Consider the following 57,671-nt stretch of genomic DNA (forward strand, 5'->3'; position numbering starts at 1 on the left):
ATTCAATCTTTCCGCTGGGATTCCGAGGTAACGATAACGTATTTACGCATCGCACGTCGATGCTCGGTCTGGAAACGCAAGGAAAGATCCGTCATCAGAGCCTCCTTGCAAAACTTTTATTCTTCATAATATTGTATAATAGAAGCAATAAAAAGATTACGGAGATCTGACAATGAATTTTCGTATTTGTACTCTACTCAATGAGGATGGTTCTGATATAATTCAATGTGGAATATGATTAGGACGACGCTGTGAGAAAGGGAATACCTGTTAGGAAAGTCATTTGAGATCTTGCACAAACTAGTTAAGACGACAGGCAGGTAGGAGGACTTTATCGATGTTTATGTCACTGGCGTTGACATTCATCATAGCGTTTGGCGTTGTATACGCTCTGATCCCTTTTTTAAGAAAGGTTGCTTTAAAGATCGGTTTTGTTGACATGCCGAACAAGCGGAAGATCCACCAAGATCCGATTCCACTGATCGGTGGAACAGCTATGGTGATCGGATATTATGTGACTACATGTTTCATGGGAGATTACAGTGGAGATAACCGTAAGTATATCGGGATGGTTTTCGGTGGGCTCCTCATGTTTATCGTCGGCTTGATCGATGATTTTGCGAAAACGAGAGGAAAAGATTTTCCGGCGTTACCCAAGCTTATGGCGCAATTTATAGCAGCGGGCATTCTGGTCTACTCGGGAATCAAGATCAATGGGATCACGATTCCGTTTGGTTCTCACGGGTATCTGGTTTTTCACGAATGGGTAAAAGTATTGACTACGCTGATATGGGTCGTGGCGATCACGAATATGTTTAATTTTCTTGACGGCATTGACGGTTTGGCCGGGGGAATTGCGGCTATCTCCGCCATGAGCCTCGTTTTCATATCGATCCTCAAAGGTCAGCCGATTTCTGCCATGTTTGCCATGACGTTGATCGGTATATCCATTGCATTTTTGCGGCATAATTTTCATCCCGCAAGAATCTTTATGGGGGATTCAGGGTCTACGTTTCTCGGCTTCACGTTGGCGGCGATCGCGGTTGATGGAGCGTTCAAATCCGCCACGCTGGTTTCCGTCTTGGTACCGGTCCTGGCGCTGGGCGTCCCGATCTTCGATACGTTATATGTAATCATCAAGCGGTTCCGTGAGAGACGTCCTATTTACAAAGCGGATAAGAGTCACACACACCATCAATTGATGCGCATGGGTCTCACGCAAGTACAGACGGTGTCATTCTTGTATTTGCTTGGCATCAGCTTTTCCCTGGCATCCATTGTCGTGTTGCTGCTCAATCGTTAGTTAATAAGCGCAGTTACGGACAGCTAAGCGACCATTTGAACAATGGGGATCTTACGTGTAACGGTCTACCCTGCGAAAAGATGTGCCTTTGTGGTACGTCTTTTTTTTCTGTGTTATAATCATGGAATGAAATTTTAGCTCGTCATTTTGAACGGGAGGTGTCTCTATGGCGATCAGTTTGGAGCAAGTGGAACATGTTGCCAATTTGGCACGATTGGCTTTGGATGAGAAGGAGAAAGAGCAGTTGACTCAGCAACTCAACAAGATTCTCGAGTATGCGAATCAATTGCAGGAGCTGGATGTTGAAGATGTGCCCCCAACAAGTCACGTATTGCCTTTGAAAAATGTACTTCGAGAAGATAAGGCACGGACATGGCTCACGAATGAAGAAGCGCTCGCCAACGCGCCGGATTCGGCCGACGGACAATTCCGCGTGCCTGCGGTTTTGGAGGGATAGAAACTGATGAGCATATTGGAATCATCCATTCGGGAAATACATACGAAAATTCGCGATAAAGAAATCAAACCGTCTGAATTGACAGAGGCAGCGCTGAAACGAATCTCTGAAACGGACGAACGCGTGAAAGCGTATTTGCTTGTTGTAGGCGAACAGGCAATGGAAGAGGCAAAAAAATTGGATCAATTACCGGAAGGAGAACTTCCGTTACTTTACGGAATCCCGGGGGCTATCAAGGACAATATGGTAACCCGCGGAATTCGCACGACTTGCGCCAGCAAAATCCTCAGTAACTACATTCCGCCTTATAATGCGACGGCTGTTAACAAGTTGCAGGATAACCGTTTCGTTCTGATTGGAAAAACGAATATGGATGAGTTCGCGATGGGCTCTTCCAATGAGAACTCCGGTTTCTTTTCTACAAAAAATCCATGGGATTTGGAACGCGTACCTGGCGGTTCGTCCGGAGGATCGGCCGCAACGGTGGCAGCCAAACAGGTTCCTTTCTCCCTCGGTTCCGATACGGGTGGATCGATTCGTCAACCGGCGGCCTATTGCGGTGTAGTCGGCTTAAAACCGACGTATGGTCTCGTTTCCCGTTTTGGTCTGGTCGCATTCGCTTCATCGCTGGATCAGATCGGACCTTTCACACGCACGGTGGAAGACTGTGCGATCGTCCTGCAAGCGATTGTAGGACACGATCCGAATGATTCCACTTCTGCCAACGTGGAGATTCCCGATTACCTCTCCGCATTGACAGGGGATATTAAAGGGTTGAAGGTGGCGATCCCCAAAGAATATTTTCATGCGGAAGGCGCTGATCCGGAAGTGTTGGAACAGGTCCGGAACGCGATTCGCGTGCTGGAAGGGCTCGGGGCAACGGTTGACGAAGTCTCATTGCCGCACACGAAATATGCGGTGGCTACGTATTATTTGCTCGCACCGGCGGAGGCATCTTCCAATTTGGCCCGCTATGACGGTGTTCGTTATGGTGTGCGTGCGGAAGGTGCTATGAATCTGGTGGATATGTACAAAAAGACGCGCTCGGAAGGATTCGGCCCGGAAGTGAAACGCCGGATCATGTTAGGTACCTATGCACTTTCTTCCGGCTATTATGATGCGTATTATTTGCGTGCGCAAAAAACACGTACATTGATCAAACAGGATTTCGATCGCGTATTCGCCGACTATGATGTGATCGTTTCGCCGACAGCGCCGACAGTCGCATTCAAGTCCGGGGAGAAGATCGACGATCCACTGACCATGTATTTGAATGATATCTATACGATTCCGGTCAATCTCGCCGGCATTCCGGCGATATCGGTTCCTTGCGGGCTCGTGAACGGACTGCCGGTTGGTTTGCAAATCATTGGGAAGGCATTCGATGAAGCGACCATGCTGCGAGTCGCTCATGCGTATGAGCAAGCGGCAGGATTTTCCGCACAGCCGCAATTGTAAGAGGGGGTAGGAAATCACATGTTATTTGAGACAGTTATCGGCTTGGAAGTTCACGTGGAGATGGCTACCCGATCGAAAATCTTCTGCGGCTGCTCAACAGAATTCGGTGCACCTCCGAACACGAACGTGTGTCCGATTTGCCTGGGACACCCAGGAGTGTTGCCCGTACTCAATCAAAAGGCGTTGGAATTGGCGATCAAAGCCGCAATGGCTTTGAACTGTGAAATTGCAGAAGAAAGCAAGTTCGACCGGAAAAACTATTTTTACCCAGATCTCCCGAAAGCTTATCAAATCTCGCAATACGATAAGCCGATCGGTCAGAACGGCTATATCGACATCGAAGTGAATGGCGAGACGAAGCGGATTGGTATCACTCGCGTGCATCTCGAAGAGGACGCTGGGAAGTCGAACCATGCTCCGGACGGAACCCATACGCTCGTTGATTTCAACCGGGTAGGCGTACCGCTGATCGAGATCGTTTCTGAACCGGATATCCGTTCGCCTGAAGAAGCGCGTGCCTACTTGGAAAAATTGAAAGCGATCATGCAGTATTGCGAGATTTCCGACTGCAAGATGGAAGAAGGATCGCTGCGCTGTGACGCAAACATTTCTTTACGTCCGAAGGGTTCCACTGTATTCGGAACCAAAACCGAGTTGAAGAATATGAACTCGTTCCGCAATGTGCAACGCGGTCTGGAATATGAGCAAGAGCGCCAGGCGAAAATCCTCTTGTCCGGCGGACAAGTCGTGCAGGAGACGCGTCGTTGGGACGATGTCAAGAACGAAACGACTGTGATGCGTTCCAAGGAGGAAGCGCATGATTACCGCTACTTCCCGGAACCCGATTTGGTCAAAGTCATCATCGATGATGAGATGAAAAAGCGGATTCGCGCGACCATCCCCGAATTGCCGACGGAACGGAAAAACCGCTATATCAGGGAGTTCGGATTGCCTGCATATGATGCGGAGGTACTTACGGCTTCAAAAGCGGTGGCCGACTTCTTCGAAGCGACACTGCAGCATACAAATCAGGCGAAGGCTGTTTCGAACTGGATCATGGGTGAGCTTCTTGGCCATCTGAATGCAGCCGGTATGGAAATTCATGATTCGAAGATCAAGCCGGAACATTTGGGTAAATTGATTAACGCGATCGAGAAAGGTACGATTTCCACCAAGATTGCGAAAACCGTTTTTGAAGAGATGTTTAATACGGGTAACGATCCTGAGACGATCATTGAAGAAAAAGGTTTGGTGCAAATTAGCGATGTAGGTGAAATCACAAGGATCGTAGACGAAGTGATCGCCGCGAATCCCAAATCTGTGGAAGACTTCAAGAACGGGAAAGAGCGGGCTTTGGGGGCGCTCGTCGGTCAAGTCATGAAAGCCACGAAAGGGAAAGCCAATCCGCAAATGGTCAATACGATCATTCGTGAACGGATTCAATAGCGAAAGAGAAAGAGGCCCCAAGCGATTGCTTGGGGTTCCTCCTATTGGGGGTAAGACTCGATGGCGAAGCAACGACCGCGTGCAAGATTGATCTACAATCCTACATCAGGTAAGGAAATCATGCGGAACGTATTAGCTGACGTTCTGGATATCCTCGAGCAGGGGGGACTGGAGACGTCTTGCCATATGACTAAGAATATCGCGGGAGATGCGACAAGAGCGGCGGCCGAAGCGGCAAACGAAGGTTTCGATTATGTGATTGCTGCTGGCGGTGACGGAACGGTGAGTGAGGTGGTCAACGGGCTTGCTTCCGCATCCCGCCGTCCCGTACTTGGTATCATTCCTGCCGGTACATCAAATGATTTGGCGAAGTCACTGAATATCCCGCGCGATATCAAGGCGGCCTGTAAACAGATTGTCAAGTTTCAGACAGTTCCCCTCGATATCGGCGAAGCGGATGGGAGATATTTTGTAAACATTGCCGGTTGCGGGCGTTTGACAGAGATTACATATGAGGTTCCGAGCAAACTGAAGACGATGCTCGGACAATTGGCTTATTATGTGAAGGGATTGGAGAAACTACCGATGCTCCGTCCGATCCATATCGAAGTGGAGGCACGTAATTTTGCGTACTCCGGCAAAGCGATGCTGTGTCTCATCGCCAACTCCAATACGGTCGGGGGATTTGAAAAACTGGCACCGAAAGCCCGCCTGGATGACGGGTTGCTGGATGTGATCATCGTTAAACAGGTGAGCCTTCCGCATTTGATCCGGCTCGCGACAGCCGCATTGCGCGGGGAACATATCGCGAGTGACCGGGTGGTTTATTATCAAACGGATTGCCTGCGCGTACATTCCGTTGATCACGTGGATCTGAATTTCGACGGAGAATATGGGGGACCTTTGCCGAGAACGTTTAAAGCATGCAAGCACCATCTGAAGGTCTTGATCTAAGGAGGCATCATATGACAGCTCTCAACAGGGGAGGAGACTCGTTTATCGATCGTTCCTTACCAATGTTTTGCCAACATGTCGCGCTTCCTGATCTACCGAGTCCTACGGGTGGCGCCGTGGCAGGGGTTACAGGCGCGTTATTGGCGAGTTTGAGCGAACTCGTTTTACGCGTAACGGTAAACCATCTGCCAGCCCATCAAAGGACGGATGATGCGAACGAATGGAAAGATCTTATCGCCGCGATGGAAGAGTTTCGCCGTAAACTGTTAGCCTACAGTGAAGAAGATGTCTATGAAGTGGAAAAGTTGGCTCATGGACAGCGGGAATCTTGTGTCCGCAAACAGATCGCTGCACTTGCGAAGATCGCGAGCCATCTGGTCAAGGTCTTGCGATCGCTCGAACAGGTCGCGGATCGTTTGCATCCATCCGTGCTGGCTGATGCACGCGCAGTCGCTCACCTGGGTAAGGGAGCGGCAGACGCGATCTATGAGATTGAGATTGCGAATATCCGCATGCACGGAGACGGTGATTCCGTTCTCTTGCAACGGATCGCAATGTGGCGAGAGGATGCGCATCTTGCAGTCGATGGGATTTTGGCGAAAACGAATTTGATTGTCTGAACTCCTTGGCGATCGTGCAATGTCAAAAATGAAAAGACGATCTGGAAAATGAGGTGGAAGGATGGCCAAGCAGGTTCTTGGCGTACCGGTGAAGCAAAATCAAATCATTGAACTCGATATCCATGGGATGAGTCATGAAGGGGAAGGCGTCGGCAAGTACGAAGGATTTACCGTGTTTGTAGCGGGCGCTCTTACGGGAGAGCGGGTGCGCGTAAAAATCATGAAGGTACATAAAAGCTTTGCCGTGAGTCGGCTGCTTGAGGTCGTCGCCCCGAGCGATGTGCGTATGGATCCTCCTTGCCCCATTTATCACCAATGTGGCGGATGCCATCTCCAACATGTGAGCTATGAGGCGCAATTGGTTCATAAACGACAGATTGTCGTCGATGCACTGGAGCGGATCGGGAAGCTTAGCCATGTGCTTGTACATCCCACTTTAGGAATGAAGGAACCTTGGAAGTATCGCAACAAATCCCAGGTTCCAGTGAGTCTCGTGAACGGACACGTCGTGGCAGGTTTTTATGCGCCAAGAACCCATGAAATCATCGATATGGAAGGATGCCCGATTCAGCATCCCTATGCGGATGATATACTCAAAACGGTCAAACAAGCGATCGCTGAACTGGGAGTTGTGCCTTATGATGAGATCGGTCACAAAGGATTGATCCGCCATATCGTCTCTCGCATCGGCTTCTTTACAGGCGAAACGATGGTTGTTCTCGTGACCAATGGGCGCTATTTGCCCAAGAAAGACCGATTGATTGAGCGGTTACGACGAGAAATTCCACATCTAGTCTCAATCGTGCAGAATATCAATACGGCAAAGACGAACGTGATTTTCGGACAGGAATCGATCACCTTATGGGGAAAAGATACGATCACCGATTACATCGGGGACATCCAGTTTGAAATTTCTCCGCGATCCTTTTTCCAAGTGAATCCTGTACAAACGCGCGTTTTGTATGAAAAAGCACTCGAATACGCGCAATTGACAGGAGTGGAAGAAGTAATTGACGCATATTGCGGGATCGGAACGATCTCCCTATTTCTAGCGAAAAAGGCGAGGCACGTCTATGGGGTCGAAGTCATTCCTGAAGCGATCGAAGATGCGAAGAAAAACGCCGAGCGAAACGGTATTTCGAACGTTGATTTTATCGTGGGCAAAGCGGAAGAAGTCATCCCATTTTTGAACAAAGATAAAGGGGTTTCCGCAGACGTCGTGGTCGTCGATCCTCCTCGCAAAGGATGTGACGAAGCTCTTTTGCAGACGATCGCAACGATGCGTCCGGAGCGGGTCGTTTATGTAAGTTGTAACCCGAGCACGTTGGCCAGAGACTTACGATACTTGGAGGATCACGGGTATCAAACTCTCGAGGTACAACCGGTGGACATGTTCCCGCAAACCTATCATGTGGAAGCTGTAGTATCGATTGTACGAAATGACTAAGTAAAGGTTTCCAGAATCTAGCAGAATAGTTCCCTCACTCACTGGGAACCTCATCATTCTCGAATTGGTATTAAATTCTCGTTGGCATCTTTTTAAGCTTGCTGAATTTACCATGGGTTTGTTACAATCAATCCGAGTATTTTGGAGGGCGAATCCATTGGAATGGGATCCCCATCAAAAGAAAGGATGGATCCAAGTCATGCTGCAGTATCTTCCCTACATAAACGAGGCTTGTATTTTGTTAAGTGCGACTTTCATGGCCATCGGGTGGAGGTTCATTCGTAAGAAGCAGATTGAAATCCATAAGCGTTTCATGATCCTGGGGTCGGTTTTCGCAGTTCTGTTTTTCACAGGCTATGCTTTGAGAACAGTACTGGTTGGGACAACGGCATTTGGCGGACCGGAACACCTGCGATTGCCGTATGAAATCTTTTTGCAAATGCATTCCACACTTGCCACTGTTGCAGCAATCTTGGGCATACTGGTATTACGGCTGGCATTCAAACGAAACTTTTCGAAACACCGGAAATTAGGCCCCTGGGCTGTATCCATCTGGTTTATCACGGTTGCAAGTGGACTTGTCGTATTTCTCCTGCTTTATGTCATTTTCCCATCGGGGCCGACGACGAAAGTATTCGGGTCATGATGCGGAAGCAGTCAAGCAACAATTTTCTGAAAGGATCATGACATTTTCATGAGACGATCATGACATCTTTATGACACTTTAATAATCTTATTGAAGGGTTTAATTTTGTGTGATAACTTTCACATGAGATCTACGAGTGTGTGAACTTTAAACGAACTCGTAGTTTTGGCTCGTTGAGTCAAATCAGACCACTTCATGTGGAATGTTAGAAGAAAGGAGAGAGACCAATGAAGCAAAGAAGGCTGTTGAATTTTGTGAAACTTGCTGTTTTGTCAGCACTGACAGCCGTATTCATGGCAGGATGCTCACCTGATGAATATATGGTACTTCATCCTGCGGGGCCGGTCGCGCGTACCGAGTATGATTTAATCGTGCTTTCAACCATACTGGTCGCGATCGTCATCATTCCTGTCATGGCGATTCTCGCATATATCGTCTATCGTTACAGGGATGTACCGGGGAACAAAGCGCCCTATATGCCGGAATGGGCGGACAGCAAAGTCCTTGAGATCATCTGGTGGGGGATCCCGATCGTCATCATCTTGCTTCTTGCTGTTCCGACGGCGAAAACGACATTCGCCTTGACCAAGCCGCCGGTGCAGGATGTGAAACCGGTTACCATTCAGGTGACATCCTTGAACTGGAAATGGTTATTTACTTATCCCGATCAAAAGGTGGCAACCGTCAACTATGTCGAAATCCCGGCGGGCGTTCCCGTTCAGTTTGTATTAACCTCGGATTCGCCGATGAACTCGTTCTGGATTCCGCAACTGGGCGGACAAGAGTATACGATGCCCGGTATGGCGATGAGGCTCTGGTTGCAAGCGGATAAGCCGGGCGAGTATTTCGGAAGCGGGGCGAGCTTTACAGGTGAAGGTTTTGCGCACATGCAATTCAAAGTGATTGCAAAGCCGCAGTCCGAGTTCAATGCATGGGTGACGCAAGCGAAACAAACGTCACCTGGTTTGACGAAAGACGGGTATGAGAAGCTGAAGCAACCAAGCGTCTTAAGTAACACTCTGACATACTCGTCATATCCACAAGGACTTTTTGAAGAAATCGTCGATAAAAACGGTGGAGAATATATGAACCACGATTTCATGGGCAATGAGCAAAAGGATCAAAGCGGAAACATGAATCATGATATGCAAAACCATCAGATGTCAGACTCCATGAGTCACTAAAACGACTTAAGGAAGGGGGAGAACCATGTCTAGCATAAAAGATTTCGCGTCCCACTTTTTCGTCACGGGAGACCCGTTGATTTACGGTGCGGACGTTTCTATCGTTTTAGTCAGCCTTGCGATTGTCTTCGTACTTACGTATTACAAGAAATGGGGTTGGCTGTGGCGCGAGTGGTTGACCACGGTTGACCATAAAAAAATCGGTATCATGTATATGATCGCTGCTCTTCTGATGCTGTTCCGCGGCGGTGTCGACGCTCTCTTGATGCGTATGCAGTTGGCATGGCCAAACGTGCATTTTCTTAAATCCGAGCATTACAACGAGATTTTTACCACGCACGGAACGATCATGATCCTGTTTATGGCGATGCCCCTGATTTTCGCCATGATGAATATCGCAGTTCCGCTTCAAATCGGGGCTCGTGACGTCGCGTACCCCTATTTGAACGCGATCAGTTTTTGGTTGTTCTTCTTTGGAGCGATGCTCCTCAACCTGTCGTTCGTGATCGGTGGTTCTCCGAATTCGGGTTGGACCGCTTATCCACCATTATCAGGACTGGAATTTAACCCTGGACCCGGTGAAAACTTCTATCTGCTTTCCCTTTCGATATCGGGGATCGGCAGTTTGGCGACAGGTATCAACTTTCTTGTGACGATCTTAAAAATGCGGGCACCCGGCATGAAATTGATGTATATGCCGCTCTTTACTTGGTCTGTGCTTGCTACTTGTATTATCATCATTATCGCGTTTCCGGTGCTGACGGTTGCGCTCGCTCTGTTGTTTATTGACCGGTTGGCGGGTGCCCACTTCTTCACGATGGCCGCAGGCGGGAACCCGATGATGTACATCAATCTGTTCTGGATTTGGGGTCACCCGGAAGTCTATATCGTTGTTCTTCCTGCGTTTGGGATTTTCTCGGAAGTAGTTGCTACATTCTCGAAAAAGACAGCCTTCGGCTACAAGTCCATGGTGGCTTCGATGATGCTCATCAGCGTGATTTCCTATTTCACATGGCTGCACCACTTCTTTACCATGGGAGCCGGGGCGGATGTGAATACATTCTTCGCGATTTCTACGATGATGATCGGTATTCCGACAGGTGTGAAGATCTTCAACTGGATGTTCACCATGTACCGTGGGCGCATCCGCCTGACATTGCCGATGTTATGGACGATCTCGTTTATCCCTTGCTTTGCGATCGGCGGTGCGACAGGTGTCATGCTTGCGGTTGCCCCTGCAGACTATCAGTATCACAACAGTTACTTCCTGATCGCACACTTCCACCAAGTGTTGATCGGCGGTGTGGTATTCGGTATGATCGCAGGCATGTATTATTGGTGGCCGAAAATGTTCGGTTTCAAACTGGATGAACGTCTGGGCAGATGGGCATTCTGGTTCTGGCAAATCGGTTTCTATGTCTGCTTCATGCCGCAATACGCACTTGGATTCATGGGGATGACCAGACGGATTTACACCTACCCGGACGGTTTGGGTTGGGGTCCGTTGAACTTCGTTTCGACCGTCGGTGCTTTCTTGATGGGGGTCGGATTTATCTTCCAAGTATGGCAAATCGTCTACAGCATCAAATACGGTGAACGCGATTTGACGGGAGATCCATGGGATGGACGCACGCTCGAGTGGTCGATTCCTTCTCCGGCACCTCATTACAATTTCGCTGTGATTCCCCATGTGAAGGGTCCCGACGCATGGTGGACGATGAAGCAAGAGATGAAGAAAGAAGCAGCGGTAAAGGTGGATCCTGCAGAGATCAAGCCGATTCATATGCCGAAAAACTCGGGTCGTCCGTTTATCATGTCGGTATTCTTCTTTATCGCAGGCTTCGGCTTGACCTTTAACTGGATTTGGATGGGTGTCTTTGGTCTCGCTGGCGTCGCCATTTGCTTGTTACTTCGTTCGTTTGAATACGACACCGATTATTACATTCCAGTCGATGAAGTCAAACGTACCGAAGCTGCACTGGGGAGGTTGTAAAGATGTCAATGACCGTCGATGATGTGGTTTCCCGTTCCGGTGACCATGGACACCATGATCATCATGACCATGACCAGGAAGGAATGAAAATACTCGGATTCTGGATTTTCCTTGTCAGTGACTGCCTTTTGTTCGCTACTCTTTTCGCAACATTTCTGGTGTTGCGTACACACACGGCCGGCGGACCGACAGGAAAGGAACTGTTTGAAATTCCCGGCTTTACGGCAGAAACATTTGCTCTGTTGACGAGTAGTTTCACGAGTGGTTTGGCCGTGATGGAAATGCGCCGGGGCAATGTAAAGCGGCTGATTGGCTGGCTCATCGTTACGGCACTTTTGGGTCTGGTGTTCGTCGGCCTTGAAATCGATGAGTTTGTCAAGATGGTTTCGGAAGGTGCAACCATGCAACGCAGTGCCTTCCTCTCCGCATTCTTTACATTGGTCGGTACGCACGGCTGCCACGTCACGTTGGGGCTTTTCTGGATGACCGCGATCATGTTCCAGCTTGCCCGTTATGGAATCAACGCGGTTACCCAAAGGAAAGTGTTTATCGCGTGTCTGTATTGGCACTTCCTTGATGTTGTATGGGTATTCCTGTTCACGGTTGTGTATCTGATGGGGGTGATGTAACATGGCGGGCGGACACAAACATGCCGCGCAAGCGAACCATCATGAATCACCGAAGATGTATATCATCGGGTATATTTTGTCGCTCGTATTAACCGTTGCCGCCTTCTGGCTGGTGTTGGCACATGTGATGAGCACCACTCTGCTGATCATCACGATTTTGGTGTTGGCGACCCTGCAAATTTTCGTGCAACTGTTCTTCTTCATGCATGTGACAGAAGGAGAGGGGCCCAATTACCATGGAATGGCCCTTATTCTCGGAGCAATTTTTATCATCACGATCGTCTTTGGCTCCCTTTGGATTATGTCGTTTAATGCGCAAGTCCAGTAAACCTTGTGTAGAAAGGGGTGTCGAGCATGTCCATGTCGCAAAGGGACGTGTTGCCGTCTGTTGAAAGCAGCCTGTCCCCTTCCAGCTCGATGCTTCAAACCATCCAAGCGTATATCGCATTGACAAAGCCAAGAATCCTCGTACTGATCGTCTTTACATCTCTCTGTGCAGCTTTTGTTGCACAGAGAGGCATTCCGGATCTGAGAGTCACCCTAGCTATGCTCGTCGGACTCTGGTTGTGTTCGGGCGGTTCGGCAGCCATCAATATGTGGTATGACCGAGATATCGATGCGATTATGAAACGGACATGCAAACGGCCGATCCCCGCCGGATTGGTCGAGCCAAAGGCGGCATTCTGGTTTGGCATCGCATTGGGGATTCTCTCCATCGTGATCTTTCTGGCGTTTGTCAACCCGCTTGCAGCTCTGCTGTCGTTCTTGGGATATGTCTATTACGCGGTCATATATACCATGTGGCTGAAAAGGAGCACCCCGCAGAATATCGTGATCGGTGGCGGAGCGGGCGCTGTGCCGGTTCTGATCGGTTGGGCATCCATAACAGGAAATCTCAGTCTCGCTCCTATCCTGATGTTCATGATCATTTTCCTGTGGACACCCCCTCATTCATGGGCACTTGCCTTGTACAAGAATGAGGAGTACACGCGTGCCGGTATCCCAATGATGCCTGTTGTCAGAGGGCCGCGTTCGACAAAACGCCAAAGCGTTGTGTATGCAGTCTTACTGCTCATCTGTTCTGTGGGCTTGTATTTTACAGGCGCTGTCGGAAAGCTCTATCTGATCGCTTCGATCGTGCTTGGCGTTGTATTCCTGGTCTACAATATATTCATGTGGCGGGAAAAGGACGACCAGTTCGTTTGGGCGAAACGGACTTTCTTCTTCTCTCTCTTTTACATGTTGCTGATTTTCATATTCATGGTTATCGGAATGGCTTTTTGACGACACCTCGCTTATGATTCAGCCGTTCATGCATGTATGGTTCTGTTTTAAACGTCTCTGTGGAGTAGATCTACAGGGACGTTTATTTTTTTTTCTTGGTGCCATCGAAATTCTTGACATTCACAGATACAGATCTTTAAAGCGCTTGTCAAAAAATTATAGGAATTTTGTTATGAAATGTTCACAGATCCAAAGGTGTTTCTCTGCTGGAGAGCGGTGATTCGTATATCAAGAACAAAATTCTTCTGAACTTCTAAGAATTTGCGATATAAGATCGTTCGAATGAAAAAGTCAAGAAAAACTTTTATGAACTTGATTCGGTCGAAATGACATAATTATGAATCCCTAGGGAACCTCCTTGATGGGGCAAATTTTCTCGTGATACTTTTCACATGTAATCATCATTTACGATCGTGCAGGGGAGGGGATGTGGGGTTTCAACCAAATGTACCGATCATTGGGTCAGGAGGATTCTCTAAAACGGGAGGAACATGAGAAAGGGGGAAAGGAGAAATGAAAAGGCTGCAACATGTTGCCACTCTATCCGTGATAGCAGTCATGACAGCTCTGTTTATCTCAGGATGCGGACCTGAATATATGGTACTTCATCCTGCGGGGCCGGTCGCGCGTACTGAGTTTGACTTGATCGTGCTTTCAACCATACTGGTCGCGATCGTCATCATCCCTGTCATGGCGATTCTCGCGTATATCGTCTATCGTTACAGGGATGTACCGGGAAATAAAGCGCCTTATATGCCGGAATGGGCTGACAGTAAAGTCCTTGAGGTCATCTGGTGGAGGATCCCGATCGTCATCATCGTGCTCCTCGCTGTACCGACGGCGAAAACGACATTCGCCTTGACCAAGCCGCCGGTGCAGGATGTAAAACCGGTTACCATTCAGGTGACATCCTTGAACTGGAAATGGTTATTTACTTATCCCGACCAAAAGGTAGCAACTGTCAATTATGTCGAAATCCCGGCGGGCGTTCCCGTCCAGTTTGTTTTAACCTCCGATTCGCCGATGAACTCGTTCTGGGTTCCGCAACTGGGCGGACAAGAGTACACGATGCCCGGCATGGCGATGAGGCTCTGGCTGCAAGCGGATAAACCGGGCGAGTATTTCGGAAGCGGCGCGAGCTTTACGGGTGAAGGTTTCGCTCATATGAGATTCAAAGTGGTTGCAAAGCCGCAGTCCGAGTTCAATGCATGGGTGGAGCAAGCAAAACAAACATCACCCGCCTTGACGAAAGACGGGTATGAAAAGCTGAAGCAACCCAATGTCTTAAACAACACCTTGACATACTCGTCATACCCACAAGGACTCTTTGAAGAAATCGTCGATAAAAACGGCGGGATCTATATGAACCATGATTTCATGGGCAATAAGCAAAAGGATCAAAGTGGGAACATGAATCATGATATGCAAAACCATCAGATGTTAGAGTCTATGAGTCACTAAAACGAAATAAGGAAGGGGGATATTCATGTCAAGCATAAAAGATTTCGCTTCCCATTTTTTTGTCACGGGTGATCCGCTGATTTACGGTTCGGATGTTGCCATCGTTTTAGTCAGTCTCGCGATCATCTTCGTGCTGACGTATTTCAAGAAATGGGGATGGTTGTGGCGTGAATGGTTGACCACAGTTGACCACAAGAAGATTGCCATCATGTATTTGATCGCTTCGCTGTTGATGCTTCTCCGCGGCGGTATTGACGCAATTCTGATGCGTATTCAGTTAGCATTCCCGAATATGCATTTTCTCCAGTCGGAGCATTATAACGAGATTTTCACCACGCACGGAACGATCATGATTCTGTTTATGGCGATGCCGTTCATGTTCGCCTTGTACAACGCTGTTGTTCCGCTCCAAATTGGCGCGCGGGATGTTGCGTTCCCCTATTTGAATGCGGTGAGTTTTTGGTTGTTCTTCTTCGGAGCATTGCTCCTCAACATATCGTTCGTAATCGGTGGTTCTCCAAATGCGGGTTGGACCGCTTATCCACCCTTATCAGGACTCGAATTTAACCCTGGACCTGGTGAAAACTTCTATCTGCTCGCCCTTTCGATTTCGGGGATCGGCAGTTTGGCGACAGGCATCAACTTCTTGGTGACGATCTTAAAAATGCGGGCACCGGGCATGAAATTGATGGACATGCCGCTCTTTACCTGGTCCGTGTTAGCATCTTGTGTCATCATCATCTTTGCGTTCCCTCCGCTGACCGTCGCACTTGCCTTGTTGCTCATTGACCGTCTGTTAGGTGCCCATTTCTTCACGATGGCCGCAGGCGGAAACCCGATGATGTATATCAACTTGTTCTGGATTTGGGGTCACCCGGAAGTCTATATCGTCCTCCTTCCGGCATTCGGTGTCTACTCTGAAGTTGTATCGACATTCTCGAAGAAGAAGATCTTCGGTTACAAATCCATGGTGGCTTCGATGATGATCATCAGTGTGGTCTCCTACTTCACATGGTTGCATCACTTCTTCACCATGGGAGCTGGGGCGGATGTGAACACATTCTTCGCGATTGCCACGATGTTGATCGGTATTCCGACAGGTGTGAAGATCTTTAACTGGATATTCACCATGTTTAGGGGACGCATCCGCTTGACTCAGGCCATGTTATGGACGATCGCCTTTATTCCTTGTTTCGCGATCGGCGGTGCGACAGGTGTCATGCTCGCGATTGCCCCTGCGGACTATCAATATCACAACAGTTACTTCTTGATCGGGCACTTCCACCAAGCTTTGATCGGTGGTGTGGTATTCGGTTATCTTGCCGGTCTCTATTATTGGTGGCCGAAAATGTTCGGTTTCAAACTGGATGAACGTTTGGGCGTATGGGCATTCTGGTTCTGGCAAATCGGTTTCTATGTCTGCTTTATGCCGCAATACGCGCTCGGCTTCATGGGGATGACTCGTCGTATTTACACATATCCGGATGGCTTGGGATGGGGTTCTTTGAATCTCGTATCCACAGTCGGCGCCTTCCTGATGGGGGTCGGGTTTATCATCCAAGTATGGCAAATTCTCTACAGCATTAAATATGGTGAACGCGATGTAACGGGAGATCCGTGGGACGGTCGTACGCTCGAGTGGTCGATTCCTTCGCCGGCGCCCCTCTATAATTTTGCTGTCATTCCACATGTAAAAGGAATGGATGCATGGTGGATGATGAAGCAAGAGATGAAGGAGAAGCCTGCACAGATCAAGCCCATTCACATGCCGAAAAACTCCGGGATTCCATTTATCATGTCGGTATTCTTCTTTATCGCAGGCTTTGGTTTAACATTCCATTGGTTCTGGATGGGAGGCTTCGGGTTGCTGGGAGTGGCCGTTTGTATGTTCATTCGTTCGTTTGATTACGATACCGACTATTACATTACAGTCGATGAGATCAAACGCGCCGAAGCTTCATAGGGGGAGGTTGTAAAGATGTCAATGACCGTCAATGAAGTGGTTTCCCGTTTCGGCGATCGAAGACTCCATGATGATCATGACCATGACCAGGAAGGAATGAAAATACTCGGATTCTGGATTTTCCTTGTCAGTGACTGCCTTTTATTCGCGAGTCTGTTCGCAACATTTCTGGTGTTGCGTACACACATAGCCGGCGGACCGTCAGGAAAAGAACTGTTTGAAATGCCCGGAGTTACGGCGGAAACATTCGCCCTGTTGACGAGTAGTTTTACAAGTGGGTTAGCTGTGATGGAAATGCGGCGGGGCAATGTAAAGCGGTTGATTGGCTGGCTCATCGTTACGGCACTTTTGGGTCTGGTGTTCGTCGGCCTTGAAATCGATGAGTTTGTCAAAATGGTTTCGGAAGGTGCAACCATCCAACACAGTGCCTTCCTCTCCGCATTCTTTACATTGGTCGGAACGCACGGCTGCCATGTCACGTTGGGTCTTTTCTGGATGACCGCGATCATGTTCCAGCTTGCCCGTTATGGAATCAACGCGGTTACCCAGAGGAAAGTGTTTATCGCGTGTCTGTATTGGCACTTCCTTGATGTTGTATGGGTATTCCTGTTCACGGTTGTGTATCTGATGGGGGTGATGTAACATGGCGGGCGGACACAAACATGCCGCGCAAGCGAACCATCATGAATCACCGAAGATGTATATCAACGGGTATATTTTGTCGCTCGTATTAACCGTTGCCGCCTTTTGGCTGGTGTTGGCACATGTGATGAGCACCACTCCGCTGGTGATCACGATTTTGGCGTTAGCGACCCTGCAAATTTTCGTGCAGCTGTTCTTCTTCATGCATGTGAAAGAAGGAGAGGGGCCCAATTATCATGGAATGGCCCTTATTCTCGGAGCCATTTTTATCATCACGATTGTCTTTGGCTCCATCTGGATTATGTCGTTTAACGCGCAAGTCCAGTAAGTAAACCTCAATGCCCGCCATATCCTCTGCAAAACGTCTCTGTGGATGGAATCCGCAGGGGCGTTTATTTTTTTATCTCCGGTGTACTCGATGCATTCGAACTTCATATATATACGGTAGGAACATTTCGTCACAAATTTGTCAAAGGTTTGTCAATGAATTGTCACTACTGATGACTTGCATCCATAAGGGGGAAACCGGGGTGGAACATGCGGGATTTTGGTTGAGATTGATTGCGTTTGTCATTGACAGTATCCTGGTCTTGTCTATCGGTTTCATTCTATATTTCATCTTTGGGGTTTCTGCTTTGGCGATCGTGGCTCATTCGACGAAACCGGACGATGCAACCGCTTACCTCGTGGGAGCATTTTTCTTGTATTGTGCATTCCTGATCGTCAGTACGTGGATGTATTTTGCTTGTATGGAAAGTTCACCACGACAAGGTACACTTGGAAAACTGGTTGTGGGATTGCACGTTTCCGATGCGAACGGATGTCGCATTTCTTTTTGGCGGGCAACGGGACGTTTCTTTGGAAAGTTCATTTCCGGCATCCTTTTCTGCATCGGCTTTCTGATGACAGGGTGGACTCAGAAAAAACAAGCGTTACACGATTTGATGGCAGGCACCATCGTTTTCAAAGGATCCATTATACCGGTCTTGCTTTTGGTACAAACACCCTCACAAAGAACACAGGGCATGCCGCTCATAGAGAAAGAAACCATATAGACTGCTAGAACCCATTCAACAACAGTAACCTCTGTCTCTTTGAGACAGGGGTCTTGATTGTTTTTAAGGGTGGCTTCTAAGAGAGAAAGGATAATAGAAAACGCTTACAAAAAAACCATTTGACGGTCTAATTGTGCAAATGATAGAATTCCTCTTGCGGATTTATAATATTTTGTCGAATTCGAATGAAACTATTTTTGAAGAATCTATAGGAAAGGGGTCAATAGGATGAAAAAATTAAAAATGATTGCGTTTGCTGCGGTGGCAAGCGTTCTTGCAATGTCCATGGCAGGTTGCGGAACGAGCAAGGAAACAGCACAAACCAATGGGGAAAGCGGCAAAAACAATAAAGTGACGGTTGCCGTGATCAACGATTATCCTCCGTTTGAGTATAAGAAAGACGGAAAATTAACCGGTTTTGATATCGATTTGGTGAACGCGATCGCCAAAAAGGAAAACCTGCAAGTCGATTGGAAGGAAATGAAGTTTGATGGAATCATCCCCGCTTTGCAAGCGAAACAGGTCGATGCGGCGGTTTCAGCCATCACGATTCGCGATGATCGTAAGCAGGTCGTTGATTTCACGAATCCTTATTTCAAATCTGGCCTCTCGATCGTCGTGAAAAAGGATAGTCCGATCCAAAAGCTTGAAGATTTAAAAGGAAAAACGATCGTGGCCAAGCAGGGAACCACAGGTTTGGCGAAAGCAAAAGAATTGGCTGAGAAATACGGGGCGAAAGTAAAAACGCTGCAAGATGACACAGCGCTTTATTTGGATGTAGAATCTGGAAACTCGGATGCGACCATAAACGATTTCCCAGGAGCTGCGTATAAAATTAAAGTCGATGGCGAAAAATCCAACCTCCGTATCTTAGGAGATAAATTGACGGGCGAAGACTATGGAATCGCGGTTGCAAAGGGCAACAAGGAATTGTTGGACAAATTCAATCAGGGATTGAAGGAACTGCAAGACAGCGGAGAATTCCAAAAGCTGTATGACACATACTTCAGTAGCAGCAAATAAATCAAGATCAACGATTCAAATAAAAAGGGTGTGGAATAACCGCACTCTTTTTTTAAGAAGGTGGGAGTCGTAGCATGCAAACCTGGGGTATTATCAAAGACGCACTACCGTATCTATTAGACGGTGCCATTTTAACCTTGCAAATCACCGTCATCTCATTACTGATCGCGCTTTTGATCGGACTTTTTTTTGGGATGTTGCGCATTTCAAACAACCGTATTTTGCGTTTCATCGCAGCGGTCTATGTGAACTTGATTCGCGGAACGCCCCTATTGATTCAGATCTTATTTATTTATATCGGTCTGCCGGCCGCTTTGGATTTCAAACTGCCTCCTTTCGCAGCCGGAGTGATTGCCATCAGTATCAATGCGGGCGCCTATCTGGTGGAAATTTTCCGTGCGGGAATCGAGTCGATCGATAAAGGACAGATGGAAGCGGGACGTTCACTCGGTTTTACTTACGGACAAACGATGCGTTTGATTATACTCCCACAAGCGGTTCGACGGATGATTCCGGCGTTTGTCAATCAATTTATCATCAGTCTGAAAGACACTTCACTTCTCTCGGTCATCGGGCTGGCGGAACTGACGATGCAAGGTCAATCGATCTATTCGGTGAATTTCCGTGCATTCCAGATTTTAAGTGCGGTAGGTCTCATCTACTTTATCATCATCTATGCTTTAACTTTGGTTTCTCATTGGCTTGAACGGAGGCTTTCGACGACTTGATGAGGTCAAATCTCTCAAAAAACGTACTGGAGGTTTTGAAGGACATCCATCTGAAAATCAGGGAGCGGGAAGTCGTCTGTATCAATGAGCTGTCTAAAACTTGTCTATGAACCTGTTGATAAAGATCGCTAGATAAGCTACACTAAAACGGACCGCTGGTTCATCCTGGCGGTCCTTTCGCTTTTTTTGTTGAAAAATCTGTACATAAGGAGGTCTGGTCAATTGGAAGCTCGTGAAAATAATCAACCGGAAGGTGCTGCTCATCTGACGGTTGGTGTGGAAGAGAAACTTCCGCCGGTCAAAAGCTTGCTCTATGCACTACAGCACGTATTTGTTTCCAATGTATGGCTTGATCCTGTCTTTGTGGCTTCGATGATCGGGTTACCTTTAGCGCTCTCGGCCAACATGGTCAATGCCATTTTTATAGCGGCAGGATTGGTCACACTGACACAAGCCACCCGACTGGTGCGATTACCCGTGATTCAAGGTCCGTCTGCCGCGTTCGATTCATTGATGATTACAGCGGGAAAAGCGAACGGGTTGGCGGCCGCAGCGGGGGGAATCATTCTCAGCGCATTATTCGTTTTTATTCTGGCGGTTACAGGTTTGATAGGCCGTCTGCGATCCGTCTTCACTCCAGTCGTAACGGGAAGCGTCATTTTCATTGTGGGTGTTGCCCTATCCGGATTCACCTTGTTCGAGTTTCTGGGGGGATCGCCTGGAATGAGTACGTTCCTTGCGAAGCCCGTATTGCTCATGTCCATCTCGACATCGCTTGTTGTCATCGTTCTTTCCGTTTTTGGGAAAGGGATTTGGCGTTCCTACGCATTTTTAATCGGCTTGGTCGTAGGAGATATCATCGCTTGGTCATTAGGAAAGATTGATGTCTCGGCAGTTGCGGAGAAAGCTTGGTTTGGTTTCCCGCAGTTGCTTCCTTACGGGCCGCTCGAAATCAATGGGAAGGCTTTCACGACCTTTTTCTTCGCGTATATCGTTGCTGTGATAGAAGCCATGGGTGTCTATCATGCCGCTGCCGAAGTCGTCCGTATACCGTTGGACGAAAAACGCATTCGCTACGGCTTCATGGGTGAATCGCTCGGTTCGATCGTTTCCTCGTTCATCGGCGGGTTTCCTACAACTGCTTTCGGTCAAAATGTCGGTTTGCTGCGATTGACAGGGGTTGCCTCTCGACATGTGGTGATCGTAGCAGGCGTGATTTTTCTCGTTCTCGGTTTTGTACCCAAAGCGGGGGCCTTGCTGGCATTGACACCCGATGCCGTAGTAGGCGGACTCTTCTTACCCGCAGCCGCTTCTTTGATCTTCAGCGGGATCGGGCTTCTGGCGCGCATGGAAAAGAACGATGTCAACTATATGATCGCAGGGATGTCTATTTTATTGGCGATTGCGCTGCCGGAAAACTTTAAAGGAATGGAAGGTATCATCGCTGAATTTTTGTCAAACACCATCTTGGTGGGAGCGATGACAGCCATCTTACTACAGATTCTTCTCGTGAATCTCCCGCGAATGGTAAGGAGATCATGACGAAGCCTGTGATTGAATGACACTCCATCCGGTTATATTGGGAAATAGATCCTCTTTTCGTTGAAGGGGGATCTAGCGAAGAAGAACATGCGCTTCAATGGTCATCCGTTGAAGTTCGAAGATGGAGTGATAGGATGAAACATTTCTCGAACGAGGTCGCAGTTATCGTCGGAGGATCCAGCGGGATCGGAAAAGAAACGGCCCTGCGGTTTGCCGATCGAGGTGCACAGATCATATTGATCGCGCGGGGTATCGAGCGTCTGCAGGAAGTTGTTGCCGAGATTCGCAAGCGGGGGGGCAAGGCCGAGGCGTTTTCTGCAGATGTCTCGAATATGGAAGATGTGAAAAAAGCGGTGCGCCGAATAGAGGAGACATATGGCCGGGTGGATGTCCTGGTTTACAGTGCAGCCATTTTTTATTTATCTTCCGTGGAAGCGTTGGATATTCGTCTCGCCAAACAATCGATGGAGATCAATTATTGGGGCGCCGTGCACGTGACCCGGGAAATCTTGCCTCTGATTCGCAAAGGAAAACGCAAATCAATCGTTTATGTTACCTCCTTATCGGCGCAATGTACTCCCCCCTTTTTCACGGCATATGCCGCATCCAAACACGCGCTCAGGGGGTTTATCCTTTCCCTGAGGCAGGAACTTCGCCCGGAAGGCATACATGTCGGCATGGTTTCACCGGGGCCGGTCAACACACCTTTAATCGAAAATGACATTCACAAAAATATGTATCGTTTGCCGCCCGGAGTTCCTGTTTTAAAAACGCAACCGGTGGCGGAGGGGATACTGTCGACCGTTGTCAAAAGGAGAAAAGAGCTCGTGCTCCCGCGTCGCATGACGGCAGCGGCACGGCTTGCCAGCGCTTTTCCTTCATGCGTCGAGTGGTATTACCGCTTGTCCGTCCCCGGTTGGGACAAACTGATCCGAGCCCAGATCAAAAGACCCACGGTATGAGCACCGTGGGTCTTTCTCCAAATTAATTCATCGGAACCTGTGGAATAATCTTTCCTTCGATACGTTCGAAGATATCGTCGAGATCTGGGCCCGTGATCGTCAAACCATGGTTCTTTAGCCCGATAATCGCGCGGGTCGGTTCATCCGCCTGGCGTACCAGCTCTGCTACCGCCTGAGCAAGTTCAAGCGTACCGCAGGGATAATTGATCTGTGTGGAAGGGATTCCTTCCATCCAGGCATGAATATGAACGATGGCTCCGACCTTCGGATGTTCCGTGTAAATCATCCAGTGTTCAATCGCATCCACTGAAACGCGACGCGGCTGAACATTCGGCGGAACGCTCAACAACATCGTCTGTCGATCCGAATCGAAACCTTTGATATAAAGAATATCCTGTCCGATCCTGCGCAAATCTCCTTTGTTGACCCCGCTGCCGCTCATCCAAAAATGGTTTTCGTTCTTGCGGGCACTGACATTTCCGTAACTGAGACCGCCGATTCCGTATAATCGCTTGACGTGGCGGAAATCATCCGGAGGCAAAATCTCCTGGATGGGAAAAGGGGCGGGCCATAAGTTCATCGCTTCAATTTTTCGTCCCGCTTGATACATTTTTTGGGTTACGTCATCCCCCTCCCAAAGATCTTGCGGAAGATCCGGGTGAAAATCGTTGTTAATGATCAAGTGGGAAGATGCGAGAGGTTCCAAACGCTTGAACATTTGATCGAAATATACTTCATCTTGCCCGTCTTGATACGGTACATTATAGTACCCTTGCTCCAATGTCACAAAATAGGTATCAAACTGTTCCGGCGTCCGAACGATATAAATCAGCAGGTTTGAAAGTGTACGAACCAACAACGGGTATCCAGCTTTCAAGATGTTGTCCGGAACTTCGTTCGCTTCGATGATCGTTACCACGTATGTAGCTTGTGCTTTGCGACGATAGGGACGTGCCGATGACGCATCCGCGAATTGTAAGACCAGACGGATATTGTCTTGTGATTCGTCGACATTCTGATACCCGTTCTCGGTCAGCTTTCGATGTAAGCCCTCCATTAACCATTGTTGAAAGTCATTCTGAATCTCTCCGATGATCGAATAGAATCCCATAGAGCCCTCCTGAATGTATCCGATGAACTTACACATCAAGTATTCCCTTGATTTAACTTAAAAATAAGTAATTGTGAAATCTGAGAATAAAAGTTGTTTAAATTTCACACAATGGCAGATGACAAATCATGAGGGCAGGAGGGTTTTGTGTGGAAGAAACGATCCATACAAGGGATGTTACATGTTGTATCATCTGTGGAATGGAAGTGGACGACCCCAATTTCCAACTTTGTGACAAGGAAGAATGTGCCGAACGATTCAGGGATTTGTACCTTCAGGTATAAAAAAACCGCCTGAACCGGCGGAACATGCTTACGGACTCGAGGTTTTTTCTTTTTGATAAAAGGTGACATACACACGGTCAGCTTCCACCCAGCTTTTGATAATCACAGGATCTTTCGTCGGATTGATAAAACGAAAATCTTTGTCATCATAAATGGTGGCGTCATGTCCCTGCCGGACATAGGGGACAGGCTTCGAATGGGGATGGCGTTCAGTCACTTTCATTCCAGCGTTGAGAGCTACGTTGTACAGTGTAGAGGAAACTTGACACATGCCTCCGCCGATTTCCTGTTGAATTATTACCCCATCCCCATAGACAGTCCTCTGTGTGAACCCTTTTTCACGCGTGGCCATACCTACCACTCGATGAAAAGAAAACTCATGTCCAGGTTCGAGAACGGTATTGTTCAGTAATTGAGTCGTTCTTTTGATCGTTTCCATACGTGTAGTTTCCCGATCGAGGATGGGAGTGGAAAACGTCCCTATCCTCCGGCTGTTCGGGGGGATCGGGACCATCAAATCATCTTTTGTTATCTTTGGAGGAATGGTTTTCACGACGGGTTCCACGTTTTCACCCGGTTGCGCCAAGCGGATTTTCTTGACGGTGGCATCCACGTCCACTTGCCAGCCTTTTTCTTCGGGAATAATCCCTGTTTGTTTCTCTCGTTTATAGGCATCCGACGGCATTTTGTCGATGCGATACGCCAGCAATTTCACGAATGAACGCACCTCTTCTTCTGTCTTCCCCTCGATCACATTCCCTTGCAATCTTACACCGTTTGCTACTGTGAACGCTTGAGGATGATAAAATGTGCGACCAGGAGCTTTCATGATGTGCGGTTTTGTCGGAGAGGGGGAAGTGGATCCACATCCTATCGCCACCAGGAAGACGATACTGCACACACCGATTGCCGTATTCCGACCCCATTTCCGCATAAGCGATCACCTCGTAAATAGTGTGCGCCCTTTCCTGAAGAGGCCATTCGTCCACATGTTGGTACCTGAGCGATACGCGATCAACTTTTTAAAAAGGTCCACTGTTGAAATTAGTATCTTAACAGAACAAAAAAAAGATGTAAAATATTCGTATTACATGCAACTCTATAACTAGCCGGTGAAGGGAAGATGTTTATGCCGATTAAAATACCTGACAATCTCCCAGCCAAGGAGATTCTCAATAAGGAAAATATCTTCGTCATGGGCGAGAGCCGCGCGTTTCATCAGGATATCCGCCCGCTCAGGATCGCGATTCTCAATTTAATGCCGATCAAACATGTAACAGAAACTCAGATTCTGCGTTTGCTGGGAAACTCACCGCTTCAAGTAGAAATCGTTCTCGTTCATCCGAAAACACATACATCGAAAAATACTTCGGAGGAATATCTGGCTACTTTTTACCGTACGTTCGATGACATAAAGGACGAAAAATTTGACGGCATGATCATCACAGGTGCCCCGGTCGAACATCTTTCATTTGAGGAAGTGAACTACTGGGAAGAGCTAAAAGAGATCATGGATTGGAAAATGGAGAACGTGACTTCAACGTTACACATTTGTTGGGGAGCGCAGGCGGGGCTCTACCATCATTATGGGATACCGAAATACCCTCTTCCCGAGAAAATGTTCGGTATTTTCCCGCATACAATCAGCAAACAAGGGGTCACTCTGCTGCGCGGTTTTGATGATGTATTCTATGCGCCCCATTCCAGACATACGGAAAATCGCCGGGAGGATATCGAAAAAGTTCCGGAGCTTGAGATTTTGTCGGAATCGGAAGAGGCTGGCGTGTATATCGTGGCGACAAAAGACGGCCGGCAGATTTTTATCACCGGACATTCCGAATATGATCTCCTGACTCTTCAAGAAGAGTATGAGCGTGACCGGAGGCAAGGGCTCACTGTCTCTATGCCGAAACATTATTATCCCGATGACGATCCGACGAAGAAGCCTGTGCAAACATGGCGTTCCCATGCCAATTTATTGTTCTCCAATTGGTTGAACTATTATGTATATCAAGAAACACCTTACGATTTATATAGTAAGAAGTAGATGTCAGACTTTTTGGCGAACAAAATAATAAAAATCACAATAAAAAGTTCGGGAAAATACCGTTTCCGAGCTTTCTTTTTTTCGATTTCTGCGTTATAATCGAAGCACAACAATCAAATAACGAACAAACTCGTATAATTGTAGGAATATGGCCTACGAGTCTCTACCGAACCACCGTAAATGGTTCGACTACGAGTGAGCAGGATATCAGAGGGCGTAGTGTCGCCATTTTTGATATCATTTGTTGTTTTTGAGCATGAGAGCTCGAAAGACAGCGGTTCACTCAACGGGTGATGTGAGGAACACTGTTTTTCGAGCTCTTCTATATTTTAGAGGGGGATGTCTAGTGGAAATTCTGAAGGAAAGGATCCTGCGGGAAGGATTGTCGTCTCCGATGCCGTGCTAAAGATTGATTCTTTTCTCAACCAGCAGGTAGATCCTGATCTGATGAATGAGATCGGAAGAGAATTTGCCGCACGTTTCGCGAGCGAATCGATCACGAAAGTGTTAACGATCGAGTCTTCCGGTATAGCGCCCGCGCTCATGACAGCCATGCGGTTGCGCGTGCCTATGATTTTTGCCCGGAAGAAAAAGTCAATCACGATGCAAGGAGACCTGTACGCCGCTCCGGTCTATTCCTATACGAAACAAGAAGTGAATGAAGTGACGGTTGCGAAGAAATTTTTATCTGTGAATGACCGTGTACTGATCATCGACGATATTCTCGCGAACGGGGCGGCTGCCCTTGGATTGGCGCAAATCGTCGAACAAGCACAAGCGAAAGTCGCGGGGATCGGGATCGTGCTTGAAAAATCGTTCCAAGAAGGCGCAAGCAAACTCAAGGAAGCCGGTTATCGTGTGGAATCCTTGGTGAAAGTGGCCTCTTTGCAAAACCAACAGATTCGCTTTCTTGAAGATGTACCTGTAAAAGGGTAAGAACATATCACATGAATGGACTTGAGGAGGTATTCTCAATGGAGAATAAGTTGGGGTTCTGGAGATTGGGAACGCTCGGCTTCCAGCATGTATTGGCCATGTATGCGGGAGCGGTCGTCGTTCCATTGCTTGTCGGTCCGTCCATCGGCATGACACAGGATCAAGTGGCTTATCTGATTTCCATCGATTTATTAACTTGTGGGGTCGCATCCCTCTTTCAGGTTATTGGCGGCAAGTATTTCGGCGTGAAATTGCCGATCCTCATGGGATGTGCGTTTCAGGCTGTCGGGCCGATGATTGCGATCGGCAAAATGCAAGGAATTACATCCGTCTACGGGGCGATCATCGCTGCGGGACTCATTGTCATGATCCTCGCACAGTTCATGAATAAAATTCTCAAGTTTTTCCCTCCCGTCGTGACGGGTTCTGTTGTAACCATTATTGGAGCATCTCTCATCGGCGCCGCGATGGGGAACATTGTCGGACAACCGAATACCCCCTCTTTCGCGAGCGTAACGAACCTGTTTTTGGCTTCTGTGACTTTATTTTCGATCGTAATCATGAATCGATTCTTCAGAGGATATCTCAAATCAATTTCCGTTTTGCTGTCGCTGGTCATCGGAACTGGAGTTGCTTCCATCATGGGACTGGTGGACTTCTCTGTTGTGGGTAAAGCTTCTTGGTTTCATATGGTTGAACCTCTTCGCTTCGGTATGCCGACATTCCATGCATCGGCCATCATCAGCATGGTATTGGTTGGGATCGTAAGCATGATTGAATCCACCGGAGTTTTCTTTGCGCTTGCTGACGTTTGCGAAAAGAAACTGGACGGAGATGATATCAAACGCGGCTTGAGAGCCGAAGGTATCGCACAAGTGATCGGCGGGATTTTCCAGGCGTTCCCGTACACCACGTATTCACAGAATGTTGGATTGGTGGCGCTTACCGGGGTTAAGACGAGAAAAGTGGTCATTGCCGCTTGCCTGATCATCATGGCGCTTGGTCTTCTACCGAAAGTCGCAGCCTTGACGACCATCATTCCGAATCCGGTACTTGGCGGAGCGATGCTGCCGATGTTTGGCATGGTCATGGCTTCCGGAGTTCGTCAATTGTCTCGGGTCAATTTCCAACGCGTTGAGAACATGTTAATCGTCGCTACATCTGTGGGTCTCGGTTTGGGTGTCTCGATTTCACCGGATGTATTCTCACATCTCCCGGAGAGTATCCGATTGATCATGGAAAGCGGAATTGTCACGGGAAGTATCGCGGCGATCCTTCTGAATCTGCTATTAAATGGAACGAACAATCAAAATGTAAACGAGACCATTGAAGTATACAAATCGGAACACGCGATCGAACATACCGTTAAAGTTTCATAAAGATGATGGATACAGGTTGGAGCGAAATGTCTCCAACCTGTTTTTTTATGACTGAAACGCATAGATACCCGCATCCCGATTGATATTTTCAAGAATGGGGAGGGAATCTAAGGAGGAAGTATACAGTAGAAGGAAAGAAGGGGACTCAGTGAAAATCTTTAAACCTGATCTGGCATTCTTTGAACCGGCTGCACTCGATTATCCGATAGGGGTTTCCATTTATCGAAAACTGAAGAAAATGGGAGTGGAAATTCGCCGCACGACCAGTCATAATCGGGTCACCGGGATCCCTGGGAATACCGAATGGGAGAAATATAAAATCTCGAAGCGAACACTTGTTGTCGGTGTTCGCAAAACGCTTGAATTTGACAGTTCGAAACCGTCCGCCGAGTATGCCCTTCCGATCTCAACAGGATGTATGGGACACTGCCACTATTGCTATTTGCAAACCACGATGGGGAGTAAGCCCTATGTTCGCGTCTACGTGAATATGGATGAGATACTGGAAGCGGCAAAGAAATATATTGATGAAAGGGCTCCGGAGATCACCCGGTTTGAAGCTGCATGTACATCGGATCCCGTCAGTCTCGAACCGCTCACAGGAAATTTAAAGAGAGTCATTGAATTCATGGGTAAAGAAGAATTCGGCAGGTTGCGATTCGTCACGAAATACGATACGGTCGATTCACTCTTGGATGCGGATCATCGGGGTCATACGCGTTTCCGTTTCAGCGTGAATGCCGCTTATGTGATTAAAAACTTCGAACCGGCTACTTCTTCTTTTGAAGAACGAGTCATTGCGGCTGGTAAAGTCTCACGCGCCGGATATCCCCTCGGCTTTATTGTCGCGCCGATCATCCGTTTCGAGGGATGGAAACAAGGGTACCGGGAATTGATGGAGAGGCTGGCCAAAGAACTTGACGGCGCTTCCCATGAAAACCTGACATTTGAATTGATTCAACACAGGTTTACGAAAACGGCGAAACATGTCATTCTAAAGAGGTACCCGAAAACGAAATTGGAGATGAACGAAGAAGAGCGTAAGTACAAGTGGGGCCGTTACGGGCGCGGCAAATACGTCTATCGCGATGATGAACAAGAAGAGATCCGGGAATTGTTTCACGACCTGGTTGAACGATATTTTCCTCAAGCAACCATTGAATATTTTACCTAAACATCTATAGGGAAATTCAAGTTTATGATGGAAGTGTAAGGAGGCAGGGAGATGAGGAAACGGTACGAAAATTTGGATGGGGTCACAACCGATAAGACGTTCCGCGATTTTCTGAAATGGAGACGGGACAGGCGACATAAACTGAAACAGGACACTTACGAGATCGAACAAGAGCCCCATCCTCTCGTCTCTTATCTGCAGAAAAACCGGGAAGATACCACAATCACGTGGGTGGGCCATTCAACCTTTCTCATCCAGATGAACGGATTGTCCATCTTGACCGATCCAGAGTGGGCGAAACGCATGGGATTAGAAAAAAGGCTCACACCCCCCGGCTTACCGCTCGACGAACTGCCGAACATCGACGTGGTACTCATTTCCCATAGTCACTATGATCACCTTCATTATGGCACATTAAAACGATTGAACGGGGATTTTCAACTTCTTGTTCCCATCGGGTTGAAAAGGAAAATGGAGGCGAAAGGATTTTCCCGCGTTGCCGAACTGGATTGGTGGGAACATTACCGGATGGGAGACATTCTCTTTCACTTCGTTCCTGCACAACACTGGTCGAAACGCACCTTGAATGATACGAACACATCCCTTTGGGGAGGGTTCGTCATCGAAGGGGAGCAAACTGTCTATTTCGCCGGTGATAGCGGATATTTTCGAGGGTTTCGCGAGATTGGCCAGCGATATGAGATCGACTATGCGTTGATGCCGATCGGTGCTTACGAACCGGAATGGTTGCTGTCGGTACAGCATGTGAACCCGGAACAGGCGGTTCGCGCGTATCTCGATGTCGGAGCGAAATATTTTATCCCTATGCATTACGGAACGTTTCGTTTGGGGGATGAAACGCCACAGGAAGCACTGGCGCGCCTGCGTGCCGAGTGGAACCGACTCCGATTGGATCCGGCAGGACTTTATATACTGAAGATTGGCTCTACAATTGTTTGGTCGCCATCAAAATCAGAATCAACAATATATCCGTATACAAAATAGACTGACATGCATTCCATCGTTTCTTCACTTCATAATACGCTTGGGGAATTTCTTCACCTTCTGCGTTTTTAAGAATTTCTCTCATTTTTTTTGTACAGGGGGCAACAAAAAGGAAGACAATCACACTCAGGAGTGCTGTAAGCAATAGAGAGAGATTTAACCACATCATATGAAAACCTGTATTCAATTCAATCATCAGCCAAACTCCACTTCCAATTAAAGTCGTGCTTCCTATGGAATGAAAAATATTGATTTTCGTAATGATCCGGAAAACAAACCGAAGCTGAGAAACTGTCTTCGCAGAACCAATGAGAAACGGGTAGATAAAAATGGGTCCAATGCCAATTACGGCAGAAACAATATGGAGAGTAAACAAGACATGTATACCGTTCATTTATATCCCTCGAATTCCAATTCTCTTTCGAAAAGAGTGCACCATTGTATTGCGGAGGAGACCGATCGCTTCATCGTCGGACACATCCACAAAAATGGTGCACCGTCATTCCGTTCATTAGGTACAGAGAAAGTTACATGGCAAGCATCTCAGCCAAATCTTCTTGAGCGTCTCCGATGAGCTTAAGATTAAATGTTTCTTGCAAGAAGTTTAACACACCTGGTGTTAAAAATTCCGGAGCTTTCGGACCAATTCGTATATCTTTGATTCCTATGCTGAATAATCCAAGTAATATGGCAATGGCTTTCTGTTCAAACCAAGACAATACAATGCTGACGGGCAACTCGTTGATTTCACATTGGAAAGCGTCAGCCAACGCACGGGCAATCTTTACAGTGGAAATGGAGTTATTGCATTGCCCCAAATCGATATATCTCGGGATACCCGTATCTCCTACGGTTCCAAAATCAATGTCGTTAAAACGAAATTTCCCGCAGGAAGTGGTTAAAATGACCGTATCATTAGGAAGCAACGTAGCTAATTCCCGATAATAATTACCACCCCGTCCGGGAGCGTCACAACCGGCGATCACAAAGAATCTTCGAATCTTGCCTTCTTTTACGGCCGAGATAATTTCCGGTGCCAAACCGATCACCGTTTGGTGGTGATAGCCGGTGACCAGCGTCTGATCCGAGTCGATATTTGCCGATGGCAATTGCAAAGCTTTTTCGATGAGTGGAGTGAAATCATTATTTTCGATTTTCGTCACGCCTTCCAAACCTGCTACTTCATAGGAGAAGAATCGGTCGGAGTAGGTTCCTTTTATCGGCATCACGCAATTGGTGGTTGCCAATATGGCACCGGGGAATTCTTCAAACAATCTTCGTTGATCATGCCATGCCTTCCCGATGTTGCCCTTTAAATGAGGATATTTTTTCAATTCCGGATACCCGTGGGCAGGCAGCATCTCCGAGTGAGTATAAATATTGATGCCTTTGCCTTCCGTTTGTTTCAGCAATTCTTCTAAGGCAAATAAATTATGACCGGTTACGACGATACATTTCCCTTCGATTTTATTTTGCGTGACAGTAATAGGCTGAGGGATACCAAACCGTTCTGTATGTGCACGATCCAGCAAATCCATCACTTTGATTGCGGCTGAACCCACTTTCATGGCCATATCAATATGCTCTTGTAAATTAAAGTTTACATTTGTTAATGTGAAGTATAAAGCCTCATGTGTAATCGCATCAACTTCGGGATCCGTGTATCCCAATTCCCTTGCATGCGTTGCATATGCAGCGATTCCTTTAAGAGCAAATATAATCGTATCTTGTATGCTTGCCAGATCTTCATTTTTCCCACATACGCCGACAACTTTGCAACCGCCAATCGCTGTTTGCTCACATTGATAACAAAACACGGATATGGCCTCCTTATCCTAATAATTCTTTTGGATGTAACTCCTCTTGTTTTATCTCTGTGTCTATATCCATTATTCTTTGAAATCAGTGGTTCTGGTGTGATAAGAATCACACTTTGTGATCTGTTTCACAAACTAGACAAAATTCAGCAAAGAAAGAGCCTGTTTCAAAAAAGTGATTGAACCAGGCTCTTTTTTGAGGCTATTGATTCTATTGTTTGTGGAGTCTATTGACACCCGGTCGGAACATGATTGTTTTTCGAGAAAAGATATAATTTACAATTGTTTTTCCTCATTCACTTTGCGAGCGACCTCATTTTTATCCTCTTCCGACATGACACTGCTCGCCATAGGGAATAATACGTTGTCTTCTTTCATGATATGTGCCCGTAATACACTTTCCAACGGCTTGAACGCCTGTACTACGTCGGACTCACTGCCCTTATGATTTTTCAAATCTTGAAGACGCTTCCGAAAGGTCTCGTGGTTGTCCCGGATGATCTTGTGTTCGGAAAGCATGACCGCGATCGGGCCTGCATTTGTCCCGATATATTTCCCCAAAAGCGGAAATAAGATTTCCTCTTCGTAACGAAAATGTTTGTTAAGCTCTTCATGAACCATTTTGTCTGCTAGGTCGTAGGTTTCAGCATGATAACCGCCTGCCGTCCGGTCTAACACTTCCAGCAGTTCCGCATGTTCTTCGACAAACGACCATAATTGCGGGGAGACAGCCGCTTTCGCGTTCGAACTGTTCTCAACACTTTTTCTTGGTTCGCTTCCTATTTCCTGATTGGATACTGGACTCGGGGTGAGTACCAGCACCACCAGACTTTCCTCGATCGCTTCGATCGAGTGCTCTACATGTTTTTCGAGGCTTACCATATCGCCAGATTGTAGGATCACTTCTTCGTTTGCCTTGAATCGGATTTTACCCTGCAGCACGAATACCAAAATATCACTGGATGTCTTATGTTTCTCCAGAACCTTCCCTTTCGAAAAGGAGAATTGAACCACTTTTGACACCCCGTTATCCAACACGGGTCGGATAAACGATTCCGTAAAGTTTAAATGATAGACTTTCATCTGAATCCTCCTTTGAAGCGTGTCGATGGTTTTCTGGCTTTCGATTCGGCTTCAACCCGAATGTTGACTACACGCATGGGTATGAAAGGCATCGTATTATCAGTTTTCCTCCATAATAAACATTGATAATTTAACCTATCGCGAGTGATTCCCAGGAGTGTCAAAAGGTTGTTATTGCCCTGATACAAGTTCAAAAAGTACTGACTGTGAAGGCAGTACTCGATACGCGAACCGAATCGGAAGCTTTGTACATTCATAATAGAGTGGGGAAATCATCCGAGTTGTGATATAAATCACAATCAACTTTCAATGTAGCCCTCCATGCCGCAAGCGACGGCGCCATCAGAAGATGATAAGTTTCTTGTGTGGGAAGAGAGATTTAAGCTGCCTAATGCAACGGAGTATCTTTTGGGTGGGTTGTATCGCTTTGCAGCGCAGAGGTGAGTTGAAGGTCGTTCCGCTTCCTTAAACCGTTCAAGAGGCCATATGCTTTGCGCATAATAGCGACCTTGGAGGTCGTCTTGCAACATTTGTTTATTATTCCATGCAAGACGACCTCCACGGAGCATGAGCGCAAAGCATATGCCTCAATGACGACCTTCATCGAACCCAAGCGCAAAGCGATACACCCACCCAAGCACTCATTTTGAAGCAGCCTCAACCTCACGTTAAAGGTTTAGGCTGCTTATGTGTAGACTGAATGAAACGATCCTCCCCATAGATAACTCCCTTACCGTACGCATCTTTGAAAATGAATATTTAGCTGTTCAAAACTTCATATGAGAATCAATCATGCAATGAGTTTCGCATAACAATGAATAACAAGACTTTTGTGAGAGGTGTTCCTCCATGAAACCGATTCTCGGGATCCTCTCTGTATGGCAGGGGGATGAAAGTAAAGACCGTCCTTTCGGTTTACAGACCTCGTTCTTTGAAGCGATCCATAAGGCTGCATACTCATTAGGAATTGGTTGTTACGTTTTTTTTCCTCAAGATCTGGGCAACACAAACGGAAAACTACGTGCGTACTCCTTTCAAGGCAACACATGGATTGAATCTTTTGTCCCATTCCCGCATGTGGTTTACGATCGAATTCCGTTACGTTCTCTTGAAACTGATCCCGATTACATCAATTTCAAACGATCCATTCTCAAGTATACGGGTGGACGAATGTTCAATCGTACCGGGTTTTTCTCCAAATGGCAGATTTACTCCCAATGTAAGAAAGATCTCCCTAAAGACTTGCTCCTTCCTAAAACCGAGATGGTCGTTAAAGCTCAAAGCGTCATTCGGAGAGCATCTGACTGGGAAGAGGTTTGGTTAAAGCCGGATGCAGGAAGCTTGGGGAGAGGTGTTTATCGTCTGGTTAAGGAACCGTTTGGCTTTACTCTGGAATCCAGTGATCATTCTTCAATGGATCAACTAGGAGAAACGGAATTGGTATCCTTCTTGAAAGAACTGCTATCGACCGAGCATTATCTCATACAACAGGGGATTTCACGTGCTGAGTACAACCGCCATCCCTTTGATATTCGCATCTTGGTTCAAAAAAACGGCAACGGAAAATTTGTGATCACCAATCAATTCGCTCGTCTTGCCGCTCACGGACAAATCGTTTCCAACATACATGCGGGGGCTAACGGACATCCCCTAAAAGATTTACTCACTCAAGCCGAACGAAGCACGTTACGCAAACATGCACTTGCTTGTGCCCATCATCTCGATTCTGTTCTTCCGGGGACTATAGGGGAATTAGGGCTTGATATGATTCTTGACCGAAACAGGCGTTTCTGGTTTCTCGAAGCAAATGCCAAGCCTTTTTTAAAGATGGAAGAAGCCGATCCACGTTCTCAAAAGATAGCGAAGAGAATTGTTGAGTTTGCCATCTATTTATGCAAACAACCGCCTAAATACACATCAAATTTACTAAAAAAGGAAAGGAAAAATCGACAACGAAAAAAATTACTCCTCGATCAAGACCGAAGCTCTATCCGCACGCTTCGATAGGTCATTAAGAATGGAGAGAAACTTATTCGCTTCACGAGTAACATGATCGGCCAGTATTGGATTGATCAGACTTAAAACTTTGCATTGTCGGATCAGATCACGTGCATCTTTCTTAAAGTTACGCAGATCGGTGGTTGCCGACTGAACATCTCCCGTGAAGCGGGTGAGTGTTTGGAAGAACGAAGGTTCTGTCTGCTTCACCATAGATTCGAGATCGCGAGCTTGGGCTAACAGTTGATCAAACTCATCAGAGAATGTGCTTGCGACTGTCACCAGCTTTCTCTCCGATGGATCGAGTAACGAGGCAATAAATTTACTATGGTCGGCCATGATCCGAAGCCAAAATACATTTTCATCTACAATCTTATCTGCAAGAGGTTCGGACTTCCCTGCATTCAGATTTTCAAGTGTGAGAACAAAATACCCGGCTTCGCGGGCAGTGTGATCAATGAGTAGTGGAAAGTTAAAGCCCCTGATTTTGCAAGTGATGATCAACAAGAGAACTTTTGACTTGAAGTCTCGAAAGCGTCTCGTCAATGAAATGCTCCCCTCATTGAATCGGCGTACAACATCGGCATCCAGGCGCAACGATCTTGTTTCCGTCAATCGCCTGTCAAACATGTCGAAGAACTGATCCGCCTCCCGGATTAAATCCTTATCGTTTCGATCAAATCCTTCAGACATGAACAGCGCATGCTCCTTCATGATGCGTAACCAGAACAGATTTTCATTGATTGATTCCCTGATAAATTCCGATTCGGTTAAAACCGCCATCGTACTTCCCCCTCTTCATATACGCTACTCTAATGGTACGAATACCAAAAGGCTCATGCTCTCAGTCAAATACATATATTTCTGAAAAAAGGCTTGTCTCTGTATACTGATGACAACACCGTTTCGCGGAAGGACATAAGATAACTATAAATCCATCAAAAAGAGAAGGAGCCGAGTGATAAACATGAGCTTTCCGCTGTTTTGTTATACCGCCGGCCGAAACTGTCCAACCCCCGATACGAATATTCGATTATCAGAACTGATCGGGAGTCCTCAGGATATCACAAGACTGGAAAATGAGTTAGGAACCGGACTTCGTCGCGAATTGAATCGACTTGGTCGCAGGGCACTATCTCCTCTGCGTCGCCAGCATAAACGACCGTCTATCGAGTGCAAAATTCTCACCTTCCAATAACGAAAAAGAGATCGGATCACCCTATACTTTTTTTAATAATTGACTAGCGTCAGAATCAAAAACTTCTATCCTTCCATAGCTTATCTATAAAAGGGAGGGATAAGAATGGCTGTTAGTAGGTTATGTAGAGAATTTGCTAGAATTTTAGGTGCTCAACCATCTGTCATCAACGGTGTACTGCAACCCGTTCCCGTCTTAACATTAAAGCAAGGATTTTGGGAAGGAAGTCGAAATCGTTTCTGACGGTTCCACAGGCTTTCACGTTTGAATCAAGAGATGCAAGAGGGCGGGCTTTATGTCAAGGGGAAACCGTAATCTTGCAACGAGAGATTAACCCGTTTGTTTCTAAACTCCGTCAACATGGAATTAAGGTTACGGCATTACACAATCACTGGTTATTCGAAAAGCCGCGGTTGATGTTTATCCACTTTGAATCGATTGACCACCCGCTGGCTTTTGCCCGAAAAGTCCGTGATGCTCTGAGCGTTCTGACAAACCAATCAGTTGACCCGTAATGAAATAGAGTAGGCCGGAATGTAAAAATGAAAACGGTTGTAGTGAAAGGGAGAGCCCGAGTAACAACGTAAAAACACCGTCCCATAATTGAGGGACGGTGTTGCCATGTAAAGGATCGCTTATTAGAAGCCAAGACGCGTTTTCGCTTCCTCTGACATCTTGTCGGGTGACCATGGCGGATCCCAGACGACGTCGACCTTGACGGAGCGAATACCCGGTTGACGCCGCAACAACCGTTCGGCACCGCCGGCAATGGTATCGTGCATCGGGCAGCCTGGTGTCGTCAGCGTCATGCGAATATAAACGTCCCCATCCTCATTGCGAATCTCATACACGAGTCCAAGATCGATAATGTTGATGCCGAGTTCGGGGTCGTATACCTGTTTCAACAACTTGCGAATATCTGCAGTCTCCATACAAACCACCTCTCGTATTCATACCAGGTTTCCCTACTCAAGATCTGATCTGCCTAACGGGTGAACACTTTCGCAATCATGCACACATAGAACAGCGAGAAAAGAGAAAGCGCAACGCCGCTCCATTGCGTCCATACCATGTTGTTTAATCCAAGACTGACAATTTGAACGACCAGACTTGCTGCGATAGCAGCCAGCCCATAAGCGACACAACGGTCTTTCAGCAGATCGGCCATCGTTGGGATATTCCCTTTGCCGACATGAGGCCCATATTTGTGCGTCCACCAAAGAAATGGTACGATCTTCGATAAATATCCGAGAATCGTTAAGGCGACCCATCCCCACAGGTAAGCCCAAACGATGATCACAATCGCCCTTTCATCCATTACCCGCTCGGGAGCGAACAGAGTGCATGCGAGTGCGACCGTACTGATTACGGCAAGCGCCCGCGCACTGTAGACGGCCGCCAAAACGCCTGCGCCAGGACTTTTTTTGTGACGCGCATTACGGATACGCGTGATATGCATGTTGTATGCGTACACCGCTAATGTCAACAAACCGACAGCCGCACGGACAGCAGGAATGGGTGCGGCCGTCAGGAAGGCGACGGCTCCCGTAAAGACGGCGGCGTTCCACAAGAATAAAACGACGTATGACGTTCGGTTGGATACACCGTGCGACAAATAAAACATCGGCAACATTTTGTAGCTGAATCCTGTGATCAACAACCCAAACCACCCGATCGTTCCCATCCAGATATGGGTGTAAAACAGTCTTTCATGCCAAGCGGGCCACCATTGGAAGGCGAAATTGAGACCCATGAGGAGCCCGATCAGACCTGTCAGAAAGAGGAAGAGAAGCGCGCACGATGTACTGAGAGTGATCAGATTCCACTCTGCAGCCTGGATCAGTGTCAGCGTGATATTCACGACGAACAGGACGATACCGATCCAGGCCAGTGTGGCGAAGATGGCGATCCATTGTGCTTGCCCGGCGGCAAACCCGACAAGCAAACCGGCGGTGCCTACGGTATACAGCACATAGTGGACATACCCCAATGTACGGCTGAACACGTCCTTTTGGAGTACAACGCGTATGAGCTGATACACCGCTCCCATAGCGATCATCGTCGCCCAACCGAGTACCAGCAAATGAACGTGAAACCATCCCGCCGGGCTTCGCGGCTGATGAGTGATCCAACCGGCGAACTGCAAAAGCGTCGTGATATTGAACAGGGCGAAAGAGACAAGCCCCGTTGCGATAAAAAGAAAAGGAAGGAGGAACATGAGAGAGCCCTCCTTTACGTTTTTTGGATCATAACCCGCGCCGATCCATCTGGTTGATCCTCGATAGTATACGGATACCCGAGTGCCGTCAACTCTTCGAGCAAAAACACGGGAACCCGATCGTTATGAATGACGACCCGGTCACCTTTCCGGCATGTTTCCAAAGCTTTTAGGGTGCGGACCATCGGCTGCGGTGGCTCAAGTCCTCGGTTATCTAACTCAATCGTCCGCGGAGAATCGGCGTTCACCTCCATCGGAGCGATGGTTTGTCCCTTGTTGGGGAAACTGCCTTCGTCCCATTCTTTCTCCTTCAATTCTTTTTTTCGGCTCTTGGGAACAAATGTCACTTTCCAATGGTCTTTTGCCAACTGCTCCGTCTTGTAAGCAAAACCTTTCGCTCTCATGAGTCCAAGCAGCGGAACGGGTTTGAAGGTCGTGTGCAAAATGAACGTATCTGCAGGATCAAGCGTTCTGACCGTATCCATTATCAGTTGAAAAGGCTCAAGTTTTTTGCGCAAATGAGGGCGGACGTCCAATTCCACAGTTTGAGGGGCAGCTCCCATTGTCATCATCTCCTTACTGTGGCTGATCCATCACAACGGGACGGAGCGCTGCTTTTGCCGATTCGTACAGAGCCGCCATTCCGCCGTAAAGAGCATAGAAGAAAGCATCGGGCGCATCGAGCGAAAAAGACAAATACTGCTTCGGATCGATGCCCAGCATGTGTTCAAACAGGGCGGCGCTGTCATAGGCGTAAAAACAAAAATAAACGAATTGAAACTCTGGCATTTTCTCGTAAATGGTCGTAATGTCTTTGGCATAGAGCTCCACATGCTGCTCTGCCTCACGAATCATGGCGATGGCATCATCGAGGTCCACTACAATCCTGATCGTTTTCTCGTCGAGAACGGTAACTTTCGCCATGGTAGGGACCTCCTTATTTTTTTTCGATTTTTACCTGGAATAGGTCGGGTCCTTCTTCGAGATATTCCCAAGTGAATTGCCCCGGATGATCGATTCAAACTGGTATCGAAGAGGAATCGGATTATGGTCGTTAATCAGTAGCATGGCTTCTCCGGGCTTCAATTTCTCAAATGTTTCAAAAATCACCTTGTGTTTCAAATAAGGCGGATATTCCGGCGCGCGAACCGTGGCTGCAAATTCGTTCATTTATAATCTCCTCCTCGGGATGTGGTAACGGGATACCACTGATTATAAAAAGTTTAACCTCTTCTCATTGTGATGAGCGTCACATTCGCTAGAAGGAGGTGAGTCCGGCACAGAAATGCTTGCATGTATTGCCGCTGCCGTACAGGTAAGATTGATTCCAGCCAATTTTTTCTCTGAACTCTATTTTTTTAAAATAGTTAACCTAGATTTTTGTAAGCTCGTCCTCTATACTTTAGGGCGAAAAGCTGTTTTTTAGGTGCCTGTCCGACATAGGAGATGATCGTTTTGCTTTTTACATCCAAGAAAAAGGAACACTCATCATTTCCTTTAAAAAACAAAAACACTCGCATGGGATCTATCATTACCATCACCATGGTCATGATCATCTATATGATCACTTCAACAGTTGCACTCGTCCTGTATGGACCATTTGAAAATCTGCGCAGTGCAGTGATAGGTGCCATACTCACAAGCCGACATCCTTGGGTCATCACTCCTTTTTATTCGGCAGCTACCTTGGCAAAGTACCGTCCTGTTTCCTTCGATACGATGGATCGGGGAACGTTGCCGGCCGGCGACTTTGCGAACATTCACGATGACGAAATCGAAGTGGTTCCGATCCAAACGGCCAAATATTCCGGCAGTTTATTGATCGTTCATGATCCAAAACGCGTACATGTGGCAGTGACAAAACATTTAAACTCTGTCGGGGAAACAGTCAGTGAAATGGTGAAAGATTCCGGTTCGATCGCCGGTATTAATGCTGGAGGATTTTCTGACGGCGGACATGGTACGGGCGGTATACCGCTCGGTATTACCGTTTCACGAGGAAAATTCATATGTGGGGATAAAACCTCCCGCGAACCTGTTATTGGAATCACGAAAAGCGGCGCACTGATCGTCGGCAAATATACGTTTCAAGAGCTCGAACAATTGGGATCGAAGATGCGGTCTCATTCGGGCCGGAATTGGTTCGCGACGGGAAGCCTTTTTTAAAGGCGACCGATGGATCCTGGGGCTTCGCGCCGAGATCCGCAATTGGTCAACGCAGCGATGGAGCGATTTTGTTACTTGCCCTCTCAGGGCGGGGGAATGGTGGAATTGGCGCAAGCTTGCTCGATTGCGAGCAAGTGATGTTGGAGCATGGAGCTTATGTGGCGGCCAATCTGGATGGAGGATACAGTTCCGAGCTTTATTATAAGAATCAATTTCTTGTGCCTCCGTCGAATCCCCTTGGAGAAAGATACGTGGCGACAAGCTTCGTCGTGGATGGGGGAAATAAAACATGAGAAAAAAGTGGAGGATGAACAAAAAAATATCTATATGGACAGGAGTTTTTACCTTGTTTACGTTGATCCAACTGGTGACACTCCATGAGATCGATAAGTTTTTGCAGCCTCCCATTTCCCCGGTAATGGAAAGGAATACAACAACCAAGGAACAAGAAACAGTAACCGTCATGCCCCCAAATAACGCTGAGCAAGTGATGTACAGCCAAGATAAACAGTATATGGCTTATACAACAAAGGATACACTGACGATAGCCGGAAAGGGAGGAACCATTTTTCAACAAACGGTAGGGCAGGTATCCTATCTGAAATGGCTGGGAAATACGAACACTCTATTATATTTTGTCCAAGGCTCTTATTTGGACGCTTATTTACTGCCATTGCATGAAGCGAAACCCTATTTGATCTACGAATGGTTTGGAGATCATCGGACGGTTGAGAACACCTTTTTTTCCCCGTACATGGAATACTTGTATATTGAAATGAAAAACGGCTCGATGAATGAAATTTACAAGTATGACGCGGTAAGCGGAATCCGTCAATTGCCATTGGGAGATATTCAAATCTCACGCATTGATTATGACGAGCTTTCCGATACGATGAATATAACCAGTTCTTTTGGAGGAGTCTGGCGTTACATGAATGATCGATTGTACCGTCCGGACGGTTCGGTCGTCATACCGGCTGTCGCGGTTCATCAGCCGAATCCAAAAGTTGATAACCATCAACATCTTGAGGAAAAGAAACCATCATCCACGTCAAACAATGAAATGAAGAGACCCCACGGCAATACATCCAAAGAGTCTCCAGGCAACATGAAACAGGCTAATGCTACCGTCTCGCCGCCTGCAGCAAAAACAACAGGAAGTACGGAGGCGGACAAATCGCTAGCTGGTTCTTCTCCCCAGGTGAAAGCTCAAGTACAAAAATAAGTGATATCGCATCTTTTAAAGGAATTACGTAAAAATCAGAGGTAATAAGAGCAAAGATCATACGCTTATGTAAAGTTTGTTTTTTCTTGGTCAAAATCGCTATAAATCACCAACGGGACGAATTGCTTTCCCTTCTTTGAGGGATATAATGAATATCAACATTTGCAAAACGCCGAATCTGTGAAGACAGAGCGGAGGACCCAATTTGTGGGGTGAATCCAAATGATTTGGTAGGGTGTTCTTCTGCCGCCCGAACCCGTCAGCTAACTTCGTAGGCGATCTGCAGAAGCGGTCGAATGACGTCAAACGACCCTTCGTGGTCGTTTTTTGCTTTTTTTAGAGCAGCAATTGGGAAAACTACATGGGATCACCCAGTGAAGGGAGAGCGTTTTTCACGATGGTACATAGTCATTTGCTTCATCCTCTTCTCGTTATCGCCGCGGTCGTGGCTATCCTGTTTGCCATATCCAATTTCAGCAGCTTGAAGAGGATCATCATCGGGCGGCCGATGCGAACGAAGGAACTGTACGCGAAACATAATAAACTTTTCTGGTTTATGGCATTGCTCGTATTGGCGGCGGATCTCTATTCATCGGTTGCGTATGGTCCCGAAGCCGGTATGACAGAATTGGCTTCCCTGGGATCTGATGTGAAGTGGTTAATTTTACCGATCACGATAGCCACCGTGATTCTTCTCGGAATCTTGATCGCCTCTTATATCATGGGGGTGATGGCGTATCCCAATGGTGGAGGGGCTTACACGATCGCAAAGGAAAATTTTGATAAACCTTGGGTTTCGTTGATCGCATCCAGTGCCTTGCTGGTCGATTACGTCCTGACCGTAGCCGTTTCGGTGTCGGCAGGTGTGCAAGCTGTTGCTTCCGCTTATCCGGTGATTGCGCCACATGCGACGACCATTTCCGTTCTTTGTGTGATCGTGATTCTAATCGTGAATTTGAGGGGAATCTCAGAATCCGCCACGGTATTTGCATGGCCTACTCTCTTTTTCATGATCTGCATGGGGATTCTCATCCTCACGGGAATTTCTGATCAGTTCCAACACGGTTTTGTACAGCCGTCAACTCCGCCGTTTGGGGTCATGCCAAAGGGATTGACAACACTTTTGATCCTCAAAGCATTTAGTGCAGCGTGTTCATCGCTCACAGGGATCGAAACCATTTCCAACTCGGTGCCGGTTTTTCGCGATCCTGCCACGAAAAATGCCGTAAAAGCCTATATCGCTCTCGGTCTTATCACCGGAGCTACGCTCTTGGGTTATTCTTATGAACTTTATGTCAAGGGAATCTCCGTGAATCCGCAGAATACCATGTTATCTCAATTAGCGGGCGTCTATTTTGGACATAGTATCGTTTATCAAATCATGATCTGGTCTACATTTATCGTTCTTATCTTGGCCGCCAATTCTACGTTCACGGGCTTCCCGCAACTTGCGGCGCTTGTCGCGTCTGACGGATTTTTGCCGCGTGCCTTGACGGTTCGTGGCGACCGTTTGGGATATTCGAACGGAATGCTGATTTTAACAGCTCTTGCATCCCTGTTAATCATTGGATTTGAAGCGAGGACGGAAGCTCTGATTCCGCTCTATTCGATCGGTGTATTTGTGTCGTTTACCATCGCACAGATCGGTCTAGTACGCCGTTGGATCCGCGTGAAAGGTTCCTACTGGAAGGTAAAAATGTCCATGAACGCCATTGGCGCTCTTACGACCATCAGTGTTTTGATCGTTGTCGCTTCAACGAAGTTTACAGAAGGGGCATGGATTGTACTCATCGTCTTGCCCGCAATCATCTTCGGTTGCTTAGGTATAAAACGTCATTATAACCAAGTGGCCAATGAGTTGCGCATTGATTTTGAAACTCATAAACCGAGTTCCCATCACATACTAACCATTGTGCTCATCTCGGGGATCCACCGTGTTGTACTCAATACGATATCGTTTGCGCAGAGTCTCAACACCGATGTGGTTGCTGTATACGTGGGGTTTAACGAACAGGATATTGAACGAATGGAACAGAAATGGGAGGACTGGGGTTCTCCTTGCCGTTTGATCACGCTCAAGAGCGAATATAGGTCTCTCCTTGGTCCAATCACCCGTTTTCTTAAACGGATGGAAACGAAAGAAGGGAGGCCGGATCATGTTCACATCATCATTCCGCAATTTATTCCGAGAAAATGGTGGCACTATTTCTTGCATAATCAAAGTGCCCTGCTCTTGCGTGCCTGGTTATTGAGAAACAAAGACGTTGTGATTACCACTGTACCGTATCACTTACAAAAATAATACATCCATGTAAAGGAAAACTCCCCTGGCATTCGCAGGGGAGTTTTACATATATGTTCCATATGAAACCGGTACAAACGCATGATCACACTCTTTACGCGTAGATGATTCCAAATAGCTAGAACATAGGCGCATGTCTCAACCGCCGTATGTATTTAAAGCTTAAGCCGATCAAAAAGAGTAAAAACAAAAGAAGCGCCAAACTTCCCCAGACTCCGCCGATCATGGCGAACGAATCATAGATTCCATGTAAGAAAGCAGGAATGATATAAGCCCGATGGATAGGACCGATTCCCATTTTTGCAAGCGAAAAATAATATCCCATCGCAATACCGAAAAGCATATGCGCGGGAATCGCTGTGATGGATCGCAAAAACGCGACGGTGAGACCATAGCTTGTTACGTATAAAACATTTTCGACCATCGCGAACCCTAGCGCGACAGCGACGGCATATACGACTCCGTCGATGGGCTCTTCAAATTCACGATGGCGGTAGATCCCTCTTTGGAAAAATCCCGCTTTTAAAAACTCTTCCACCATACCCGCTACAAAAAAAGCCGTGAACAAAATCGGGTAGAGACCGTGGTGATCTGGATGCAAGGCTCTGCTTACGAGCAGTTGACGTTCAACGAGTCCGGCAGGGAAAGGGACAAGAGCTCCCATGATAAACATCCGCACAACTTCATGCTTAGGTTCCAGATTTCGTTGATCAATACCGTAAATCAAAAACATCAAAATGATGGCTGGTAAAATGGCGCTATAGATCAATATCAGCACTTGACGCCCTCCTTCTATAAAGGAAATACGTTAACGATTGATAGTCTGTCCAGTTGTCCACGGATCAACAAACAGATTGAACAACGAATGTGATTGGGGCGAATCATGATCAGACGATCACTGAATGAAAACCATGAAGTTGAGCAGAATACCTCTTGAATTCATGATGATTTTGATTCAGGAGGCATTTTATGAAAAACAGATACAGATTATTGCTCATATCACTCCTCATGATCTTACTATTGGATATAACAGCGTGTACGCGAGGTCAGGTCATGCGGGAACCGAATCAGCGTGCCAAAGTTCAGCAGATTCACTATAAGGAATGGTTGGAAGCGGCCAACCGAATGCCGTACGAAGAGCATCGCAAACATATACAAAATATGTCGCAATTATTTCCCGGTGTTGTTTTTTACAAAGGGAATCCCAATAAAAAATGGGTGGCATTGACGTTTGACGACGGTCCCGATAACTATTACACCTATAAAATCTTGGACATTCTTCACGAGAAGAAAGCTCCGGCGACTTTTTTCATCGTCGGAAAGGAAGCCAAGATGTTTCCCGAAGTGTTAAAAAGGATTGTCAGTGAAGGGCACGACATAGGGAATCATACGTGGGATCACATGAATTTCAACTCTCTAAATACCTCGAAAGTGAAACAAGAAATTCAAAAGGCAGAAGATGAGATTCAGAGAATTACAGGAAAAAGGACGGATTTGTTTCGCCCGCCATATGGTATAGCTACCGTCGAGGATATAAAGGAGATTCATAATCTCGGGTATCGAGTGATCGACTGGTCTGTCGATACAGTCGATTGGAAAGGGAGTTCCGCCCGGGAAATCCTTACGTTCGTCAATCAGGAGGTATCTCCCGGGGGGATTATCGTGCAACACTGTATGGCAGGGAAGAAAGGTGAACTAGACGGAACTGTGAAAGCGCTGCCTAGAATCATCGATCGATTGAGAGCGCAGGGTTACGAGTTTGTCACCGTCCATACACTTCTTGGTAGTTAGAAACGTTGTCTATCACTGGAATAAATACGTTCCCGGAAGCAAGTGAAGATCGGGCAGATGCCCATACTTCCTTGCTTTTTTGTTCATAAATTTTTTTGAAGAGTTCGCAAAAGGTAGGACTCATTTTTGCATGTCATGGTATACTGAGAGAAAACCATTCGGAGGTTCTGCCGTTTATGTTTACCATGATTCTCTTCGACGTCGATGGCGTCATGTTGAGTGAAGAAAGGTATTTTGACGCTTCCGCACTTACGGTGCATGAATTGATCAATAGTCCGCAATATCTGCGGGGGCGGGATGAGTTCTCTCCTCAACCGCAGGAAGAGGAGATCCGCAGGATTCGCAAAGAGGTTTTTGCTGACGATAAGGTACTTAACTTTATGAAGAGCCGCGGAATCAATGCGAACTGGGATATGGTGTTTTTACAATTTTCGTATCAGTTTGTCCGTGCGCTTTCATTCTTACATAAGAAACATGCGGGATTGGTGGAGCGGATCGCGCAGGAAGGAATCTCGCGTGACACTTTGCGCCAGGTGGGCGAATATCTGGAAGGCAGCGATTTTGCGCCCGATTATGCGGGATTTGTGCAAACGTTTCAAGCTTCAACGGCACAAAAACACGAACTTTTACTTTACCTAAACACTTTATTAACGCAGGAAACAGGCGTATCTGCGGAATTGTTTTCCCGCAACAGTTCCTTGTGGGTGATTTGCCAGGAAACGTTCCAAGAGTGGTATGTCGGTGACGAGCTCTATGAAAAAACGACCGGTGAAAAAACGCGCCAACCGGGAAAAAGAGGATTTCTCAAAGATGAAATTGCGATCGTGAATCCCCAGGCATTTGCCGCAATGCTCGCAGAACTGAAAGATAAGGGCGTGGAGCTAGGGATCGCGACAGGGCGGCCAACGCTGGAAACTCATGTTCCGCTAGAAGAGATGGGTGTTTTCTCCTACTTCAATCCTCGAAGGGTCTCGACCGCATCGGATGTGCTCGCAGCGGAAGAACAATACCCGGAGCGCGCGCCGCTGAGCAAACCGCAGCCGTTCCAATATCTGCGCAGCTTTCTGGGGGCGGATACGCCTTTGGCGGAAATCATGAATTACGAGATACCGTTGAAAAATGGGGACGAGATTCTGATCGTCGGCGATTCCGTAGCCGATTTCCTTGCCGCCCGCTCTCTCGGCTGCAAATTTGCCGCTACCCTCACCGGTTTGACCGGGCAGGAGGCAAGAGCAAAGTTTGAAGAATTGGGTGCTGACTACATTCTCAATGATGTATTGGAGTTAAAACAGATCGTGTGATTATCGTTCGCTTTGTTCACTCTATGCGCCGCCAAAAAAGTGCGGCGCATGAGATGAGGCGGCCAGTGGTGATAAGTTCAATCCACTTTCCTGTCTGATAGGATGAATTTGAGTCATTGACAGCATCCTTTCCATCTTCCCTTCCAATCTTTTGGCCAACGAGAAGGGGATTGAATGTTAGTGGTGCTGGCAATGGCTTTTCTTTTTCCAGCTATAGATGGCACTCGTTACGAAGAGCTTCATCATGGATTCTGGTTTTTGAGGTGTTTCCCACCATTTTTGAAGATCGGATCGGTTCTATGAATGAACTGTTGCAACGTATCCATATTTACGAGAATGATGCCAATGAGAATGACAAAAACACCTAAAAGCGATGCCCATGAAACTGCTTCGTGATACAAGAAAAACCCCAATCCCATGGCGATTAAGGGAGAGATATAAAGCCAAGTGGAAGGAAATACAGGATTCGTTTTGGCCACAAGCCAATAAAATAAGCTATGTCCTAACATGGAACCGAAAACGATTAAATACAAGAGTGAGAATATCGCATGTAGCTTCAGCATCCCCTCCATATGCACCCGTTCCGTAATCATCGACAGAATCAGTAGCAGAATTCCTCCATACATCATCTGAGCTGCATTCAATGCAATCGACGAATTATTCGAAAAACGTGGGATCACATGTTTCGAATACAAGGCCCCCATCGAATAACTGATTTCACCGATCAAAATCACGATACATCCGAGCATCCAAAGCATGCTTATGTGAACGGAAACATTAGGTAAAAGTAAAATGACAACGCCTATAAATCCTATGATACAACCCATGATGGATTTCATGGATGCCTGTTTACGAAGAACAAGGATCTGTAGCAATAAAATCATGATGGGCCCCGTAGCGGATAAGACCGCTGCGATTCCAGAAGTGACATATTGCTCACCCCAATATAAGGTGGAAAACGTGCCAAACGTTAAACACATTCCTGTGAATACCATCTCTTTTTTCAACAGCAGCGACCACTCAGCCCCTTTTTTCCACGCCATCCAAAGGAACAAAATCAGGCCTGCCAGAAAAAAACGAAGACCCGCTGAAAAAAGCGGAGGTGCTCCCGCATCAATTCCAACCTTAATTGCCAAAAATGTAGTTCCAAAAATCAAGCACATCAGAACATACCCAATTAGGATCATACCTCGCTCCTCCTTACATCTTCATTGCCTTACAACCCTGGTTCTTTTTGCAAGTATAACGGAAGGAATACAGAACAGATATGTTAGAATAGAACAGAATCCGGTTATCATGGCACGTGATGAAAGGGGGATCTCAAGGATGATAACAAAATCTCCTGTACAGGGTTTGGCAGGTCAAACCCATCGTCTGTTCGAGCAGGTGTATGATTATATCCTGAACCGGATTGAATCTGGAGAATGGAAGGCACATGACAAACTCCCCTCCGTTCGGTCCTTAGCCCAAGAACTGAACGTCCATCGATTGACCGTCTTTAAGGCTTATCAATTACTAAAACAGAACGGGAAAGTATATGTGAAAGATAAATCTGGCTATTTTGTCCATCCCGACTGTAGCTTGGCAGCAGAACATTTGGATGATCCCATCATTTCTTCCTATTTTCTAAAGCATCATCTATCGGAAATTCATGAAGCTCCGGTAACCTATTACAGTACCGCCATTGATATGTTCCGCTATCAAGGTGCTCGGATCATTCCCGTAGATATCGGTCCGGATGGTTATCATTTAGAACAGGTCGAAGTTTATATGAAGCAGTATAAACCTCGTCTCTTTTACATGAATCCCACATTTCAAAACCCGACCGGCTATATCGTTCCATCGGAACAGCGTAAGAAGTTGGTTGAGCTTGCTGAACAATATCGCTGTCTTCTCGTCGAGGATGATCCATTTCGCGATATTTATTTTGGTCAAGAGCCGCCTTCACCACTTTTTATTTATGACACGGCAGGGTGTGCCATCTATATCCGAAGCTTCAGCAAATATGTGGCTCCTGGTCTACGTATTGCCGTTGTGGCATGCCGTCCCGTCTTGATGAAAACTCTTTTGACCGCGAAGTCCTTATTCGACAACGGCACGCCTTTGTTGAATCAAAAGATCTTTCTGCATTATTTCTTTTCTTCACGATTGCAACAACATCTGAAAAAGCTCCGGATAGCATTACATATCCGTAAACAAATGATGGAGGAAGAATTGGCTTCTACCGATTGGAAATGGATGGGCCCAAAAGGAGGTCTCAACTTATGGGTGAAACTGCCGGATACGATCTCCATGGACTTGCTCCTTGCCAAAAGTTTGGAACAGTCTCTTTCCTTTGTTCCGGGTGCCATCTGCGACCCACTGAAGGAGCTAACCTCGTGGATTCGGTTGAGCTACTCCTATGTGAACGAGCAGCAATTGCGAGAGGGTGTAAAACGCCTGGTTGATCTCTACCAATCGTTAATCGCAAAATAGGGGGGTGACACCCAGTATGTTAACAGGAGGTACTTTTCTTTTTCAAAGTGAATCTTTTTTTCGTTAACCATTTTTACAAGTATATCGGACTCAACTTCAAAGGGTTGAGGGGAGAGATACCTCCTCTGCGTCGGTTTAAGATTGTTTGATTTTGGTTGTTATCTTTTGGGGATACGTTCAGTAAGTGGGCGTTGATAGAATGAAGACCAGAATTATTAACGCTATATTTAGAGGTGAATATACAATGGCCATGAAGACAACAGCTTGCCGCATACTGGACACTCTCAAAATTCCATATACGCTACACGAATACGATTGGGACGAAGATTCACTAGATGCCGTTACAGTAGCAGGAAAATTGGGGATTTCGCCGGAGCAAATTTTCAAGACACTAGTGGTACGAGGGGATAAAACAGGTGTTTTTATGGTATGTATTCCGGGTAATAAAAAACTAGACCTAAAAGTGTTAGCAACCGTCAGCAAAAATAAGAAGGTCGAAATGGTTCCAGTCAATGATCTGCAAGCTTTGACTGGGTACATCCGAGGTGGCGTTTCACCACTTGGTGTAAAGAAACGTTATCCGATTTACATTGATGAATCCGTTGAAGACTTAGATCCTGTAATTATAAGTGGTGGGCGTCGGGGTCTCTCAATCTCTTTAAAAGGTGCAGACCTTGTGAGAGCATGTAAAGCGACCCTCTGCCCCACATCTCGAAGCTAATATCTACAACCATTCATGCTTTCACAAGAACGGTGGGGGAGAAAAATATGATGAATCTGCATATTCTTTTAAAAGGGGCTATCCCCAGTAGATTTTATCTACTTTTGGGACAGCCCCTTCTCGTGTCAATCGTTGAATAAAATCACTTTCATCGCTTTTTCTTTGGCAGCATTGCTAAACACCTCATACGCCTTCATGATCTGATCCAACGGAAAGCGGTGGGTGATCAATTGTTCTGGTTTGATCTTCCCAGACTGCACGGTATTTAACAGCATCGGTGTCGTACTCGTACTAACCAGTCCGGTCGTGATCTTCACATTGCGAATCCACAATTGTTCCAAATGAAGCTCGACAGGCTTGCCGTGTACACCGACGTTGGCCAACCGTCCGCCGGGCTTGAGGATTTGCTGACAGATATCGAAGGTCACCGGGAACCCAACGGCCTCAATCGCTACATCGACGCCTTTTCTATCTGTTAATTCCATCACTTGCTCAACCGCATTTCTCACGGAGCTGTTGACTGTTTTGGTGGCTCCGAATTTTTTGGACTGCTCCAAGCGGTTTTCGTCGAGGTCGACCATGATGATCTCGGCCGGCGAATAAAGTTGCGCTCCCAAGAGTGCCGACATCCCGACTGGACCGGCTCCAACAATGGCGACCGTATCCCCCGGCTGAACTTCGCCGTTGATCACTCCGATTTCAAAACCCGTCGGCAAGATGTCGCTCAACATGACAAGTGCTTCCTCATCGCTTCCCGGAGGAATATGATACATGCTCGTATCGGCATAAGGGATACGGACATATTCCGCCTGGGTACCGTCGATCAGGTGCCCCAGAATCCAACCTCCGTCTTCACAGTGGGCGAACATCGCTTTTTTGCAATAATCACATTTTCCACAGGCAGTGACACAAGAAATCAACACTCGGTCGCCAGGCTTAAAATTGCTCACAGCCGAACCGACTTCTTCCACAATTCCGACACCTTCGTGTCCCAGGGTTCGGCCATCAGTTACTGCCGGTACATCACCGCCTAAGATATGCAAATCCGTGCCGCAAATCGTCGTTTTGGTGATTCTTACGATTGCATCCGTCGGTTTCTGAATCGTCGGCTTGTCCTTCTCCACCCACTCGATCTTTCTCGGTCCACGGAACACAAGCGCTTTCATAAATGATACCTCCTAAGTTTTAGTCGCATCGGTCTAATCCAGACCGATTCTATGAATCCTCTACCGCTGTCCAACGTTACAATCATTCGTGCCATCTTCGCTTTTGTTAAACGTGATGAAGGCCCATTTTGGATAGTCATATATTCTCCGAAATCCCCATCTATCATGTATTTACCTATGTATCGGTTTCAGCGCATAAGAGGTTGTGCTGTTCATGTTCACTGGATTTGTTATTCGACCTGTGTTGGATACTGGTTATCAAATGTAGAGAACCCTTTGTTGTCAAACTGAGAATAAAAAATCTTTACTTGGATTAAATTACCTTCGATGAATGAATGACATTGAGGTGATTACTCATGCGTTACACTCGATTGTGGATGAGTTTGACGATCGTATTTGTGCTGTCATTTGCAGTACTTGGTTACTATGGCAAAGAAATTTATCATGTCATGCCTCCCATACCAAAGCGAGTAGTAACAAATACATGTCATGTATTGTTTACCGAACAGAATATCAAAGAAGGCCAAAACGTATGGCAGTCCATGGGTGGGCAAGAGGTGGGAAGCGTTTGGGGCCACGGCGCCTATGTCGCCCCGGATTGGACAGCCGATTGGCTCCATCGGGAATGCGTCTGGATTTTAAATACGTGGGCACAGGCACAATACGGGAAAACCTATGATGCGCTTGATGAAGAAACAAAGGCGGCACTTCAAACAAGATTGCAGAAAGAAATGCGAACAAATACTTATGATCCGAATACCGGTGACTTGGTAATTTCCCCTCTACGGGCTCAGGCTTTTGCAGCTATAAGCCAACATTACTATTCATTATTCACGAATGATCCCAAGCTCGCTAACTTGCGTGATGCGTATGCCATCCACGAAAATGCCATTAAAAATCCTAATCTTGTTCCATCTCTAAATGCATTTCTGTGATGGGCGACATGGTCTTGTGCGACCAATCGTCCGGGTGATACGATTACCTATACCAACAACTGGCCGCATGAACCGCTCATTGCCAACAATGCCACGGGTTCGATGGTTGTTTGGTCCGTCGTGAGTTTTGTGCTGCTTCTTGCAGGGATTGGTGCTTTGGCTTGGTATTATGCGATCCAAAAGCATGCTGAAACAGAGGAAACGTTTCCCGAGAAGGATCCGTTACTTGCTCTATCCCCAACACCGTCCATGAAAGCGACGCTAAAGTATTTCTGGGTCGTCGCAGCTTTGTGGGTCGTGCAGGTGGCATTAGGTGCCATCACAGGTCACTATTAAGTGGAAGGAAGCAGTTTTTACGGAATTCCGATCGCAAAATGGATTCCTTATTCCATCACGCGGACGTGGCACACGCAATTGGGCATCTTCTGGATTGCCACCGCTTGGCTCGCCACGGGTTTATTCATGGCCCCAGCGGTTTCCGGGTATGAACCTAAATTCCAACGATTTGGCGTCAATTTTCTGTTTGTCTGTTTGCTCATCATTGTGGTCGGCTCAATGGCCGGTCAATGGTTTGCCGTCATGCAGAGACTTGGTTTGAACACGAACTTTTGGTTCGGTCACCAAGGATATGAGTACACGGACCTCGGCCGGTTCTGGCAGCTCTTTCTGACAGTAGGACTTTTTCTCTGGTTATTCTTGATGGGACGGGCACTTTGGCCAGCGTTCCGTAAATCCGAAGAGAATCGGCATTTGCTCGCTTTGTTTTTACTCGCGTCCACAGCGATTCCGGTTTTCTATATACCCGCTTTGTTGTGGGGACAACATACCCATCTTGCCATTGCCGAGTATTGGCGCTGGTGGCTGGTCCATCTGTGGGTGGAAGGCTTCTTCGAAGTTTTTGCGACCGTGGTCATCGCGTTCCTGTTTACCCGTATGGGGCTGCTGAGAATTCAAACGGCGACCTCTTCCGTTCTTTTTTCGACGATCGTCTTCTTGTTTGGTGGGATTATCGGGAGGTTCCATCATTTGTACTTCAGCGGAACTCCGACCGGAGTCTTGGCGTATGGAGCAACCTTTAGCGCGCTTGAAGTGGTACCCTCCGAGTCCAACCGCCCATTCTGTATCGAAACCTGTTAACGGATTGGAGAAAAACGGAGAACCAAGAAAAAGTGTCGAGAACAGTTCGAACGTGAAAGCGGCTGTCTCCCCGCAATTATGGTCGTTTGTCGAGGAACATGCGGAACTGCTGGAAGTGTTAGACCGGGCGGCAGGCGGTTATCAGGCTGAACCCTACGACTTAGCAGACAAAATGATTCATGAAGAACTGAACAAACATTTTCGTTACGAAGAGGAAATCTTATTTCCGCTTCTGGGGAAATATATCGGGACAAATGCAGGCCCGATCGCGGTCATGCTTTCCGAACACAAGATCATTCGGGATAACCACGAGACCTTTCGGAAGCGTCTTCAAGATTTGAAAAAACATAAGTGCAGTGAGTCAGATGTCGTACAGGCGTTCAAGCCATTGGAAAGTGTATTACGGGCACATATCATGAAAGAAGACAATGTATTATTCCCGATGGCGAGCAGTGTGATGTCGGAAGAGGATCAAAATGAGGTCGCTTGCAGAGTGAATGAGGAAAAGCAAAAGTAACTCATAAATCAATAGCCTAGAAAGAGAGCCTTTTTCAATAAAAAATGATTGAAAAGGCTCTTTCTATGTGGAACGATTAACATAACCCAAGTGAACAAAATTGTTAAAACAGGGGGTATCTAAAGATGAGAGAACGAGTGGGTAACTGTGTACGTTTGAAAAGTAGAAATATAGAAGCACCGTAAAATCATCTGCGAAGAAGCAAATGTTTTACGGTGCTTTTTTCATGATAACGATCGAATCATCCCTTATGGGTTAAGCTCCTCTCAAACTGTTCAACTATTCCTTACATTGATTGTGATTTATATCACAATGTGAAGATTTCCCCTGCTCTATAATGGTTTCATCACGGTTCTATTCGAAGTCAACCAGAAGAAGAGAGGGTGTTCACATGTTACGTGCGAAAACGTTAGAAATTGTTAAATCCACGGTACCTGTATTAGAACAACATGGGAAAGAGATCACTACCCATTTTTACAAGATGATGTTGGGCAATCACCCAGAGCTGTTGAATATATTTAACCATGCAAACCAAAAACAAGGTAGACAACAAACGGCGCTTGCCAATGCTGTTTATGCGGCTGCGGCACATATCGACAATCTTGAGGCGATCATGCCAACCGTTATACAAATTGCTCACAAACACAGAAGCTTAGGCATTAAACCAGAGCATTATCCAATTGTGGGTAAGTACTTACTGATGGCCATTAAAGATGTACTGGGAGATGCAGCAACGGATGAAATCATCGAAGCATGGAGGGAAGCGTATCAAGCCATTGCCGATGTATTCATCAGCGTGGAAGCGGACATGTACCGGCAAGCCGAACAACAAGAGGGCGGTTGGGCAGACTTCAGGAATTTTGTGGTAGACAAAAAAGTGAAAGAAAGCGATGTGATCACGTCTTTCTATTTAAAACCGGAAGATGGCAAGGCGATCGCTTCATTTCTACCCGGACAGTATATCAGTGTAAAAGTGTCGATCCCAGGAGACCAATACACGCATATTCGTCAATACAGTTTATCTGACTCACCAGGTAAAGATTACTACCGCATCAGTGTCAAACGTGAAGACGGAAGTGCTGACAAGCAAGCAGGGGTTGTCTCCACGTTCCTGCACAATCATGTACAAGAAGGCGACATTTTGCGAATCAGCGCGCCCGCAGGAGATTTTGTGCTGAATATGGAAAAAGAGACGCCTGTTGTACTGCTCAGTGGCGGGGTTGGATTGACGCCTATGATCAGCATGTTGAATACGATTGTTGAAAAACAGCCTGGACGTGAAGTCACGTTCATTCACGCAGCGATCAACAGTAAAGTGCACGCGATGAGAGAGCATGTCGCCCGCTTGGCGGCCGAACGGGAACATGTACGCTCTTTTGTATGCTACTCAAATCCAACGGATGAAGACAGAAAGTCCGGCAATTTTGATAAAGAAGGTTTTGTCGATTTGGAATGGCTTCAGACCATCGTGCCTTCTCCTCAAGCGGACTTCTATTTCTGCGGCCCTGTTCCCTTTATGAGGTCGATTTATCATGCTTTGAAACAATGGGGAGTAGCCGAAGAAGCGATCCACTTCGAATTCTTTGGTCCCAAAGGGGAACTGTAAGAACAACCTGTTCTGAAGTCAGAATGAATATGTAAACTCCAGAATCAATGGATCACAAAGGAAGGAAAGAGCCTGTTTTCAATCACTTATTATTGAAACAGGCTCTTTTTTTTGTGCGGAACGAGCGAAACTCGATCCGTTTCAACCGATTCGTGATTTCCAATAGTGATTCATGTCACAATGATTATTCGTCGACAGGATTATAATGAGACCAATCAAGGTGTTTCCACAGTAGGATTCGATCGAATCATATGCTGAAGGGAGATTTCATCAATATGTCTACTCTTGAATGACCACATGTTGAATGACCACATGTTGAATGACCACATGAAATCTCCCGTCGGGAGAAAGTAGAGATTTGCCGCATGGTTGCTATCGGTTAGGAGAAAAATAAGGCGAAAAAACTTCTATTTAAGTAATAAATAATAGGGAGGACGATCATATGTCTGTTCATCAAACTTCGTCGATCGCATGGGAAAGGACTCATATAGAAGGAATATTGAGCAAGAATCTCATCGAATATCCGGAGGGTACGGTAAAACTTGTTTTGTTGGAGTCTGGTTCTGCATATCCGGAGCATCAACATCCAGACCGGACAGAGTATGTATACGTTTTGGAAGGATCCGTGGTCTTGTCGGTTGGGGAGAGTGAGTACACTTGTCAGATTGGAGATTGTATTATTATTCCTGTCAATGAACGTCATGCGCTTCACAATCAGACGGATAAACGAACGGTTTTATTGATAGGCGCTATTTTCCATCAGAAGGACGAATCTGAAATCACCAAGCAAAGAGTTCGTCAAGAAAACCTGAAAAACATTATTCGTGAAATCATACAGGAGGAATTACAAAGCTTTTATCAAAAGATTGAAGATCTCATTACATTTGATAATACGAAAAAATAAAGAAAACGCCATTCATTGCCGTTTGAAGGGCTTATTCTATCAAAACCAATTGCTAGAGTATAGATTCCCTTTTCCCCGTCCAAAATGAAACTATCAAAAGGTTTCGGGGGGAAGAGACATGCGCAAGCTGGTTTCCTATCTATGTCTGATCGTGATGGCGGTCGGTATGGTGACCTTGCTTACATCACAAGGGACGAAAGCGGAAATGGAAAATTCGTCTTCCGTATTGGAGCAGGCGTTTCTAGCGACAGATGCTCAAGTGGAACAGTATTCGGTACGCGGTTTTGCCGTGAAGAAGAACCAATGGATGGAATGGGAAGACGTTTCCCGTCTGGCACATGCCTTGGCCGCTTCCATGAACATGAAGAACATCAAACA

General features: G+C 46.7%; 56 protein-coding genes, 3 pseudogenes and 2 riboswitches (1 of these 61 only partly in view). Of the genes and pseudogenes, 45 read left to right on the forward strand and 14 right to left on the reverse strand.

Features of this window, described 5'->3' with window-relative positions:
- Positions 1-337: 337 nt before the first annotated feature.
- From DNHGIG_RS10020 to DNHGIG_RS10125, 22 genes are all read left to right on the forward strand, one after another.
- Positions 338-1,303 (forward strand): MraY family glycosyltransferase, encoded by a 966-nt coding sequence (locus DNHGIG_RS10020; protein WP_282199486.1) that lies wholly within the window; start codon positions 338-340, stop codon positions 1,301-1,303.
- A gap of 166 nt (positions 1,304-1,469) precedes the next feature.
- On the forward strand, positions 1,470-1,760 hold the full coding sequence (gatC, locus tag DNHGIG_RS10025) for an Asp-tRNA(Asn)/Glu-tRNA(Gln) amidotransferase subunit GatC (RefSeq protein WP_282199487.1): 291 nt from the start codon (positions 1,470-1,472) through the stop codon (positions 1,758-1,760).
- Between the two features lie 6 nt (positions 1,761-1,766).
- On the forward strand, positions 1,767-3,218 hold the full coding sequence (gatA, locus tag DNHGIG_RS10030; protein ID WP_282199488.1) for an Asp-tRNA(Asn)/Glu-tRNA(Gln) amidotransferase subunit GatA: 1,452 nt from the start codon (positions 1,767-1,769) through the stop codon (positions 3,216-3,218).
- A gap of 18 nt (positions 3,219-3,236) precedes the next feature.
- Complete coding sequence (gene gatB, locus DNHGIG_RS10035; protein ID WP_282199489.1) at positions 3,237-4,664, forward strand: Asp-tRNA(Asn)/Glu-tRNA(Gln) amidotransferase subunit GatB; 1,428 nt, start codon at positions 3,237-3,239, stop codon at positions 4,662-4,664.
- 60 nt (positions 4,665-4,724) lie between these two features.
- A complete protein-coding gene (locus tag DNHGIG_RS10040) occupies positions 4,725-5,618 on the forward strand; it encodes a diacylglycerol kinase (RefSeq protein ID WP_282199490.1) in 894 nt (297 codons plus the stop codon).
- A gap of 11 nt (positions 5,619-5,629) precedes the next feature.
- Complete coding sequence (locus DNHGIG_RS10045) at positions 5,630-6,238, forward strand: cyclodeaminase/cyclohydrolase family protein (protein ID WP_282199491.1); 609 nt, start codon at positions 5,630-5,632, stop codon at positions 6,236-6,238.
- A 61-nt stretch (positions 6,239-6,299) separates the two neighbouring features.
- The gene (gene rlmD, locus DNHGIG_RS10050; protein WP_282199492.1) at positions 6,300-7,685 is read left to right on the forward strand and encodes a 23S rRNA (uracil(1939)-C(5))-methyltransferase RlmD; all 1,386 of its coding nucleotides are present in this window, start codon (positions 6,300-6,302) and stop codon (positions 7,683-7,685) included.
- A 157-nt stretch (positions 7,686-7,842) separates the two neighbouring features.
- The gene (locus tag DNHGIG_RS10055; RefSeq protein WP_282199493.1) at positions 7,843-8,331 is read left to right on the forward strand and encodes a DUF420 domain-containing protein; all 489 of its coding nucleotides are present in this window, start codon (positions 7,843-7,845) and stop codon (positions 8,329-8,331) included.
- Positions 8,332-8,558: 227 nt separating this feature from the next.
- Positions 8,559-9,515 carry a ubiquinol oxidase subunit II gene (locus DNHGIG_RS10060; protein ID WP_282199494.1) on the forward strand — a complete coding sequence of 319 codons (957 nt, stop codon included), beginning with the start codon at positions 8,559-8,561 and terminating at the stop codon, positions 9,513-9,515.
- A gap of 25 nt (positions 9,516-9,540) precedes the next feature.
- A complete protein-coding gene (gene qoxB / locus DNHGIG_RS10065; protein WP_282199495.1) occupies positions 9,541-11,508 on the forward strand; it encodes a cytochrome aa3 quinol oxidase subunit I in 1,968 nt (655 codons plus the stop codon).
- Positions 11,509-11,510: 2 nt separating this feature from the next.
- Entirely contained in the window at positions 11,511-12,137 is a 627-nt protein-coding gene (gene cyoC / locus DNHGIG_RS10070) for a cytochrome o ubiquinol oxidase subunit III (protein WP_282199496.1), read from the forward strand.
- A gap of 1 nt (position 12,138) precedes the next feature.
- Positions 12,139-12,465 (forward strand): cytochrome o ubiquinol oxidase subunit IV, encoded by a 327-nt coding sequence (locus DNHGIG_RS10075; RefSeq protein ID WP_282199497.1) that lies wholly within the window; start codon positions 12,139-12,141, stop codon positions 12,463-12,465.
- Between the two features lie 26 nt (positions 12,466-12,491).
- Positions 12,492-13,421: a heme o synthase gene (locus DNHGIG_RS10080; RefSeq protein WP_282199498.1), complete on the forward strand. Its 930-nt coding sequence runs from the start codon at positions 12,492-12,494 to the stop codon at positions 13,419-13,421.
- A 513-nt stretch (positions 13,422-13,934) separates the two neighbouring features.
- A complete protein-coding gene (locus DNHGIG_RS10085) occupies positions 13,935-14,882 on the forward strand; it encodes a ubiquinol oxidase subunit II (RefSeq protein ID WP_282199499.1) in 948 nt (315 codons plus the stop codon).
- A gap of 25 nt (positions 14,883-14,907) precedes the next feature.
- Entirely contained in the window at positions 14,908-16,845 is a 1,938-nt protein-coding gene (gene qoxB, locus DNHGIG_RS10090; protein ID WP_282199500.1) for a cytochrome aa3 quinol oxidase subunit I, read from the forward strand.
- 15 nt (positions 16,846-16,860) lie between these two features.
- Positions 16,861-17,487 carry a cytochrome o ubiquinol oxidase subunit III gene (cyoC, locus tag DNHGIG_RS10095; RefSeq protein WP_439647732.1) on the forward strand — a complete coding sequence of 209 codons (627 nt, stop codon included), beginning with the start codon at positions 16,861-16,863 and terminating at the stop codon, positions 17,485-17,487.
- A gap of 1 nt (position 17,488) precedes the next feature.
- Positions 17,489-17,815, forward strand: coding sequence for a cytochrome o ubiquinol oxidase subunit IV (locus DNHGIG_RS10100; protein WP_282199501.1), 327 nt, complete (start codon positions 17,489-17,491; stop codon positions 17,813-17,815).
- A 202-nt stretch (positions 17,816-18,017) separates the two neighbouring features.
- Complete coding sequence (locus tag DNHGIG_RS10105) at positions 18,018-18,542, forward strand: RDD family protein (RefSeq protein WP_282199502.1); 525 nt, start codon at positions 18,018-18,020, stop codon at positions 18,540-18,542.
- 228 nt (positions 18,543-18,770) lie between these two features.
- Positions 18,771-19,565: a basic amino acid ABC transporter substrate-binding protein gene (locus DNHGIG_RS10110; protein WP_282199503.1), complete on the forward strand. Its 795-nt coding sequence runs from the start codon at positions 18,771-18,773 to the stop codon at positions 19,563-19,565.
- A gap of 74 nt (positions 19,566-19,639) precedes the next feature.
- On the forward strand, positions 19,640-20,293 hold the full coding sequence (locus tag DNHGIG_RS10115) for an amino acid ABC transporter permease (RefSeq protein ID WP_282199504.1): 654 nt from the start codon (positions 19,640-19,642) through the stop codon (positions 20,291-20,293).
- 222 nt (positions 20,294-20,515) lie between these two features.
- A complete protein-coding gene (locus tag DNHGIG_RS10120; protein ID WP_282199505.1) occupies positions 20,516-21,835 on the forward strand; it encodes a solute carrier family 23 protein in 1,320 nt (439 codons plus the stop codon).
- A gap of 134 nt (positions 21,836-21,969) precedes the next feature.
- Positions 21,970-22,797 (forward strand): SDR family NAD(P)-dependent oxidoreductase, encoded by an 828-nt coding sequence (locus DNHGIG_RS10125; protein WP_282199506.1) that lies wholly within the window; start codon positions 21,970-21,972, stop codon positions 22,795-22,797.
- 22 nt (positions 22,798-22,819) lie between these two features.
- Here the strand turns inward: DNHGIG_RS10125 and DNHGIG_RS10130 are convergent, their stop codons facing one another.
- The gene (locus DNHGIG_RS10130) at positions 22,820-23,908 is read right to left on the reverse strand and encodes a class II aldolase/adducin family protein (protein ID WP_282199507.1); all 1,089 of its coding nucleotides are present in this window, start codon (positions 23,906-23,908) and stop codon (positions 22,820-22,822) included.
- 149 nt (positions 23,909-24,057) lie between these two features.
- Between DNHGIG_RS10130 and DNHGIG_RS10135 the strand changes: the two genes are divergently transcribed.
- Complete coding sequence (locus DNHGIG_RS10135; protein WP_282199508.1) at positions 24,058-24,192, forward strand: hypothetical protein; 135 nt, start codon at positions 24,058-24,060, stop codon at positions 24,190-24,192.
- Positions 24,193-24,220: 28 nt separating this feature from the next.
- Here DNHGIG_RS10135 and DNHGIG_RS10140 read toward each other — a convergent pair whose 3' ends face one another.
- Positions 24,221-25,126, reverse strand: coding sequence for a VanW family protein (locus DNHGIG_RS10140; protein WP_282199509.1), 906 nt, complete (start codon positions 25,124-25,126; stop codon positions 24,221-24,223).
- Positions 25,127-25,321: 195 nt separating this feature from the next.
- Between DNHGIG_RS10140 and metA the strand changes: the two genes are divergently transcribed.
- From metA to DNHGIG_RS10165, 5 genes are all read left to right on the forward strand, one after another.
- Positions 25,322-26,239 carry a homoserine O-acetyltransferase MetA gene (gene metA / locus DNHGIG_RS10145; RefSeq protein ID WP_282199510.1) on the forward strand — a complete coding sequence of 306 codons (918 nt, stop codon included), beginning with the start codon at positions 25,322-25,324 and terminating at the stop codon, positions 26,237-26,239.
- Positions 26,240-26,349: 110 nt separating this feature from the next.
- Positions 26,350-26,451, forward strand: a riboswitch (purine riboswitch).
- Positions 26,452-26,578: 127 nt separating this feature from the next.
- Positions 26,579-27,175 (forward strand): xanthine phosphoribosyltransferase, encoded by a 597-nt coding sequence (locus DNHGIG_RS10150; RefSeq protein WP_369414703.1) that lies wholly within the window; start codon positions 26,579-26,581, stop codon positions 27,173-27,175.
- Positions 27,176-27,213: 38 nt separating this feature from the next.
- Positions 27,214-28,554, forward strand: a complete 1,341-nt coding sequence (locus DNHGIG_RS10155; RefSeq protein WP_282199511.1) for a nucleobase:cation symporter-2 family protein — start codon at positions 27,214-27,216, stop codon at positions 28,552-28,554.
- Positions 28,555-28,648: 94 nt separating this feature from the next.
- Positions 28,649-29,728 carry a spore photoproduct lyase gene (splB, locus tag DNHGIG_RS10160; RefSeq protein ID WP_282199512.1) on the forward strand — a complete coding sequence of 360 codons (1,080 nt, stop codon included), beginning with the start codon at positions 28,649-28,651 and terminating at the stop codon, positions 29,726-29,728.
- A 51-nt stretch (positions 29,729-29,779) separates the two neighbouring features.
- Entirely contained in the window at positions 29,780-30,733 is a 954-nt protein-coding gene (locus DNHGIG_RS10165; RefSeq protein WP_282199513.1) for an MBL fold metallo-hydrolase, read from the forward strand.
- Here DNHGIG_RS10165 and DNHGIG_RS10170 read toward each other — a convergent pair.
- The 3 genes from DNHGIG_RS10170 to DNHGIG_RS10180 form a co-directional block, all read right to left on the reverse strand.
- Positions 30,675-31,127: a DUF2269 family protein gene (locus tag DNHGIG_RS10170; protein ID WP_282199514.1), complete on the reverse strand. Its 453-nt coding sequence runs from the start codon at positions 31,125-31,127 to the stop codon at positions 30,675-30,677. The two genes, DNHGIG_RS10165 and DNHGIG_RS10170, sit on opposite strands and share 59 nt — an antisense overlap.
- A 133-nt stretch (positions 31,128-31,260) precedes the next feature.
- Positions 31,261-32,550, reverse strand: coding sequence for a hydroxylamine reductase (gene hcp, locus DNHGIG_RS10175; RefSeq protein WP_282199515.1), 1,290 nt, complete (start codon positions 32,548-32,550; stop codon positions 31,261-31,263).
- 276 nt (positions 32,551-32,826) lie between these two features.
- A complete protein-coding gene (locus DNHGIG_RS10180; RefSeq protein ID WP_282199516.1) occupies positions 32,827-33,633 on the reverse strand; it encodes a hemerythrin domain-containing protein in 807 nt (268 codons plus the stop codon).
- An 849-nt stretch (positions 33,634-34,482) separates the two neighbouring features.
- Here DNHGIG_RS10180 and DNHGIG_RS10185 point away from each other — a divergent pair.
- A complete protein-coding gene (locus DNHGIG_RS10185) occupies positions 34,483-35,640 on the forward strand; it encodes a YheC/YheD family endospore coat-associated protein (RefSeq protein WP_282199517.1) in 1,158 nt (385 codons plus the stop codon).
- Here the strand turns inward: DNHGIG_RS10185 and DNHGIG_RS10190 are convergent.
- Positions 35,596-36,414 carry a DUF2935 domain-containing protein gene (locus DNHGIG_RS10190; RefSeq protein WP_282199518.1) on the reverse strand — a complete coding sequence of 273 codons (819 nt, stop codon included), beginning with the start codon at positions 36,412-36,414 and terminating at the stop codon, positions 35,596-35,598. The genes DNHGIG_RS10185 and DNHGIG_RS10190 overlap by 45 nt on opposite strands.
- A 520-nt stretch (positions 36,415-36,934) precedes the next feature.
- On the opposite strand from DNHGIG_RS10190, the pseudogene DNHGIG_RS10200 reads away from it, so the two are divergent.
- Positions 36,935-37,335: pseudogene (locus DNHGIG_RS10200) on the forward strand (DUF1259 domain-containing protein); the annotation flags it as partial.
- Between the two features lie 132 nt (positions 37,336-37,467).
- Here DNHGIG_RS10200 and DNHGIG_RS10205 read toward each other — a convergent pair.
- The 5 genes and pseudogenes from DNHGIG_RS10205 to DNHGIG_RS10225 form a co-directional block, all read right to left on the reverse strand.
- The gene (locus tag DNHGIG_RS10205) at positions 37,468-37,761 is read right to left on the reverse strand and encodes a metal-sulfur cluster assembly factor (RefSeq protein ID WP_282199521.1); all 294 of its coding nucleotides are present in this window, start codon (positions 37,759-37,761) and stop codon (positions 37,468-37,470) included.
- A gap of 53 nt (positions 37,762-37,814) precedes the next feature.
- Positions 37,815-39,047, reverse strand: coding sequence for a heme-copper oxidase family protein (locus DNHGIG_RS10210; protein WP_282199522.1), 1,233 nt, complete (start codon positions 39,045-39,047; stop codon positions 37,815-37,817).
- 14 nt (positions 39,048-39,061) lie between these two features.
- Positions 39,062-39,610 carry a DUF2249 domain-containing protein gene (locus DNHGIG_RS10215; RefSeq protein WP_282199523.1) on the reverse strand — a complete coding sequence of 183 codons (549 nt, stop codon included), beginning with the start codon at positions 39,608-39,610 and terminating at the stop codon, positions 39,062-39,064.
- A 13-nt stretch (positions 39,611-39,623) separates the two neighbouring features.
- Entirely contained in the window at positions 39,624-39,971 is a 348-nt protein-coding gene (locus DNHGIG_RS10220) for a hypothetical protein (protein WP_282199524.1), read from the reverse strand.
- Positions 39,972-39,984: 13 nt separating this feature from the next.
- A pseudogene (locus DNHGIG_RS10225) lies at positions 39,985-40,217 on the reverse strand (DUF2249 domain-containing protein).
- Positions 40,218-40,502: 285 nt separating this feature from the next.
- On the opposite strand from DNHGIG_RS10225, the gene DNHGIG_RS10230 reads away from it, so the two are divergent.
- The 4 genes from DNHGIG_RS10230 to kimA all read left to right on the forward strand — a co-directional run bounded on the left by DNHGIG_RS10230 (position 40,503) and on the right by kimA (position 44,740).
- The gene (locus DNHGIG_RS10230; protein WP_282199525.1) at positions 40,503-41,213 is read left to right on the forward strand and encodes a hypothetical protein; all 711 of its coding nucleotides are present in this window, start codon (positions 40,503-40,505) and stop codon (positions 41,211-41,213) included.
- Complete coding sequence (locus tag DNHGIG_RS10235; RefSeq protein WP_282201402.1) at positions 41,156-41,506, forward strand: phosphodiester glycosidase family protein; 351 nt, start codon at positions 41,156-41,158, stop codon at positions 41,504-41,506. The genes DNHGIG_RS10230 and DNHGIG_RS10235 overlap by 58 nt, the downstream gene beginning before the upstream one ends.
- 53 nt (positions 41,507-41,559) lie before the next feature.
- A complete protein-coding gene (locus DNHGIG_RS10240) occupies positions 41,560-42,438 on the forward strand; it encodes a hypothetical protein (protein WP_282199526.1) in 879 nt (292 codons plus the stop codon).
- Positions 42,439-42,598: 160 nt separating this feature from the next.
- Positions 42,599-42,731: riboswitch (cyclic di-AMP (ydaO/yuaA leader) on the forward strand.
- A gap of 104 nt (positions 42,732-42,835) precedes the next feature.
- Positions 42,836-44,740 (forward strand): potassium transporter KimA, encoded by a 1,905-nt coding sequence (gene kimA, locus DNHGIG_RS10245; protein ID WP_282199527.1) that lies wholly within the window; start codon positions 42,836-42,838, stop codon positions 44,738-44,740.
- 118 nt (positions 44,741-44,858) lie between these two features.
- On the opposite strand, the gene DNHGIG_RS10250 is transcribed toward kimA, so the two are convergent.
- Complete coding sequence (locus DNHGIG_RS10250) at positions 44,859-45,518, reverse strand: PrsW family glutamic-type intramembrane protease (RefSeq protein ID WP_282199528.1); 660 nt, start codon at positions 45,516-45,518, stop codon at positions 44,859-44,861.
- A gap of 191 nt (positions 45,519-45,709) precedes the next feature.
- On the opposite strand from DNHGIG_RS10250, the gene DNHGIG_RS10255 reads away from it, so the two are divergent.
- Together DNHGIG_RS10255 and DNHGIG_RS10260 are read left to right on the forward strand one after the other, a co-directional pair.
- A complete protein-coding gene (locus tag DNHGIG_RS10255) occupies positions 45,710-46,531 on the forward strand; it encodes a polysaccharide deacetylase family protein (RefSeq protein WP_282199529.1) in 822 nt (273 codons plus the stop codon).
- 176 nt (positions 46,532-46,707) lie between these two features.
- Positions 46,708-47,832, forward strand: coding sequence for an HAD family hydrolase (locus tag DNHGIG_RS10260; protein WP_282199530.1), 1,125 nt, complete (start codon positions 46,708-46,710; stop codon positions 47,830-47,832).
- A gap of 242 nt (positions 47,833-48,074) precedes the next feature.
- On the opposite strand, the gene DNHGIG_RS10265 is transcribed toward DNHGIG_RS10260, so the two are convergent.
- Complete coding sequence (locus tag DNHGIG_RS10265; protein WP_282199531.1) at positions 48,075-49,019, reverse strand: DMT family transporter; 945 nt, start codon at positions 49,017-49,019, stop codon at positions 48,075-48,077.
- A gap of 139 nt (positions 49,020-49,158) precedes the next feature.
- Here DNHGIG_RS10265 and DNHGIG_RS10270 point away from each other — a divergent pair, with 139 nt between their 5' ends.
- Both DNHGIG_RS10270 and ybaK read left to right on the forward strand, forming a co-directional pair.
- On the forward strand, positions 49,159-50,307 hold the full coding sequence (locus DNHGIG_RS10270; RefSeq protein WP_282199532.1) for an aminotransferase-like domain-containing protein: 1,149 nt from the start codon (positions 49,159-49,161) through the stop codon (positions 50,305-50,307).
- Positions 50,308-50,551: 244 nt separating this feature from the next.
- Complete coding sequence (gene ybaK, locus DNHGIG_RS10275; RefSeq protein WP_282199533.1) at positions 50,552-51,028, forward strand: Cys-tRNA(Pro) deacylase; 477 nt, start codon at positions 50,552-50,554, stop codon at positions 51,026-51,028.
- 125 nt (positions 51,029-51,153) lie between these two features.
- On the opposite strand, the gene DNHGIG_RS10280 is transcribed toward ybaK, so the two are convergent.
- On the reverse strand, positions 51,154-52,194 hold the full coding sequence (locus DNHGIG_RS10280) for a zinc-dependent alcohol dehydrogenase family protein (protein WP_282199534.1): 1,041 nt from the start codon (positions 52,192-52,194) through the stop codon (positions 51,154-51,156).
- Positions 52,195-52,643: 449 nt separating this feature from the next.
- Between DNHGIG_RS10280 and DNHGIG_RS10285 the strand changes: the two are divergent.
- From DNHGIG_RS10285 to DNHGIG_RS10315, 7 genes and pseudogenes are all read left to right on the forward strand, one after another.
- Positions 52,644-53,186, forward strand: a pseudogene (locus DNHGIG_RS10285) (nitric-oxide reductase large subunit); the annotation flags it as partial.
- Positions 53,187-53,249: 63 nt separating this feature from the next.
- Positions 53,250-53,465, forward strand: coding sequence for a hypothetical protein (locus tag DNHGIG_RS10290; RefSeq protein ID WP_282199536.1), 216 nt, complete (start codon positions 53,250-53,252; stop codon positions 53,463-53,465).
- Entirely contained in the window at positions 53,466-54,266 is an 801-nt protein-coding gene (locus DNHGIG_RS10295; RefSeq protein ID WP_282199537.1) for a cbb3-type cytochrome c oxidase subunit I, read from the forward strand.
- Positions 54,193-54,783 (forward strand): hemerythrin domain-containing protein, encoded by a 591-nt coding sequence (locus DNHGIG_RS10300; RefSeq protein WP_282199538.1) that lies wholly within the window; start codon positions 54,193-54,195, stop codon positions 54,781-54,783. The genes DNHGIG_RS10295 and DNHGIG_RS10300 overlap by 74 nt, the downstream gene beginning before the upstream one ends.
- A 391-nt stretch (positions 54,784-55,174) precedes the next feature.
- Positions 55,175-56,389 carry an NO-inducible flavohemoprotein gene (gene hmpA, locus DNHGIG_RS10305; protein WP_282199539.1) on the forward strand — a complete coding sequence of 405 codons (1,215 nt, stop codon included), beginning with the start codon at positions 55,175-55,177 and terminating at the stop codon, positions 56,387-56,389.
- A 442-nt stretch (positions 56,390-56,831) separates the two neighbouring features.
- Complete coding sequence (locus tag DNHGIG_RS10310) at positions 56,832-57,293, forward strand: cupin domain-containing protein (protein WP_282199540.1); 462 nt, start codon at positions 56,832-56,834, stop codon at positions 57,291-57,293.
- A 118-nt stretch (positions 57,294-57,411) separates the two neighbouring features.
- On the forward strand, positions 57,412-57,671 hold the start of the coding sequence (locus tag DNHGIG_RS10315; protein WP_282199541.1) for a YwmB family TATA-box binding protein. Its footprint extends 499 nt past the window's final position; only the first 260 of its 759 coding nucleotides appear in the window; its start codon is at positions 57,412-57,414; its stop codon lies beyond the right edge, outside the window.

Source organism: Collibacillus ludicampi (assembly GCF_023705585.1).
GTDB lineage: Bacteria > Bacillota > Bacilli > Tumebacillales > BOQE01 > Collibacillus > Collibacillus ludicampi.

Coding starts and splice junctions, on each gene's coding strand:
- DNHGIG_RS10155 (WP_282199511.1), top strand. CDS start 27,214: ATGGAGAATAAGTTGGGGTTCTGGAGATTGGGAACGCTCGGCTTCCAG.
- DNHGIG_RS10020 (WP_282199486.1), top strand. CDS start 338: ATGTTTATGTCACTGGCGTTGACATTCATCATAGCGTTTGGCGTTGTA.
- DNHGIG_RS10265 (WP_282199531.1), bottom strand. CDS start 49,019: ATGATCCTAATTGGGTATGTTCTGATGTGCTTGATTTTTGGAACTACA.
- ybaK (WP_282199533.1), top strand. CDS start 50,552: ATGGCCATGAAGACAACAGCTTGCCGCATACTGGACACTCTCAAAATT.
- DNHGIG_RS10115 (WP_282199504.1), top strand. CDS start 19,640: ATGCAAACCTGGGGTATTATCAAAGACGCACTACCGTATCTATTAGAC.
- DNHGIG_RS10125 (WP_282199506.1), top strand. CDS start 21,970: ATGAAACATTTCTCGAACGAGGTCGCAGTTATCGTCGGAGGATCCAGC.
- hmpA (WP_282199539.1), top strand. CDS start 55,175: ATGTTACGTGCGAAAACGTTAGAAATTGTTAAATCCACGGTACCTGTA.
- DNHGIG_RS10205 (WP_282199521.1), bottom strand. CDS start 37,761: ATGGAGACTGCAGATATTCGCAAGTTGTTGAAACAGGTATACGACCCC.
- DNHGIG_RS10165 (WP_282199513.1), top strand. CDS start 29,780: ATGAGGAAACGGTACGAAAATTTGGATGGGGTCACAACCGATAAGACG.
- DNHGIG_RS10210 (WP_282199522.1), bottom strand. CDS start 39,047: ATGTTCCTCCTTCCTTTTCTTTTTATCGCAACGGGGCTTGTCTCTTTC.
- DNHGIG_RS10255 (WP_282199529.1), top strand. CDS start 45,710: ATGAAAAACAGATACAGATTATTGCTCATATCACTCCTCATGATCTTA.
- metA (WP_282199510.1), top strand. CDS start 25,322: ATGCCGATTAAAATACCTGACAATCTCCCAGCCAAGGAGATTCTCAAT.
- qoxB (WP_282199500.1), top strand. CDS start 14,908: ATGTCAAGCATAAAAGATTTCGCTTCCCATTTTTTTGTCACGGGTGAT.
- DNHGIG_RS10270 (WP_282199532.1), top strand. CDS start 49,159: ATGATAACAAAATCTCCTGTACAGGGTTTGGCAGGTCAAACCCATCGT.
- splB (WP_282199512.1), top strand. CDS start 28,649: ATGGGGAGGGAATCTAAGGAGGAAGTATACAGTAGAAGGAAAGAAGGG.
- gatB (WP_282199489.1), top strand. CDS start 3,237: ATGTTATTTGAGACAGTTATCGGCTTGGAAGTTCACGTGGAGATGGCT.
- DNHGIG_RS10130 (WP_282199507.1), bottom strand. CDS start 23,908: ATGGGATTCTATTCGATCATCGGAGAGATTCAGAATGACTTTCAACAA.
- DNHGIG_RS10215 (WP_282199523.1), bottom strand. CDS start 39,610: ATGGGAGCTGCCCCTCAAACTGTGGAATTGGACGTCCGCCCTCATTTG.
- DNHGIG_RS10040 (WP_282199490.1), top strand. CDS start 4,725: ATGGCGAAGCAACGACCGCGTGCAAGATTGATCTACAATCCTACATCA.
- gatA (WP_282199488.1), top strand. CDS start 1,767: ATGAGCATATTGGAATCATCCATTCGGGAAATACATACGAAAATTCGC.
- DNHGIG_RS10190 (WP_282199518.1), bottom strand. CDS start 36,414: ATGGCGGTTTTAACCGAATCGGAATTTATCAGGGAATCAATCAATGAA.
- DNHGIG_RS10310 (WP_282199540.1), top strand. CDS start 56,832: ATGTCTGTTCATCAAACTTCGTCGATCGCATGGGAAAGGACTCATATA.
- cyoC (WP_282199496.1), top strand. CDS start 11,511: ATGTCAATGACCGTCGATGATGTGGTTTCCCGTTCCGGTGACCATGGA.
- DNHGIG_RS10075 (WP_282199497.1), top strand. CDS start 12,139: ATGGCGGGCGGACACAAACATGCCGCGCAAGCGAACCATCATGAATCA.
- DNHGIG_RS10100 (WP_282199501.1), top strand. CDS start 17,489: ATGGCGGGCGGACACAAACATGCCGCGCAAGCGAACCATCATGAATCA.
- qoxB (WP_282199495.1), top strand. CDS start 9,541: ATGTCTAGCATAAAAGATTTCGCGTCCCACTTTTTCGTCACGGGAGAC.
- DNHGIG_RS10220 (WP_282199524.1), bottom strand. CDS start 39,971: ATGGCGAAAGTTACCGTTCTCGACGAGAAAACGATCAGGATTGTAGTG.
- cyoC (WP_439647732.1), top strand. CDS start 16,861: ATGTCAATGACCGTCAATGAAGTGGTTTCCCGTTTCGGCGATCGAAGA.
- DNHGIG_RS10185 (WP_282199517.1), top strand. CDS start 34,483: ATGAAACCGATTCTCGGGATCCTCTCTGTATGGCAGGGGGATGAAAGT.
- rlmD (WP_282199492.1), top strand. CDS start 6,300: ATGGCCAAGCAGGTTCTTGGCGTACCGGTGAAGCAAAATCAAATCATT.
- DNHGIG_RS10140 (WP_282199509.1), bottom strand. CDS start 25,126: ATGCGGAAATGGGGTCGGAATACGGCAATCGGTGTGTGCAGTATCGTC.
- DNHGIG_RS10260 (WP_282199530.1), top strand. CDS start 46,708: ATGTTTACCATGATTCTCTTCGACGTCGATGGCGTCATGTTGAGTGAA.
- DNHGIG_RS10110 (WP_282199503.1), top strand. CDS start 18,771: ATGAAAAAATTAAAAATGATTGCGTTTGCTGCGGTGGCAAGCGTTCTT.
- DNHGIG_RS10300 (WP_282199538.1), top strand. CDS start 54,193: ATGGAGCAACCTTTAGCGCGCTTGAAGTGGTACCCTCCGAGTCCAACC.
- DNHGIG_RS10085 (WP_282199499.1), top strand. CDS start 13,935: ATGAAAAGGCTGCAACATGTTGCCACTCTATCCGTGATAGCAGTCATG.
- DNHGIG_RS10180 (WP_282199516.1), bottom strand. CDS start 33,633: ATGAAAGTCTATCATTTAAACTTTACGGAATCGTTTATCCGACCCGTG.
- kimA (WP_282199527.1), top strand. CDS start 42,836: ATGGTACATAGTCATTTGCTTCATCCTCTTCTCGTTATCGCCGCGGTC.
- DNHGIG_RS10060 (WP_282199494.1), top strand. CDS start 8,559: ATGAAGCAAAGAAGGCTGTTGAATTTTGTGAAACTTGCTGTTTTGTCA.
- DNHGIG_RS10170 (WP_282199514.1), bottom strand. CDS start 31,127: ATGAACGGTATACATGTCTTGTTTACTCTCCATATTGTTTCTGCCGTA.
- DNHGIG_RS10150 (WP_369414703.1), top strand. CDS start 26,579: ATGTCTAGTGGAAATTCTGAAGGAAAGGATCCTGCGGGAAGGATTGTC.
- DNHGIG_RS10045 (WP_282199491.1), top strand. CDS start 5,630: ATGACAGCTCTCAACAGGGGAGGAGACTCGTTTATCGATCGTTCCTTA.
- gatC (WP_282199487.1), top strand. CDS start 1,470: ATGGCGATCAGTTTGGAGCAAGTGGAACATGTTGCCAATTTGGCACGA.
- DNHGIG_RS10280 (WP_282199534.1), bottom strand. CDS start 52,194: ATGAAAGCGCTTGTGTTCCGTGGACCGAGAAAGATCGAGTGGGTGGAG.
- DNHGIG_RS10080 (WP_282199498.1), top strand. CDS start 12,492: ATGTCCATGTCGCAAAGGGACGTGTTGCCGTCTGTTGAAAGCAGCCTG.